The following is a 57,671-nucleotide window of genomic DNA, read 5'->3' as shown; positions in this document are numbered from 1 at the left end:
AGGATGTTTACTCGCGCGCCATTATCATTGTTATTTATTCCACTTCTGTGCCTACCTTTTTGTCATGCTTATGCTAAAACTCAATCCAATTGTTTACGGTTAAATAAAACACCAGAAAATATTGCTATCTGCACACAACTTGCCGATAAAGGCAATGCATCAGCGCAAGATAAATTGGGGGAAATTTATTATCAAGATGCGCTATGGCATAAAGGTTATCACACTAAGGCCAGATTATTGTTCGAAAAAGCAGCCGAACAAGGTTTGGCAAGTGCACAATACCATTTAGGTGCCATGTACCGTGATGAGTTTAATAACTTTCCGATTGCCTTAAGTTGGTTTGAAAAAGCCGCTGCACAAGGTAATTTAGATGCACAAAATAGTATTGGTTATATTTATGAAAATGGCTCAGGTGGTAAACCACCTCGCAATTACTATTTTGATGAAAATGGTAAAAATACCGACCCTGACCTACCTTATATTGAAGCACAATTTGCCCCTTACGAATTTCAGTTACCGTCTGACCCTTATTCACGCGCTGTTTATCCCATGAGTGAATATGGACAAGGGGTTGAGCCTGATTTGACCAAAGCCATTGAATGGTATCAAAAAGCAGCCGATAAAGGACATGCTCTTGCGCAAACTAATCTAGCTTATTTTTATCTTTTTGGCATCGGTGTTACAAAAGACGAAAAACAGGCGTTTGAGCTTTATCAAAAGGCGGCGAAACAAAACTGCGTACCGGCATTAAAATCATTGGCTTTTATGTATATGCAAGGATTAGGAACAAATCAAGATGTACCCAAAGCTTTTGCCAGTTTAGAGCAAGCTTATCGTATTTTACCTGATGATATTTTGTGGGATGTCATCAGGCGTATTGAAACAGATAAACAATATAAAAAATATTCTTTAAAAATGACAATCGAAGATAATACAACACCTCATAGGGAACAATTTGAAATAGAGAACTCAAGTGATGAAGACTATATAACTGAAGAATTTCAATTCTTTAATAATATTTATCGACTAAATTTTCACAAAGGTTCTGGTCCCATTAAAACTTGGCCGAGACCGACTTGGTCAATTGTTTTAGGTGAAACCATTGGCGAAATTACTCCGTTAAAAGAACGTTTTTTAATTAAACAATCGATACAAGGTTATTATAAAATGATGACTTTTCTTAGTCATTTCTATAAAGGTGAAATACAGGATATAGAAAAAGCCCAACTATGGCGAAAATATGCTATTAAGATGGGTGAATTATCCTTTGATGAATATTGGACAGATTATCCACCGCTGGAAGATAAATAAAAAGGCACATGGTGCCTTTATTTTTAAATTAACCATTTCAGTAAATTATTTTGACTAATTAATATGATATCTTCATAATCCTGTTTAATATTTTCTATGGCTTTTTTATCCACTTTTGACAGGTTAATGCCTGTTTCTTGTTGGATCCTATCAACTAGCTGTTCAATTTGTTCAAATGCTGCTCGTTGTTCGAAAGTCATTCTAAATTTTAAGTCACCTTTGCGTATTCCTAAAGAAGAATAGGTGATCCATACTTGAATTTCATCATCCGCAAAATAGTCGTAGAGCAATTCCAATACAAAAGCCACTAACCCCAAAATCCCAGCAAAACGAAACAAAATTGCCCGCATAGCAAATAAATTAAATGCTTTTTGCACACCTTTACTGCCAAAACGTCTAGCCATTTTATCCGCTATTAAAGGAAGTTTACTTTCTAATAAAGTTTGTACCCATGCATATTTATAACTCATACCCAACAGTGAAAAAGCAGTACCTGATCCCAAATAGAGTAAACCTGCTACTCCTGCAAAAAATAACGAAGCGTTATTACCTAATTCATATTCTTGACAAATGTTTCTAAACATTCTACCCGAAGAAATAAAACTTACTATTCCAGTAAATACTCCAAATGACAATTTAGAATAAACAAAAACTGACGAACGTTTACCCAATGCTTGACAGGCTGATGCAGTAAAATCAGCGCCTGCTGCTATTAATGAACCGGTTGCAGTGGCTTGCTCAGTTAAAATGTCAACATCGTTAGCAAAAATATTTGGCTTTTTGTCCATCACATATTGCCAGTTATAAACTTCAAAAGCACCGACTAAAAAAGCGAGGCGTGCATTGCTGGCATAAAGTTGCTTTTGAGTAAATTCTTTACGCGGTGTATGCGGAAAGATCTTCATGGTGATATTTAAAGTCTTTTTAAAGACATGCTCAATTTCAATCAATTGTTTATAAAATCGTTTATCAATATTTTCAATAACTTGATTTAAACTATCACGTATGTCCTTTATTAATTTTTTAACTTCGGCCGAATAGGCAGTGGATATTAATTTAAATCCACCACCAATATCTACTCCAGTAAAACAGGCACTTTTAAAGGTAGTTAATGCCTCAATCAGTTCATATTTTAAATGGGCGTATAGCGTGCTGGTTTTCCACACAACGCCTGCTAAGGATAAGATCGCTGCCTCAGCAATCACAGCGCCCATACTAAACAGACCATTACCAATGGCTTTACATTTCTTAATTAAATTATCATACATCCATAAATAAAAACTTTGGGTCATGCCAGCAGAATTGTAATCAGAAAAAAAACGTGTTACAAAAAAATTTTTACCATATCTGGTATCAAGCGTAATATAGTTTAAGTTGGCTTTTTGCTGAATTTTTTTGAGTTCATAGATATATTCGTAAATTAATGAACTCTTACGCACTTGCAAGGTAAAAGAGGCCAAACCTTTAATTGTTAACATTTCTATTGCTTTTTGCTTATATTCCTTTTCTTTTTCTTGATCAACCATATTACGAATATTTTTAATCACATCCATAATATTATCATGATCACCAAAATAAGCTTGAAAGGCAAGAAGGGCGAAATGGGTTTTACGGAGTTTAATATAGACGTCTGATTTAAAATCAATATCTTTCAAAATTTCGGGGTCGGACATTTTTTGGTTAAATTGCCGTCCAGTTTCACAATTTTCCAAACCATGTGTTGTGCGAGCATATATTGCTTGAAAATAAAATCCATTGATATTAAAACTATTAAAATGCTCTAACTCATCTTCAGTGATTTCGTCTTGCTTCAGTGCTTCTTCGATATCTTTATCAATTTGAGCCTTATATTTTTTCCATAATTCATCTTTACCATCAATTTCAATTTTATTTTCATAAGATAAATCATTGATTGTTATTAAATAATGACTCTGTTCAAGCCACCTTATTAACTGCTTAGCTCGCTCATTAGCAATTCGATCCACTTCACTATTAAGTTCATTCAAAATAACATCAAAATCTTTACTATCCAAGCGTTGAGTGTACTTTTCAAGAGCTTTATCTACTTGTTGATCAAACTCTTTTTTTAATTCTTCTTGATTAGTTTCATAATCCTTTACTAACTCTTGATAAACGTCATGCAAAATAAGTGTTGTTTGTTTAGTTTCTTCAGGGCTTGCATCAACAACAAAAGAAGAATATTTAATAAGTTTTCCGTAAATGGAATCTTGATAATAATCTCTTTTTTCATGATCATTTAAACGATAATGATTGGTTATATAATAATCATCGGCTTTATAGCGATTAAACTTAAGATAATTCATAAATTTTTGATAGTAACGGTGTCCGAATGGTTTACCATAAAAGTAATCTTTCACTAGGATAATGTAGGAATGAACCATTTCGTAAAATTGACGTTTTATTGGTGATTTAAGTTGTGCTAATTGTTCTTTGGAATTGATATTTCGGGGGGTAATTGAAGCATAATATGCTCCTAACGGTTGCATTTTATTAAAGCGTTGATTATAAATTGTTTTTTGATAATCGTGATCGTCAATATTTATCTTTTTATCTATTAATTGGTAATATTCATCCTTATAGGCAGCAAAATCATAATCTTTTTGGGCAACTTTAGACGCAACATAAGAGCGTATTTTAACCATACATTTTTTTACATCTAACTCCATTTCAGCTTCCTGCTGAAATTGACCAAAATGTCCATAAATATCGTTATAATATTCATTTAAATCCTGAGCAACACCTAGGGCATCTTCAATCGCTAGGATCATTGGAGCTCCGTCTTGAGCACTATAGGATTTCATATTTTTTAGTAAAGTATGCAAATTATTCTGATATTCTTCTAAAAATATTTTTCGAGTATCGGTGCCTGGTGCAACCATAATGGGTGTTCTTTTGAAAGGAAGCCAATATTGGTGTGTACTGTTAAGTTTTAAATTATCTTTCCTAAAAATGTATTTTAATGAATGTTTTGTTGTATACCCCATTATTTGACTGTTATTACTATAAGGATATGGATCATAATGAGGATGAGGATATGAACTGTTAGTATTTATTTTAGTGATCTCTTTATAGAATATCGCTTTATCTTTACGCTGTTGTTCTGTTTCATATATTTCAGGATATATACCATTGCCACGTTGGTTATCTGGTAGCAGTTTCTGCTCTATAAATTCAAAATCGTAATCTAAAATTTGCTTAAGTGATTGCTCGGTTGCAATTGTAGCACTAGAATGCTGTTGTTGACTAAGCCATTGTTTGATATTTATTTCTTGCATTCTAGGTAACGGCTCTTTGGTACATTCAAGCAACAATTCTTCAGTCCATGCAAGCTCACTATAAGCGATGTAAACCTTTTCATGATACTTGGCATCAGGAATGGTGATAAAAGAAACAATATTCGGATATTTTTCTAGGGTTGGGCATCGATAATCCATAGATTGGTTATAACTATTTTGAGCCTGATGAAGATTAGATAGCTTTTTTAACCTACCTTGATCATCAACTTTGTAAATAGTCCAACTTTGATCTAGATCGTCTATAGTAGCTGATTGTTTATCCACATAAAGAAATAAAGGTGAATAAACATAAATGAATCCTTCTTTTATACGACGTATATGATATTGATAGTCATCGTTTAAAGGGATATCAGTTACCCCTTCTAAATTTGCCCATGACGGCTTGGGGCGGTTAATGTAAGTTGGAACAGCTGTATAACGTACAGGGTAAATGGCTAGTCCATCAGATTGACACCCGCAGTTCGATTTCTCTTGTTCAGTAATCATTTCCATAATTCCTTTTTTATATTTTATTATCGTCAATTAATCCTTATTCTTGATTTAGTTACAACCAAGTTTATTTTGAAGACTAAAAATAAATGATTTTTATTTGTTTAGCAATTTTTTTAGTTAGTTAACTCGCTATAAAAAATTTAATATAAAAATAACTAAAAGCTATCTTACTTTCTGGTACAATAGTTAAAATTTATAATAATTAAGTAATGTCGTAACACTATAAATTACAAGGTTTTTTTAATGATCATATCAGATGCTAATAGCGCGGTGTCCTCCGTCGCTTATCGTGCAAACGAAGTCATTGCTATTTATCCAATTACTCCTAGCTCTTCAATGGCTGAACAAGCTAGCACATGGGCAGAATTTGATAAGCCAAACGTCTTTGGTGATATTCCAAGAGTAGTTGAAATGCAATCCGAAGCAGGAGCCATTTCTACTGTTCATGGTGCATTAATGACGGGCGCATTAGCGACATCATTTACATCATCACAAGGATTATTGTTGATGATCCCTTCGCTATATAAAATTGCAGGGGAACTTACACCATTTGTTTTGCATGTCGCTGCGCGTACTGTTGCTACGCATGCCTTGTCAATTTTTGGTGATCATTCTGATGTTATGTCTGTTAGACAGACCGGTTTTGCTATGCTTTGTTCTAGTTCGGTACAAGAAACACAAGATTTGGCATTAATTTCTCAAATTGCCAGTTTTAACAGCCGAATTCCATTCGTCCATTTTTTTGACGGTTTCAGAACATCACATGAAGTTAATAAGATTTATCCGCTATCAGATGAAGATATTCATAATCTTTTACCACATGAAGCAATTAAAGCTTATCGTTCACGAGCATTAACCCCTGATAAACCGGTGATCCGTGGTACATCTGCCAATCCTGATACCTATTTTCAATGTCGAGAAGCTATAAATAGTTATTATGATAATGCCTATCAGCACGTTGTTGATGCTATGACCGCTTTTGAAAAACAAACTGGAAGAAAATATCAACCTTTTGAGTATTACGGTGCCAGTGATGCTGAACGAATTATTGTAATTATGGGTTCTGGTGCCAGCACCAGTAAAGAAGTGGTTGATTATCTGCTTAAAGAAAATCAAAAAGTTGGTGTGGTAATTGTTCGATTATTTCGTCCATTTTCAGCTCAACACTTACTTTCCGTGATTCCAGATAGTGTTAAGAAAATTGCCGTATTAGATAGAACAAAGGAACCAGGAGCACAAGCAGAGCCTTTATATTTGGACATTATGACAGCTTTTGCTGAGAGCTTGTCTCGTGGTGAACGTAATTCTATGCCACAGATTATTGGCGGACGTTATGGATTATCCTCTAAAGAGTTTGATCCCCGCTCAGTACTTGGCATTTTCAACGAGCTTGGTTTAGAAAGACCAAGACCACGCTTTACGGTGGGTATTTATGATGATATTACTGGGCTATCATTACCACTACCAGATAAATCAATTCCGCAAAAATCAGCACTAGAAGCCCTGTTTTATGGGTTGGGAAGTGATGGCACCGTTTCGGCAACTAAAAATAATATTAAAATAATTGGAGACAGTTCGCCGTTTTATGTGCAAGGTTATTTTGTTTATGATTCCAAAAAAGCAGGTGGATTAACTACCTCTCACCTACGTGTAAGCTTAGATCCAATTGATTCGCCTTACTTGATTACCAGTGCACATTTTATTGGTTGTCATCAAGACCAATTTATAGATAAATATCAGATTGTCGATAAACTCAAAGATGACGGTATTTTTTTACTTAATACCCCATATAGCAAAGATGAAATTTGGCATCGGTTACCTAAAGAAGTGCAGGTACAATTAATTCAGAAAAGAGCCCATTTCTATATTATCAATGCAGCTAAAATTGCGCGTGAATGTAATTTAGGAGCCAGAATTAACACAGTCATGCAAGCTGCTTTTTTTCATCTATCGGATATATTCAAAAATGATTTTAGCATCACACAGTTAAAAGAAGTCATTGCCAAAAGTTACAGTAGTAAAGGTCAAGAGTTGGTTGAAAATAACTGGAAAGCGTTAGATTTAGCCATCACTTCGCTTGAACAAATTCCACTTAGTTGTGTGGATCAAAGTAGTCCATCAATGCCTCCTATTGTACCAAACAATGCGCCAGATTTTGTAAAAACCGTTACTGCAACTATGTTAGCAGGTTTAGGCGATAGTCTACCGGTTTCGGCATTCCCACCAGATGGCACTTGGCCAACTGGTACCACTAAATGGGAAAAACGTAATATTGCTGAAGAGATCCCGATTTGGAAATCAGAACTGTGTACGCAATGTAACCATTGCGCAGTTGCCTGTCCTCATGCAGCCATTCGAGCCAAAGTGGTCGAACCGGATGCAATGCTTAATGCCCCTGATACACTAGAATCGCTAGAAGTTAAAGCGCGCGATATGAAAGGTCAACGTTATGTATTGCAAGTAGCTCCGGAAGATTGCACTGGTTGTAACTTATGTGTTGAGGTGTGTCCATCTCGTGATCGTAACAACTTTGATATTAAAGCAATCAATATGCAGCCTCGTATTGATAACCTTGACACACAAAGAGTTAATTATGAGTTCTTTTCTCAATTACCAGATCGTGATATCAAATCACTTGAGCGTATAGATATACGAACTTCTCAATTAATTACACCATTGTTTGAATATTCGGGTGCTTGTGCAGGTTGTGGTGAAACACCTTATATTAAATTATTAACACAACTTTATGGCGACCATCTGGCTATTGCTAATGCAACTGGTTGCTCATCTATTTATGGGGGCAATTTACCATCAACACCTTATACTACCGATCGCTCGGGTCGTGGACCTGCTTGGGCTAATTCTTTATTTGAAGACAATGCTGAATTTGCTTTAGGTTATCGTATCACTTATAACCAACATAGAAAACGTGCCTTACGTTTACTTGATCATTTGGCGGGCGAGATTTCGCCAGAAATTGCCATCACTTTGCAATCTTCTGATGCAACCATCGCTGAAAAAAGAACGCAAGTTGACTTATTACGAGAGCAATTAAAACACATTGATTCTGTCGAAGCTAAAGAGTTATTAGAAGACGCCAACTATCTGATTGATAAATCAGTATGGGCAATTGGTGGAGATGGTTGGGCTTATGATATTGGTTTTGGCGGACTTGACCATGTAATGAGTTTAACCGATAACGTCAATATTTTAGTATTAGATACTCAATGTTATTCTAATACGGGTGGTCAACAGTCCAAAGCAACACCTATGGGCGCCGTATCTAAATTTGCGGATTTGGGTAAACATAAAGCCCGTAAAGATTTAGGTGTTAGCATTATGATGTATGGTCATGTTTATGTGGCTCAAGTGGCTTTAGGTTCTCAACTAAACCAGACATTAAAAGCATTACAAGAAGCGGAAGCCTATGATGGGCCATCACTTGTCATTGCTTATAGTCCGTGTGAGGAACATGGTTATGATCTGGCTAAATCCCACGAACAGATGAAAGATTTAGTGAAATCTGGGTTCTGGCCTCTTTATCGATATGATCCTCGCCGTGCGGCTGAAGGAAAACCGGGATTAGTTTTAGATTCAAAATCACCAAATAGTGAAGCTCTATCAAGTATTTTACTTAAAGAACAACGATTCCGACGTTTAGAAACCTTAGAACCGACTGTTGCTAATATACTACATGCACGTTCAACAAAAATGGTCGCATCAAAATATAGGTTCTTACAAATGCTATCAAGCTATTCGGATATTGAAACCCCACCTGATAGTTAAGTACAAATGATGCATTTTCTATAAAGAATGAAACAGACCAGTTATTACTAAAAACAATAACTGGTCTTTTTATACACCTTTTTTGTGCAATAAAGCATCAATATTGTGCATTTTTTAATAAACATCTACTGCCAGCTTTCTTCTTTTATTATTTTATTATTATAAATCAATAAGATTAATTAATTTTGTAACTTGGTATTATTTTTGCATGGATGATTATTGACCACATAAGGATCAACTAAAACATGAGGTGAATCATGGTGTCTAATATAAATATCAATAGAAGAAAATTAATAACATTTTCAAGTGCAGCGATAGCTGGGCTATCAATCAATCAATTTTTATCTAAAGCCTATGCCCAAGAAGTAAAAAATACAATTTCATATACCCTACCGATGCTTGATAAAGTAGTTACACCCGATGTAAACAATCCAGTCAGGCTCAATTTTAATGAAAATGCCCTTGGCATGTCACCTAATGCACAACAAGCAGCAATTAATGCGGTTCCTAAAGCCAATCGTTATGCTAAAGCAGAAATGCCATTATTGAATAAACGGTTAGCTAAACACCATAATGTAGATGAATCTCAAATTTTATTGACAGCAGGTTCTTCAGAGGGAATTCGTAGCGCTATTGCTGCCTATGTTAAACCAGATACCCAATTAGTTATCCCGGAACTTACCTACGGTGACGGCGAACATTTTGGTAAAATTTTCAATTTACGCATCAACAAAGTACTAAGTTTACCAGATTGGCAAATCGATCTCAAAGGTATACAAAAAGCGGTTGAGAACCATAAAGGGTCATCGATTGTTTATTTAGTTAATCCTAACAATCCAACTTCGACTGTTTTTGCAACTAAAGAGATAGAATCATGGATAAAAAGCAAACCTAAAAATACTATTTTTATTATTGATGAAGCCTACGCTGAGTTTGTTAACGATCCAGCATACAAATCAGTCGATTACCTTATTGGACAAGGTTGCGAAAATATAATATTGCTGAAAACTTTTTCAAAAATTCATGCTATGGCAGGTTTACGTGTAGGTTATGCAGTTAGTTCAGCCGAAAATATCAATAACATCGCCCAATATGTAGCAGGCGAAAAGCTTAACTATTGTGGCGTTTGTGCAGCGTTAACCTCTATGGATGATCAAGCATTTTTAACCTATTCTAAAAAAGCCGTTGATGTTTCACGTCAAATCATGGAAAACGTCTTATCAGATTTAGGTTTACACTACTTAAAATCTGAAACCAATTTTATGTTTCATAAAAGTCCGATTGATTTAAAAGCATATCGGGAATTAATGAAAAATAACTTTATTTTGATTGGACGGGATTTTCCTCCTGCTACGGAATGGTGTCGTATTTCACTCGGTACACCAGGCGAAATGCTTTATGTTGCTAACATTATGCGCGAATTAAAAGAGAAAGGAAAAATTTGATTTCATAAGTGTTCTTAAAAAATGTCATTATTGACAAAATTAAACTCTCTAAATTGAACACGATTTAGAGAGCTTTTTAGATATCACTATTTTGAGTCTAATAAATAGACAAGCAGGTTTCTAAATTAACTGCCAGTCACTCGTCGCGTCATCCAGTAACGTTTTTTCCAGTAGTCATCATTCAAATTTGAATAAATTACACCTTTTGATGTTGAAGCGTGTAAAAATTTACCATCTGCATAATAAATGCCGACATGTAAGCCGCTACCGCCTCGGCCTGTTTTGAAAAATACTAAATCACCTGGTTTAGGTTTAGTCACTTTATAACCTAATTGAGCTTGCTCAGCAGTACTTCTTGGTACAGTTTTAGAAAGTTTATTTTTGAAAAAATTAACAACCAAACCAGAACAATCACTACCAGCTAAAGTCATACCACCATAACGATAGGGCGTCTTGTACCATTTTTTATAATGGGAATCAATTTTGGCTAACATCTGAGCATCTTGTTTAGTCACTTTTGCTGATTTAGTACTATAACTCGTATTCACAGTAGCGGTTGTCGTACTGCTACAACCAAATGACATAAACATAGAAAACAGCAATGTTATGAAAAAACGCTTTTTTATACTAAAAAAGTTGTTCGGCAACATTTTCAATTGTCGATTGTCTTTTTTTGTCATTTCTTTTTGTTCCTTTATTTAACGTCGACCAATGCGAATAACGCCTTGCTACTTTCAAACTTTTAGGTAAAACGCCTTTTTTCCATTCTTGAGTCTCTAGCTTAGACAATTTAATGGGACAAGTGTTCGCATGGCTGCGATGATTTAAACTCTCTTTTAGACTAACAAGTCGTAAAGAAAGGTAACAAATAATAACATCATCAACACTTAATTTATTATAACCAGAAAGCTGATATCGCATTCTAGAACCATAATGCTTGGCTGTTTGCACCAAACTACCGACCGCACCGCCAATGAGCGTTGCAGAACCAAGCGTAATGCCTCCGGTAACTAAATCAATACTTGCACCAATTGTAGCACCTGACACAAAACCTTTCGTCAAATGCATGCCCATTGTGGTTAGGGCATCTATATTAAATAGATCTGCATTATAACGACCTTTTAACAAAGGCAAACATTCTTCACTTTCTAAAGCTGAATTAAACTCAAAGAGTTTTAACAGCTCATTTATTGCCAACTGTTCTCGCTTTCTTACTTGATTTTGCATATCAACGATGGCTTGTTTATCATCAGATTTGGCCATTTTGTAAAAAGCTGTTACATCAACTAAAGCTTTAGCAATAATCAAATTAGCCTTTTTATTGCGAGTTTCACGCATTTGCGTAATTTTAGTTAACCATTGATCTAAAATCAATTTTGCTGGCTCAATTAGCAAAGATAAACTTTTATACAATCGTTCTTCACCATCTATGGGCGGCACGATTGCGTCGAACCGTATGATAGCATGAATACCGATACGAGAAAGTAATATTTTCCATTCATTTTCATTTTGTTGCATACTCGCGGTAAAATTTAATACCGCCAATATCGGTTTGGCTCCACTGGCTAATATAGCTAATTCATCATGATACTTATCTAAAATTGGCTCTCGCACATCGATTACATAGATAGCTGCATCACTTTTCAATAATTGTCTGATTACTTTAGCTTCTTGATCAAAAGTATTTTCGGCTTCTGGGCTGTGTAAGAAAAATGTTAATTTATCAATACCATCAAGTTTATTATTAGCAGGTGTTAATTGATCGATGTAATCATACAGTGCCAAACTATCTTCTAAACCTGGTGTATCATAAAAAATAATGGTGTTTTGATTATCGACAGGTAAGGTAATTGATTCGACATGTCTTGTTGTACCTGGTTTATCTGATACATCACCAAAGTTACTATTACGGATTAAAGTGCGTAATAATGATGTTTTTCCTACATTTGCATGCCCAACCACAGCTAATTTCAATGTCGTTAACATGTTAAAATTCCTCGCCTAACCACGTTGGTAAAGCAGATTGTAACGATAACGCTTGCCAATTATTAAATTGTTTGCCTTGATTGATAAACCAAATCCGACTTTGTTGCGATTTACTTGTCAGTTGATTAATTAAATTTAACATACCCCGATCGGGAGCCCTATCCGTATCAATCGCGATTAATAACTTTTTAGCAGGTGTTAATTGTAAATAGTCAAGAATTTTACGGCGCTGTTCACGGGTATTTAAAAAACCTAAAAAGGTTACTGAATTGGGTGGATTCCACTTTTCTTGCACATCAATTGCCACCAAGAAAGTACCTATTCCCTCTTGAGTCAAATGCGAAATTAATTGTTCAAATTTAACGTTATCTTTATTATCTTCATCTTCAACATGAAACAATATAGGTTGTAGATCATTGGCTAATAATTGATAATCGGGATGTTGGGTATTGAATTTAATTCGTCGACAACTTACCAACCAATTAATCCCGCAAATTATCATACATAAAAATCGAATCACTAAACCATAAACGATGAAAACACCGAGCAACCAAATTGCCCAAGCAAAACGTATTTCTCCAGCATTTAGCGCGTGTTCACTTAATCTGATAATATTATCATCAGGAATCATAAACCCTATTTTTGAGGGTAACCAACCTAAATAATGAGTTAAGCTAATAATTGTATCTGAGCTAAGTAATGTTGTTTTCCATTGAAAACTATAATGTTTTGTTGAAAATAAGGCAATAAGCACTATTAAGGCACTACTTAAAATTACTGTCCAAAAAAGATTAAGTACAAATCCAATTAACCAACGAATACGCCCACCAAATAACTCAATAAAAGCTGGAATAAGCTGTTGTACCGTCTTTTTTTGGGAGAACTTTTTTGCTAACCATAACCAGCAATAAACTAAAAAGCTACCACCTAAATTAGTAAACAAAAAAGAAGAGACTAACCAGATAAATAAAGTGACTAAATGAAGACCTAGTAAACTAAAAAGTGCCCAATACAAATTAATTGGATTTTGACTTAATGTACTAAAAGCCAATGATGCACCACAAATAATAGAAAGAAAAATAAATATGAGAAAGGAAAGGTTTATTGCTCTTAATAAATTTTTTTGCGCTGCATACAAACCATTTTGTTTTGATAGCATGACCGCACGCATAACGATACGATTAACCAGTGACGTTTGAGCCACTCTTACTTGTCGATTAATATCTTGATCAGCAAATCGCCCAGATTCTTTTTCAATTAGATGAATAGTCTGAGCAATCCACAACGATTTTAACTCTTCTCGCATTATAGTTAATTTTCACAATTCTATTAATGAAATAAAAAACAATCGCAAGATAAGCCGCATTTATAAATAGCGTGATTTATTGTGTTATTTCACCTATTTTGGTTAATAAAGTTTGGATACGTTGCTGCCAAACTTGTTGATCTTGTTTGAGCTTTTCATTTTCTTCGCGTAACGCTTTCATTTCGTCTGAACTGTCATTGATCAACTGTTCTAATTCTTGATTGCCTTGTTTTAAAGTCGCAATTTCGTTTTGTAATGTTGTAATAGTATTAACAGTATGCTGAATTTTATTTTCTAACTGATTTAAAATTTCTAATGTCATATTTTTCCTCAAGCTCAAATTATTTGATGTATAATACTTATCATTATAACGAATTCATTCTAAAATCAACACCTTTTTAAAACTTAAGTTGGAGAAAATTATGCGAAAACCTCTCGTTATGGGTAACTGGAAACTCAATGGTAGTATAGATATGGCTAAAAATTTAGTTGAGGGTTTAAGAAAAGAACTATCAACAGAAGCAGCGTGTGATATTGCTATTGCCCCACCAGTAGTTTATTTAGACTTTGTTAAACATCAATTAGGTGGTTCTAATATTATTTTAGGTGCCCAAGATGTAGATGTTAACTTGTCTGGCGCTTATACAGGTGAAGTATCAGCGACAATGTTAAAAGAAGTGGGCGTCACTCATGTAATTATCGGCCATTCAGAACGTCGTACTTACCACAAAGAGTCAGATGAGTTTATTGCCAAAAAATTTGGTGTATTAAAAGAATCTGGTTTAGTACCGGTTCTTTGTATCGGTGAAACTGAAGCTGAAAATGAAGCGGGTCAAACTCAATCAGTATGCGCACGCCAAATTGATGCTGTAATAAATGCATTAGGTGTTGAAGCATTCAACGGCGCAGTAATTGCTTATGAGCCTGTTTGGGCTATTGGTACTGGCAAATCTGCGACTCCAGCCCAAGCTCAAGCGGTTCATAAATTCATCCGTGATCATATTGCAAAACAAGATGCTAAAGTTGCAGAACAAGTTATTATTCAATATGGCGGTTCAGTAAATGATAAAAATGCAGCAGAATTATTTACACAACCAGATATTGATGGTGCTTTAGTGGGTGGTGCATCACTTAAAGCAGATGCTTTTGCAGCAATTGTTCGAGCAGCAGAACAAGCAAAAAAATAAAATAGTGACGCCTGAAAAGGCGTCATTTTTTTGAAAGAAGAATTTAAATTGATGTAGTATCAAAAATAATTATTTTACTTGAATGTTATAACGTGAAGGCCAAATAGTCTCAACAGAAACTTGTAAATATTCAGCAATAATTCTTTCATATTTAGGACAATGTCGATATAAAGCATTTCTCAAAGTATCAGCTTGTAAGCCACTTGATCTTGATAGTGCTCTTAAGTTTCCACCTCTAATTTTAATTTCACCGACAACTCTTGATGGTGACCAATCTTGATCTTGTTCGCTCATTATGAGATCCTCTTCAGGTTAATTCTTTGCTATTGTAATGATTATCGGCATTACAATACTAAGTGGTAAAATGTTACCATAAAAAGAATAACACATAAAAAAACGAAACAAAACCATAAAAACAAAAAAAATCTGTAAAATGGAATAAAAAATGAAAGAAAACAACTTTAAAACGCTCAGTGAGCACGAAAAAACGAGCATTTTAACAAAAACTGGCGTAATAAATTTTAAAAATAGATTAACTTTATTATTAGAAGGACTATCCGGTAATGCTTTTGCCAAAAAAGTTGGCATGTCAGAAGCTGTAATTCGAGATTATTTATCTGGTAAAACCTATCCATCTTTAAATCGATTAGCAATTATTGCCCAAAAATGTGATGTACCTATTGAATGGTTAGCGACAGGAAAAGGAGAATGTCGTTTACTTAGCGATTCTATAGCGACAGAATCAATTCGTATTCCTTTTCATGACCTAAATAAAAATGTCAATCCATTATCACGAATTGATTCTATCCCTTTTGAAGTAAACTTGATTAAAAATCAAGGTTGTAAAACTGAGGATTTGACTGCAATTTGGGCTAAAGGTGACAGTATGGATCCGACTATATCCAACCATGATATTTTGATCATTAATAAAGCATATTGTAAACCGATTGATGGTTATCTTTATGCTGTGCAATATGATGACCAAATTTGTGTTAAACGAATACAAAACCAAGGAACTAATTTAGCTTTATTGTGTGATAATCCTAAGTACCCAACGCTTCTGATTGATAAAAACTCGCCACAGAATTTCGAAATCATTGGGCATGTCATCTATTTATTAAAGGATTTTTAATAAAAAAGGTATATATAATATCTTAATAACTCAGTCGCTAATTACTCGACTGAGTTATAAAAAAAATTATTAATTCGTTTTTTTCTCTCATATAAACTTTAAAATCAGTTTAAAAAAATGTAAAAATGTTTGAGGTTACCCTATGTTTTAGCAAAAAACAGTCACGATTAAATAAACTGTTGTGGGTATAACTTTATGCTTTTTAATTGAGGTATGGTAAAATTATCATAATCCTTAAGTCTACTATTTTGTTATTATGTCAAATGTAAATACACCCAAAAAAGTTGTTGTCGGCATGTCTGGCGGCGTTGACTCATCTGTTTCAGCTTATCTATTACAGCAACAAGGTTACCATGTTGTTGGCTTATTTATGAAAAATTGGGAAGAAGATGATACCGAAGAGTATTGTTCCGCATCAGTCGATTTAGCCGATGCTCAAGCCGTTTGTGATAAATTGAATATCAAATTACACACTATCAATTTTGCTGCTGAATATTGGGATAATGTTTTTGAACATTTTTTATCTGAATATAAAGCAGGTCGCACGCCAAATCCAGATATCTTATGTAATAAAGAGATCAAATTTAAAGCCTTTCTTGAATATGCAGCAGAAGATCTTGGTGCAGATTATATCGCAACAGGTCATTATGTACGCAAACGTGAAAGTAATGGCAAAGTTGAATTATTGCGAGGTGTGGATAACAATAAAGACCAAAGTTATTTTCTTTACACTCTAAGTGAAGCTCAAATTAAGCAAAGCTTATTTCCAGTAGGTGAACTGGAAAAACCGAAAGTACGTGAAATCGCCCAACAATTAGGTTTAGCAACGGCGGCTAAAAAAGATTCTACAGGTATCTGTTTTATTGGAGAACGAAAATTCAGTGACTTTTTAGCGCGCTATTTACCTGCAAAGGGGGGAGCAATTCGCACGGTAGATGGTGAAATAATTGGAAAGCACCATGGACTTATGTATCACACATTAGGACAGCGTAAAGGCTTAGGGATTGGTGGTTTAAAACAAGCTGATGATACACCTTGGTATGTGGTAGATAAAGATTTACAAAATAATGAATTGATTGTTGCACAAGGACATGACCATCCTGCATTATTTTCTGATGGATTAATTGCTAGCCAATTACATTGGGTTGATCGTCAAGTTGTCAGCAAACCTTTTACATGTACCGTTAAAACACGTTATCGTCAGCAAGATATCGCTTGCCAAGTTAATCCTTTATCAGAAGATAAAATTGAAGTGATATTTACTCATCCTGTTGCTGCAGTAACGCCAGGACAATCAGCCGTATTTTATCAAGGAGAAGTATGTCTTGGTGGCGGCATCATTGAAGAGCGAATCATAGGTAGACAGGAGTTGTAAAATGGACAGCAAGTATCATCATATTGCTATTGCACTTGCAGGTGTTGCGCAAAGTGCATTATTAATTCCGCAATTAGCTAATTCAGGAATCTGTAATAGTACATTATACGAACGCTCGATAAAAAGTGTATTTATCACCTCACCCAACACAACATTAGATGTTTATAATGGTATTTACAACATTAAAATTGGGTTACAAACACTGATTGAGCTACTTTCATCTGGACAAAAAGAACAGATGGAAATAATGCGTTATGTTTTTAGTTCTCTAAATATAACCAGTAAATTACTAAAAAATAATGATTCACTAAGTAAGATAGATCAACGATTAAAACACATTACCAGTCTTTATCCTGATTTAAGTGATGAAACAATTGGTGATAATATTGAAGATTTATCCTATTCATTAGCTGGAATTTATTCTGATATTGTCAGCCCTATATCCACCAAAATACAGATAACGGGTAAAGCCAAATTTCTACAGAATGCTTTTGTGCAGGCTAAAGTCAGAACTGCACTTTTGGGCTGTATTCGATCGGCCATCCTATGGTATCAAGTCGGTGGTAGTCGTTTACAGTTTTTGTTTCAGCGCAAACGTATTTGTGATGCAGCGCAACAGCTATTACAAACAATTAATACACCTTATTAACGTATATTTTATATTCGATATTTCAAAATAGTAACGGAGTTAAACCGATGGAATTATCTGCACTTACTGCCCTTTCGCCTATTGATGGCCGTTATGGAGAGAAAACAACACAATTACGTACCATTTTTAGCGAATATGGTTTATTAAAATACCGTGTTCAAGTTGAAGTCCGTTGGTTACAAAAATTAGCATCTCAAGAAAATATTCCTGAAGTTCCAGCATTAAGCCAATTAGCTACTGAGCACCTTAATCAAATCATTGAAAACTTTAATGAGCAAGATGCGAAGCGAATTAAAGAGATAGAAAGAACCACCAATCACGATGTGAAAGCGGTTGAATATTTTTTAAAAGAAAAAGTCAGTAGTAACGAAGAACTGCATGCTATCAATGAATTTATCCATTTTGCATGCACATCCGAAGATATTAACAATTTATCGCATGCGTTGATGCTAAAAACAGCCAGAGAAACGGTCTTACTACCCTATTGGCAACAACTAATTGATAAAATTACTTCACAAGCAAAAGAGTATCGAGATTTACCGTTACTTTCCAGAACACATGGACAACCGGCAACACCATCTACAATTGGTAAAGAGTTCGCCAATGTTGCTTATCGTCTGCAACGTCAATTTAAACAACTCCAATCGATTGAGATTTTAGGTAAAATTAATGGTGCAACAGGAAATTACAATGCACATATGGTTGCTTATCCACAAGTGGACTGGCATAAATTGAGTGAAGAATTTGTTTGCTCATTAGGATTAGAATGGAATCCTTATACCACACAAATTGAACCACATGACTATATTGCCGAGTTTTTTGATTGTGTTGCCCGTTACAATACCATTGTAATTGACTTCGATCGGGATGTATGGGGCTATATTTCATTAAATCATTTTAAACAAAAAACCGTTGCTGGTGAAATTGGTTCATCAACAATGCCACATAAAGTCAATCCAATAGATTTTGAAAATTCAGAAGGTAACTTAGGCATTGCTAACGCGATCATGAACCATTTAGGTAGTAAATTACCAATTTCTCGTTGGCAACGTGATCTTACCGATTCAACCGTTTTACGCAATCTAGGTGTTGGGATTGGTTATGCCGTTATTGCTTATCAATCAACGTTAAAAGGATTAAATAAACTTGAAGTAAATCAAAGCTATTTGCTTGAAGAACTTAATCGTAATTGGGAAGTGTTAGCTGAACCGATACAAACTGTGATGCGCCGTTATGGGATTGAAAAACCATACGAAAAATTAAAAGAGCTAACTCGCGGCAAACGTGTCGATGCTCAAGGTATGCAACTGTTTATTGAATCGTTGGATTTACCTGAGGAAGAAAAAGCACGTTTAAAACAGTTAACACCTGCTAATTATATTGGTTTTGCGACCAGTTTTGTCGATAAGTTATAATGTTTACTGATCATAAAGTATAACAACAACTGTGCTAAGGATTGATTATCAATAATTATCCTTAGTGCTATAAAAATAACAAATTAACCAAACAAAAAGCCTCATTTATAAAATTAGGAAAATGAATTGAAGATTCGTATTGCAACAAGGAAAAGCCCATTAGCGTTATGGCAAGCTAATTTCGTTAAACAAAATCTATTATTAGCACATAAAGATTTAACGGTTGAACTTATTCCAATGGTGACTCAAGGTGATATTATACTTGATAGTCCATTATCAAAAATTGGCGGAAAAGGTCTTTTTGTTAAACAGTTAGAACAAGCAATATTAAATAATGAAGCAGATATTGCGGTTCACTCAATCAAAGACATTCCCGCTCAGTTCCCTGAGGGTTTGATGCTAGCAGCAATTTGCCAAAGAGATGAGGTTCGAGATGCCTTTGTTGCTAATAAATATGCCAGTCTAAATGATTTACCTGAAGGTGCGATTGTTGGTACATCAAGTTTACGGCGCCAATGTCAGTTGCGCAGTCATTATCCCCATTTAATAATTAAAGATCTTCGAGGTAATGTAGGCACACGCCTCAATAAATTGGATGATGGGCAATATGATGCCATAATTCTGGCGTCAGTCGGTTTAAAACGTTTATCTTTAGAACATAGAATAACTCAATACATAGGTACAGATTTAATGTTGCCCGCTGTTGGACAAGGCGCAATTGGTATTGAAAGTCGCACTGACGATAAACAAATATTGGACATTATTTCAGTTCTTGACGATAAAAAAAGTCGAGTTTGTATCCAAGCCGAAAGAGCAATGAATAACGCTTTACAAGGTGGATGCCAAGTACCTATTGCGGGTTATTGCCGGCTGAATAATGATGAATTAACGTTACAAGGTCTGGTGGGTCGTGTAGACGGTTCGAAAATAATTAAACAACAGATAACAGGTTTTATAAACGAAGCCGAATCTTTAGGTGAAAAGCTTGCTAAACAGTTATTAAATCAAGGTGCAGATTTAATTTTAACGGAATTATTAGACGCATGATTTTTGTAACCAGACCCTCTCCGGAAGGTGAAAAATTAAGTGAGTTATTTAACCAAGCCAATCTACCTGCGCAACATTTGCCATTTTTTAAAATTTCACAAGGTCGTGACATTCTACAGTTACAGCATCAGTTAAACCAGCTATTACCCCAAGATATCGTGATAGTGGTTTCCCCCCAAGTAACTCATGCCATTAATCAGTGTTTTACCCATTTGACCTTGCCAAAAAACATTAGTTATTTTGCAATAGGCAAAAAATCTGCACAATTATTTAAGCAATTCACTGAAGTTGAAGTTAATTATCCTGATAGAGAAGACAGTGAAGGATTATTAGTGTTACTTCAACAACAATCAGTAAAACAACGAAATATTTTAATCTTATGTGGTAATTCAGGTCGACCATTACTGGCACAAACGCTAAGGTCTCGCCAAGCCAAAGTAAAATTGATTGAGTGTTATTCTCGCTCTCCCATAACCTATCAACCTGATATCTTATCTGAGCATATCTCACAACAACTCATTATTATTACCAGTATTGAACACCTAAACCAACTTGAATCCTATAGCAGTGATGAACACAAAAAGCAAAGTTATTTACTGGTAACCAGCCAAAGAATTTTTACAAAAGCTAAAGAGTTAACATGGCAAAATGTGTTATTGGTAAAAAGTGCGGATAATCAAACTATTTTTAATGCTGTAAAACAACACTTCCCTGCCTCGTTATAATAAACCTAATAGAGTTGAAAAATGCTTATCGCTTAAATGGCAAGGATAATTATTTTTAAAAAAATTTTGTCGAATAAAATTTTAATATATTGAAAGTAATAGCAAAGCAAGGCTAAAAAAAGTTATTATGGTCGTTTGTTAATTCAAATAGCAAATTTTATTTAAAACTATAATGACTCTATGTCATAATATTGTTAATTATATCAATGCTAAATGAGGTCAGTTATGCCATTACGATATTATGGTGCCAATGCCACACTTTCTACCATCAGCACCTCTTCATTTAGCCAATCTTCCACTATCACTACTTTAGATAAAGCGAAAAAGACTATGAAAGAAGATAATAGAACATCAACAACCGCCCAATCTAGTCCAACAGTTGAAAAAAAAGTTGCATCATCTAATAATGTCAATAAAGCACCTGTATCAAAACTATCCCTTTTAGCTATTGCGCTAACTCTTGGTCTTGGAGGTTTTGTTTTTTATCACGGTCATACACAAGTTGAAAACCAAAAAAAGACGATTGCTAGTTTACAAACTGAATTAGCTAATTTAAAGCAAACCACCAAAGATAGTATTATTCACGATTTACAAAACAATATTACGCAAGCGGTAAACAAACAGAATCAACAGTTTGCAACATTAGAGCAACGAGTTGATGATCAATTGACTGAACAACAAAAAGCACAACAACAATTAACTAATCAGATTAATGATGCATCAAAACTCAATGAGCAAAATATTTATAACCTTAATGAACGCTTATCGTCCATGTCGGCAGCAAATTACAACGTCTGGCTAATTTCTCAAGCTAATTATTTAGTACATTTAGCTGGAAGAAAAATCTGGAATGAGCAAGATTATGCGACCGCTCGGTTATTGTTAAAAAATGCTGATGCAAGTCTTGCACAAGCAAATGATCCGAGTTTAATACCGGCAAGACAAGCAATTACTGAAGATATTAATTCACTGTCTCAGGTGAGTTTTATTGATTATGATGGCATTATCATGAATTTGGTTGGACTTTCAGAATCACTCAATGAACTTCCCTTAGTTGGTAATTATAAACAAATAGATTTAGGCATGACGCAACATGATGATGCCATTGCCTCAACCCAAACAGAACCATCAAATACCCATACGACCAGTGCGCAAGGCGTGAATTCAGAAGCTGATTCTGATAAGGATCATAATGATAAGCAAAGTATTACTTCGTCAATTTCAGATTGGTCCAGTAATTTAATGACGAATACAAAAAACTTTATGGCTAAATTCATTACCATCGAAAACCTCGACGAAAAAGAAAATAACTTCAAAACCTGTTTGTCTAAAGCAGGCTTAGATGAAAAACAGATGCTTAGATGCCAAATTTTTAAAGAACCATTGACGTTAGAACAATCACTTTATCTTCGAGAAAATATTCGTTTTCGTCTTTTAATTGCTGCTCAAGCAGTACCTCGACATCAAGATTTAATCTATCAAAGAGCACTTAGTGATGCTTTACTTTGGGTGAGTGCTTATTTTGATAGTAACGCACCAAGCGTTAAAGCTTTCTTAAATGACCTTGACAATTTGCTCAACCAATCGATTAGTGACCAATCTGTACCTAACAAACTCGAAAGTACCAGTGAGTTAGAAAAACTGATGCAAACTCGTGTTCATTTAATGTTGGCAAAATAGGAGAATAATGATGCTTAAAATATTAATTATTTTCTTAGTGCTAGTGGGTGGATTTTTTCTAGGGCCATTATTACAAGGTCATCAAGGCTCAGCCGTTTTTGAGGTCGCCAATTATAAAATCAGTATGTCATTTATATCCTTTGTGATCTTAGAATTACTGGGTTTACTTTGTTTATACATTTGCTATTGGTTCTTTGAGAAAATCTTTAATTCCAAAACAATGTTGGGCAACTGGTTGCGCTCAAAATCACCTAGAAAATCAGCTAAACGACTTGAGCAAGCACAGCTTTCATTACTTGAAGGGGATTATAAACAAGCCAGTAAATTTTTTATGAAGAGTGCCAAAGCCTCAACCAATACAGCTTTATCGTTCTTACTTGCTGCCCAAACGCAAATTGACAATGATGAAATAATTCCAGCTAATCAATCGTTAGAACAAGCAGCTAAACATTGTCAACCGAACGAATTATTTGCTTTTCAGTTAGTGCAAATCCGTTTGCAAATTAAAAACCGTGAATATGATGCAGCACGAGCAACAATTGAAACTTTATTAAATGAGAAACCTCGTAATCCAGAAGTGTTAAGGCTTGCTGATCAAATCTATTATGATACACAAGATTATCAAGCAATCATTGACCTTATGCCAGCTATGTATAAAGCAGAAGCATTTAGTGAGTCGCAATTAGACCAATTTAAACAAGTTGCCTATGTAAGTCGTATCAAGCAATTATCAACCGATAATGATCCATTAGCCTTAATAAAATGGTGGAATTCACAACCTAAGGCGATTGTTAATAATGTTGCCTATAAAAGAGCGATGGCAAATTATCTTAATCAATTAGGGCAAACGGCTGAAGCAGATAAAATCCTCAGAACAATTAACAAATTAGAATTGAAAGAAAGAACATAAAAAAACAGGGCGTTTGCCCTGTCTTTTTTTGTTCCTATTTATCATTAAACCAAGAAATACCGAATGACCGCCATAGAGCACATACCAACAATTACAATCCACATTAAATTTTTAGTCAAAATGGCAATCAACGTAGTTGGTATAGCCGCTAAACAATACTCAATGTTAAAAACAGGAAATTCGTCTTGTTTGGCAATAAAAAGATTTTGCACAAAAAGAGCCGTTAAAATACATAAAGGTACATAAGATAAGAATCGGATAACGATTTCAGGCAATTGCACTTTTCGTACTAGTATAAATGGAATTACTCTCGGCAGCCAAGTAACAAGTCCACACCCTAAAATAATTAATAAACTATATGTGGTCATGCTTTACGCTCCATTGCAACGCCCATAAAACAACCTGCGAATGTGCTGATAAGTATAGCCATTTCAGAAGAAATAAATCGTAATAACAGTACCAATAAAACACTCACCGTTAACATCGCAATAACTCGATTTCTTAAACGTTTAGTTTTATCGCCAATTAACTGTAAATACAAAAGCCCGATAAACATAGCCACTAAAGCGTAATCTAACCCAAATTTTGTTGGATCGGGTAACCACTCACCAATTAGGGCACCAATGAAACAGGATAAAATCCAAGTAATATAAGCGGTTAAATTTAGTCCATGCATCCATGCAGCATTAATAGGCTCTTTATTAGCGATTGCATTCATTGCCACGGCAAAACTCTCATCGGTTAATAAGCTACCAATCCCAATATTGTTAAGTAAGGAGTATTTTCGAAAAGTCGGTGCGGTTGCCATACTCATTAAAAAATGGCGAGAATTGACTAAAAATACCGTAAAAATAATAGCTGAAATAGGTGTAGCAACTAACATTAATCCAGAAACAATAAATTGTGATGCTCCAGCATAAATAATTACGGCCAATAACGTGATTTCTAATACAGATAAATGTGCAGATTTGCCAACAACACCAGCAGCAATACCGATACCAATGTAACCTAATAAAGTTGGGATACAAGCGTAAACACCATCTTTAAATGTTAATGACATGTTCTTTCCTTAATATAATAACTGTACCACTAATGAATAATTATAATTTTTTGTAAAAAAGTTTCAGGTTAAGCATACGTTTCAGTATATTTTTTTAATTAATTTTAACTTAGCATAAACTTATACCAACTAAATAGCCTGCATAATAATATGAGAAAACTATCGTTAAAGTTTGTTATAATATCGCCAAACTCGTTTTTATGACAATAAAATAACTTAATATTAATTAAAGTGGCAATCAAATATATGTATACTGGAACGCTATTTATTATCTCAGCGCCAAGTGGTGCAGGTAAATCAAGTTTAATTCGAGCTTACTTAGAGCAAAAAGATCATCATCCTGCTAAAGTTTCTATTTCTCATACCACGCGTAATCCAAGACCAGGAGAATTACATGGCACACATTACTATTTTGTCGATCACAAACATTTTGAGTCATTAATTGATGAGCAAGCATTTGTAGAATACGCTCATGTGTTTGAAAACTATTATGGAACCTCTAAAGCTGAGATTGAACAAAGTTTGTCACAAGGTATTAATGTATTTTTGGATATTGATTGGCAAGGAGCACAACAAGTAAGGGAAAAAATGCCACAAGCAAAAAGCATATTCATTTTACCGCCATCACTCAAAGAGCTTGAAAATCGCCTAATTAAACGTGGCCAAGATGATGCAACTGTTATTAATAAAAGAATGCAAAAAGCCCAAGCTGAAATTTCACATTATAATGAATATGATTACATTATCATTAATGATGATTTTGAATGTTCTTTAAATGCATTAAATTCTATTATCAACGCAGCCAGTTTAGAGCAACCAAAACAAGCCTTAGCCAATCAACAATTACTCAAGGAATTGCTTGCTGAATAATTAATTATCGATCTGCACTAAATCACTAAATAAAGTTAGATATTTATTTGCATTAATTATTAGAGTGTTGCAGAGGAGTCACAATAGTAATTTTACAAAACTATAAACCTTAGTTGATGTAAAAAAGTTGATGTAAAAAATTAGTCGATCGCCGATATGAATCGGCGATTTTATGAGTCAATAAAATTAGTTACCTAATGCTTTATCCGCCTGATCATTTTGGATCAGCTCAATTTTATAACCATCTGGATCTTCAATAAAAGCGATGATAGTTTTACCACCTTTAACGGGCCCCGCTTCACGTGTAACTTTACCACCCGCTTGTTTTACATCATTACACATTTTAGCAACATCATCCACACCAATGGCAATATGGCCAAAAGCATCACCATGATTATATAGCTCTGTGCCCCAATTGTAGGTAAGTTCTATAACTGAACTGGAAGTTTCATCACCATAACCAACAAATGCGAGAGAATATTTATATTCTGTATTTTCACTGGTTCTTAATAGTTTCATTCCCATTACACGAGTATAAAAATCAATAGCACGTTGTAAATCTCCAACTCGAATCATAGTATGTAATATACGCATTGCTTTATTGTTCCTTTTAATAGTTAACTGCACCAACTGATTTTATCTGTTAGTGATTATACAGGCAAATATTTTATATTTAGATTAGAGTTTGATTTAGAAATTGCATTGAAATGGGAAATTTTTAGAGAAGTAATTAATGGTTAACTTGGAGAGATTATTATGCTAATAGCATAACTCAAATTTAAACTTCAACTTTCGCTCACTTATCAAGCAAGCGAAAGTTAAGACTAACAGTTGTTAAAACTATTGATTATTATAAGAACGTCCATAGCGTGGAGAGGCGCTTATTTGTTTACCATTACTTACTAAACGAACATGTTGGCCTGCATAAAATTCATTAGGAGAGCCTTTTTGCACGATAACAATATTACCGCCGTTTTCTCGCTCAATTTCTAATTCGACAGCATTTGTTTGGCTAGTTTTATCTTCAATTGCACTGCCAATTACTGCACCACCAATAGCGCCTGTCGCAATCGCTAAAGCTCTACCGGTACCATTACCAATGGTATTACCTAACACACCGCCAATCACAGCCCCACCTAGTGAGCCGACAACGTTTTCATTTTTACCATTTGTAGCGTTGGCTTGAATTTTGACTGGACGTACAGATACGACAGTACCATAACTAACTTGTTGAACTTGTTTTGCTTGATCAGTTGTGTAAACATCACCTGAATATATATCACTATTGGTGCAACCAGAGAGAAGTGAAACTAATATAGCTGCTGTGACAATTTTTTTCATAATTTATTCCTCATATTATTGAGCATGAGCAAGCTCACACTTTTTAAGCATAATATTCTTTTACAAAAACGACAATATGCTTTTCATTATTTTATCAAATGATAATATTATTTATTATCAAGTTGGGTTATACTCAGCTCAATAGTTTATCTACCATACAATTAGTATATGAAACGGTTATTTTTTCATTTAATATTATCAGTTATGATATCCGCCTGTCATAATATAAACTAATAACAGAAACTAAAAAAGCAATAGCCTAATCAATAAATGCTACTTGCTTGTCTAATGAAGTAAACAACAATTTACATTAACCCGACAACTTTGCAATGCAAACGAGTCCAGTAAATTAATTTAATAGGCATAACTAACATAATGAAAACTATCGAAATTGACGAAGAATTATACCATTTTATCGCATCACAAACAAAACATATTGGTGAAGATGCATCCAGTATTTTGCGACGTTTATTAAAAATAAATCAACCCGTTAAAGCTAAGACTAACATTGTTTCTCAACCTGAAACTCAATATACATTATTTAATGATTTATTAGATAGTGATTTGTTTATTAACGAAAAGTCAATCATTAGCCGTTTTATATTACTACTTGGCGCACTTTATAACTATAATCCCGCCCTTTTTTCGATAGCGGCCACTTCTTTACATGGTAGTAAACGACAATATTTAGCAAAAGATAAAAAATCTTTAGAAACATCAGGTAAAAATACCAAGCCTCGCGAAGTTATCGGAACACCTTATTGGGTTATTAGTAATACTAATACGGCTAGAAAAATGTATATACTAGAATCAATAATGAGTGATATGGGCATTTCAGAAAGTATGATAAACCAAGTTATTAATATTTTTTCAGCACAAATAAAATAAAACATTCACTATATATATTAAATAGCTAACAATTGCTAACATAAATATAAATTTGGATGTGGATATAAAATTTTGGAAAAAGGAGTATAAAATGGCAAATCACAGCCGAGCAGGATTATTAGCAAAGCCAGCCGATTTGATTAATGTTGAAACTTTGAAAAATAATTATTATCAGATTAGCCCTAACCCAGAAAATGCCAGTCAATTAGTGATTTTTGGCACCTCAGGTCATCGAGGTAGTGCAAATAAAGGTACATTTAATGAGGCGCATATTTTAGCTGTTGCTCAAGCAATCGCCGAATACCGTAAAGCCAACAATGTCACAGGTCCGTGTTTTATTGGTCAAGATTCACATGCTCTGTCCGAATTAGCTTTAAAATCTGTGCTTGAAGTTTTCGTTGCAAACGAGCAAACGGTAATTATCGCGCGTGATTGGGGATATACGCCGACACCAGTTATTTCACATGCCATTCTGACTTTTAATCAAGATAAACAATCACAACTTGCCGACGGTATTGTCATTACCCCTTCACATAACCCCCCTGAAGATGGTGGTATAAAATATAATCCTACTAATGGTGGACCGGCTGATACCGATATTACGAAACAGATAGAAAATCGCGCTAATGAATTACTCAAAAACAACCTTAATGGTGTAAAGCGTGTTACGTTAGAAAAAGCACTTAATTCATCTTATATTCATACCAAAGAATATGAAACAGATTATGTTAATGATCTGGAAAATATTTTAGATTTGGCATTAATTAAATCCTCAAATTTAAATATAGGTGTCGATCCATTAGGTGGTGCGAGTGTCACTTATTGGCCGCGTATTGCTGAAAAATATGGTATAAACCTCAATATTGTTAATAATAAAATTGACCCGACTTTTAGTTTTATGCATTTGGATCATGATGAAGTGATTAGAATGGATTGCTCCAGCCAATGGGCAATGGCGGGTTTATTAGAGTTAAAAGATAAGTTTGATTTAGCATTTGGTAACGATACGGATTCTGACCGTCATGGAATTGTAACGCCTAAAGGATTAATGAACCCTAACGCTTATCTTTCAACTTGCGTTAACTATCTTTTCCAAAATCGCCCACAATGGAACAAAGATATTGCTATTGGTAAAACATTGGTCACCAGTTCAATGATAGATCGCGTAGCAAATAGCCTTAATAAAACATACTTAGAGTACCCAGTGGGTTTTAAATGGTATGCTGATGCGCTTTATAACGGCAAATTAGGATTTGCGGGTGAAGAGAGCGCGGGCGCATCGTTTTTAAGAACAAACGGCAAAGTTTGGACAACAGATAAAGACGGTATTATTCTTTGTTTGCTTGCTGCTGAAATGACAGCTAAAATCGGCAAAAATCCTCAAGAACAATACCAAGAACTTGAAGACAAATTTGGGGTATCTTATTATGGACGGATTCAAGCTCCTGCAACGTTTAGTGAAAAACAAAAACTATCTAAACTTGATGCAAGTCAGTTAACCACTGACAAACTTGGAGGAGAAAAGATAACCCAGTGCTTAACCACAGCACCCGCTAACAATGCACCAATCGGTGGACTAAAAGTTATCACAGAAAATGGTTGGTTTGCCGCTCGTCCATCAGGTACGGAAGATGCATATAAAATTTATGCTGAAAGCTTTATCAGTAATGATCATTTAGCGACTTTACAGAAAGAAGCACAAGAAATCGTAGCCAAGGCAATAAAATAACCATATCAAAGACGGTTATTTAAACCCCCAAAAAAAGAAAAAATAGCAGTCGTTATGGCTGCTATTTTTTTTTTATAAAAAAAACATTTCTAATTATTTTTTTCAGTAAAATTATTAGAAATTCTTGTAATGAAAGTTACCATTAAAAAGATGATTCTGAGCACTTTGAATTATTATTTTTTGGGTTGGAATAATAAGGTGTTTATTGAAATGAAAGAACCTGACAAAGAATTTGGTTAATATTGGAAAGATTGCAACTTTTATTGAGAGTTATAAAATAACCTATTGATAATTATAAAATTTAATATTAACCTAATGAATTATTTATATTACCGATTTTTAAAATTACTATTCTTAAAAAATAAATCTTTATATTTAAAAAATCTCGTTAATTTGTATTAAAATATTGCAATCTTGAAATTTCAAAAATATTTAGTCCGCTTCTCCTGGTAATTTTTCGTTTTCACCAATTTTAATAATTTCCGAAGCCGTTTTACCATTAATTTTGTTCTTGATAATCGCTTGTTTCTTTTTATCGTCACCCGCAGCTTCAATAGCTGAATTAATCATAATTCTACCCATTGAAATATTAAACGATTGTAACCGATCACCTTCAAGTTCACTTACCATATCAGATATCGATTTTTTTAGATTTTCTGGGGATGATGCATCAATGGTTTTATCACCACAACCAGTTAACAATACTACTGAAATTAACACAAATAATAACTTTCTCATTTTCTATTTCCATTTATCTTTATAATATACTGATTATTACTTAATGTTATAGGTAATTTAATTACAGATCAAATTATTTACGAAAAAAAATAACTCCAAAACTTATTAATTTTATTAAATTTATTAAATTTTTAAAACAGAATATCAAAAATTATATATGTGAGTATCAATTAAATTTTTAACTTATAATTTGGTAGGATTTTTCATTAAAACGATAACGATGAGATAGCCTAAGTTACATTGACAACTAATCAATTAAAAATACACAAACCAATAGCAATAAAAGAATTTGTACTGAATGACAATGTTATGCATTATAAGGAATATTTTGTAAAAAATATTCAGGAGTCTATACCGTTTCATTTTTTTATCTTCAATTCAATATTTAAGTATGAATCATGGTTAAAACAAAGAAAGATAAAAAATACGCTGTTGTAATACCATTGATTAAAGGGACTTAAGAAGTCCCTTTAGTTTTGAAAAATTTTAATGATGATAGGCAATACCTAATTTAAAATGCCTAAAATCAAACTACGCTAGAAAAGAGATATAATTAAATTATACCCCTGCTCGATAGTTAGGCGGCTCTTTGGTAATTAAAACATCATGTACGTGGCTTTCTTTCATACCTGCGCCAGTGATACGATAGAATTTCGATTTAGTGCGTAACTCATCAATGGTTGCACAACCCGTTAATCCCATACAAGAACGTAATCCACCCATTTGTTGGTGGATGATTTCCTTTAAGAAACCTTTATAAGCAATACGCCCTTCGATACCTTCTGGTACGAGTTTATCAGCAGCATTATCCGTTTGGAAATAGCGATCGGACGATCCTTTGGCCATTGCACCAAGTGATCCCATACCACGATAAGATTTATAAGCTCGACCTTGGAACAATTCAATTTCGCCAGGAGCTTCTTCAGTGCCAGCAAACATAGAACCGACCATCACACAAGCAGCACCCGCAGCTATGGCTTTGGCAATATCTCCAGAAAAACGAATACCGCCATCGGCAATAACTGGAATATTGTGTTTTTGTGCCATCTCAACGGCATCCATAATTGCACTAATTTGTGGTACACCCACGCCAGTAACAATGCGAGTAGTACAAATTGAACCTGGACCTATCCCTACTTTAACAGCATTTACGCCAGCATCAATAAGTGCTTTAGCGCCCTCTGCTGTAGCGACATTACCTCCGATAATTTGTAGATCAGGATAGGCTTTTCGAGCTTGACGAATACGCTCTAACACCCCCTCAGAGTGTCCATGCGATGAATCAATTAATAACACATCAACGCCAGCTTCAACTAATGCAGCAATACGTTCTTCATTTCCTGCCCCCGCACCCACTGCGGCTCCCACACGCAAGCGCCCTTTTTCATCTTTACATGCATTAGGTTTTTGTTCAGCTTTATTATAATCTTTGACGGTGATCATACCTTTAAGATGAAATTTCGAATCAACAACTAACACTTTTTCGACGCGATGTTCATGCATTTTTTTTAACACAATTTCACGCTGTTCGCCTTCTTTTACCGTAACTAAACGTTCTTTCGGCGTCATTACCGCAGTAACGGGCAGTGATAAATCAGTTGCAAATCGAACATCTCGTGCAGTTATAATACCCACTAATTCTTGTGACTCAGTCACAACTGGAAAACCAGCAAATCCATATTCTTTCGCTAAATCGATTACTTGTTTGATAGTGGCTGTTGGTAAGACAGTTACCGGATCTTGTACAATCCCGCTTTCATGTTTTTTCACTCGTCTTACATGATTAGCTTGGTTTTCAATTGACATATTTTTATGAATAAAACCAATTCCACCTTCTTGCGCGAGTGCAATGGCTAAATCAGACTCAGTAACGGTATCCATTGCTGCTGAAAGCATTGGAATATTTAGTTTAATGGTTTGGGTAAGTTGCGTACTGATATCAGCAGTATTCGGTAAAACAGTGGAATGGGCTGGGACTAATAACACGTCATCAAACGTGAGGGCTTCTTTTACTATACGAGACATGACAATATTCACCATTGAGTTGAGTTGTTGATAAAATATTGCCGATGCATTCTACTCACTTTTGCGCAAAAAGACCAGCGGTATTTAAGAAAAATTCCTTAGCAGAATTATCCACTAAGGAAAAAATAAAAATGCGGTAAATTAGATAAATATATTGATCGCTAAACAACCTACCAATCCACACACCGAAATGACCGTTTCTAACAATGACCACGATTTCATAGTTTCGGTGATACTAAGGTTAAAATATTCTTTAAACAACCAAAATCCAGGATCATTAACATGAGAAAACACCACGCTACCTGCTCCAGTCGCAATCACCATCAATTCCGGACTCACGCCGGTAGAAGCGATTAATGGGAATACAATGCCACCTGCAGTTAATGCCGCAACCGTTGCCGAACCAAGAGCTAATCGCAATAATGCAGCAATTAACCAAGCCATAATAAGTGGTGATATATTAGATGCATGCATCATCTCTTCAATATAAACTTTAACGCCACTATCAACTAAAACTTGTTTAAAGGCGCCACCTCCACCAATAATCAATAACATCATGGCGATGATTTTAATTGAATCCGCTAAAGTCGTATTAATTTGAGCCATTGAACGACCACGGAAAATGCCAAAGGTAAACACGGCGACAATAACTGAAATCAATGTAGCGATAATTGGATCACCAAAGAATTCAACATAAGGCAGAATCAAATGCCCTTTAGGTAAAGTCATTTCACATACCGCTCGAATTGACATGAGTACAACTGGAATTAAAGCAGTAAATACACTGACAACAAAACTTGGCATCTGTTCATCAGTAAATTGTTTTGAATTATACAATCCGTCTTCAATCGGATGATTAATGGCTCGTATAAAAGGCATTTTGGCAAGTACAGGACCGGCTAAAATTACAGTTGGAATACCTATGATGGTACCGTAAAGTAAAGTGCGTCCCATATCAGCATTAAATATTTCGGCGATAGCCGTTGGTCCAGGGTGAGGAGGTAAAAAACCATGAGTAACAGATAAGGCAGCCGCCATAGGAATACCAATATATAATGGGGAGATACGAAGGGTTGCTGCAATGGTTAATACAAGCGGTAGCAATAAAACAAAACCTACCTCATAAAATAAGGCAAAACCAACAATAAAGCCCGTTAGGGTAACAGCCCATTGTATTTTTTTATCACCAAACGTATTAATTAACGTTGTTGCAATGCGCTGTGCACCACCACAATCCGCTAATAGTTTGCCCAGCATGGCACCAAAACCCATAATTAATGCTAAGCTACCCAGTGTTCCCCCTACTCCATTTTTTATGGATTGAACCACTGCCATTACGGGCATACCTTCCATGATACCAACACTTAAGGCAACAAGAATCAAGGCAATAAAACCATTGACACGCAGCGGCAACATTAAGATAAGTAATAAAGCTACGCCTATAGCTATAATGATTAACGGCATGAATATTTCCTCTAGAATAATCTGACATGTTATCGGTAACATTCGGGATTATAGAGGAAAATAAAAAAAATAATGGAAAAAATGTCTAAAATGAGAATTAGATCACATTTTACAAATTTGAGGTTTTTTGAGCTGTCAAAATGTAATTAACATCAATGTTTGGTCCCAATTTAAATTCATTTTTAAGTATGTGATATTCCATGCCGATGATATCTTCAACATCCAATTTCGCTTGCTCTACCCAATTCATTAATTCTGATGGACGAATGAATCGGTTAAAATCATGAGTCCCTTTTGGTACCATTCGAGCGATGTATTCTGCGCCATAAATTAGCAATAATTTAGCTTTGTGATTACGATTTATAGTAGATAAAAAGAGTTTGCCATTCGGTTTAAGTAGCGTTGCACAAGCTTGGATAATCGAAAATGGATCCGGCACGTGTTCTAATAATTCCATACAAGTAATTACATCATAATGAGCGGGATGTTCTTTAGCATGATCTTCAACGGTTTGCTTTTGGTAACTAATAACTAGGTTATTTTCTTTTGCATGAAGCTGGGCAACTGCTAGTGATTCATCTGCCAGATCAATCGCTGTAACATCAGCGCCAAATTTTGCAAGACTTTCGGATAGAATGCCTCCCCCACAGCCGACATCTAACACTCGTTTGTTTTCTAAACAACCTACCTGTTGTTTAATATAATCCACACGTAAAGGATTAATAATATGGAGAGGTCTGCATTTGCCATTTGGATCCCACCACTGAGCTGCTAACTGAGAAAATTTACTTATTTCATTGAAATCAATATTTTGTGTCATGGGATCTTATTTATCCAAAAATTTAATTAATCAGACTCTATTTTATGTCATGGCCGGCATGAATAAAAGAATAAAATTAAATGCAATATCAATAAAATATGAGTGAGTGATAAGTATATTTAAAATAAAATCTTAATATAATCAATATAATAAAATTTATCACAATAAATAATTCTAATGTAAAAATAGACAGTCACATTAAAATTTATAATGATTTCTTGTTTCCCCTTGTTTTTCATGGCATGATTTGCAATTTTATGCTTTTAATAAAGTAATGGTTACACATTAATTAAAGCGACAATTAAATAATTATTTTGAGGGCAAGGTAAATATTCATGAGTACAGGTACTATGAAAAAAAGTCACTCCCAGTGGAGCTCACGCATGGGATTCATGCTTGCTGCGGCTGGTTCTGCTGTTGGGTTAGGAAACATCTGGAAGTTTCCATATATGGCGGGTGAAATGGGCGGTTCAGCCTTTGTATTGACCTATTTACTGTTTATGTTTTTAATTGGTTTACCAATTTTGGTTTTAGAATGGTTAATTGGTCGTCGTGGCCAAAAAAATCCAATTCATACTATGGAAGATGTCGCAGTTTCAGAAGGTCGATCTAAATTATGGAAATGGGTGGGTATTATTGGTGTACTCGGCTCATTTTTAATTCTTTCATTTTATAGTGTGATTGGTGGCTGGGCAACCGATTATATCTTTTTAGCAATTAAAGGGACTTTTAATGGTGTTGATGGTGCAGGCACTGGTCAAATCTTTAGCAATTTTCTTGGCAACGTTAACAGCCTATTAATATGGCATACCGTTTTTATGGCGGCTAATACCCTTATTGTTGCTTTGGGCGTTGGCGCGGGTTTAGAGCGTTCATGTAAAGTCATGATGCCAGGCTTAGGCATATTGCTATTGGTATTAGTTGGTTATGCCGCTTATGTGAGTGGTCCATCTTTCGGTCAAGCATTTAAATTCTTATTTACCCCAAATCTGTCAGCGCTAAATGGCACCGCAATTTTAGCAGCATTAGGTCATGCCTTTTTTAGCTTATCATTAGGTATGGGCATAATGATGGCGTACGGTTCTTACCTTGGTAAAGATGTAAATTTACTATCAACCGCGCGTACTGTGGTGATTTTAGATGTAATAGTAGCAATGCTATCGGGTATGGCGATATTCCCACTCGTCTTTGCCAACGGTTTAGAAGCGGGTTCCGGTCCTGGGCTTATTTTTGTTACACTTCCAATTGCCTTTGGTAATATGGCTGGTGGTGCTATTTTAGGTTGTTTATTCTTTATTTTCTTAACTTTTGCTGCGTTAACTTCTTCAATATCATTGCTTGAACCAACAGTTGAACTATTAGAAGAAAAAACCCATATGGGACGTAAAACAGCAACAGTGGTAAGCAGTGTTTTCATCTGGGCGTTAGGTATTGCTTGTATTTTGTCATTTAATGAATGGTCAAACGTAAAATTATTTGATAAAAATATTTTTGATTTGCTGGATTATTTAACGAGTAAAATCATGTTACCTGTTACCGGTTTAGGTACGGTAGTGTTTGGAGCATGGATGATGAATCAAAAACGTATCCGTGAAGAGTTAAACTTAAATGAATTTTGGTTCAATATTTGGACGGTATTATCTCGATTTATTGTTCCTGTTGCGGTGATTTTGATTCTTATTTATGGATTTATTTAAATAATAACAAAATTATATAATACCTATATTATAAGCCTTGATATCCATCAAGGCTTTTTTACCCCCCTTATTTAACAAAAAACAGACAAACAATTAATAAATTTTACTAACTTGTATTGAAATCCTATTTTTTATTCCCATATAGCAATACAACAATAAATCAAACCATTATATTAATATTATTCAGTAAATATTAACGACTAAAGCTGCATAATAAATCGATAAAAATCATATAGTTTTGTCGATAATAACGTTATGCAGCAGATAGCGTGAATTGAATTAACTAAATATAGTAGAGGAACTAGTCAATGAGTAAGCAAGGCACTGAAACTCGTGGATTTCAATCTGAAGTTAAACAAATTCTACATTTAATGATCCATTCTTTATATTCCAATAAAGAAATCTTTTTAAGAGAGTTAATTTCCAATGCATCTGATGCAGCCGATAAACTTCGTTTCAAAGCATTAGAAAACCCAGATTTATATGCAGGTGACGGCGAACTTGGTGTGCGCATTTGGGTAAATAAAGAAGCAGGTACCCTATCAATTTCTGATAATGGTATTGGTATGACACGTGATGAAGTCATTGAAAACTTAGGAACCATTGCAAAATCAGGCACTAAAGCATTTTTAGAATCCATTGGAAGCGATCAAGCTAAAGATAGCCAATTAATCGGTCAATTCGGGGTTGGTTTTTACTCTGCCTTTATTGTTGCCGACAAAGTTACAGTGAGAACCCGTGCAGCAACCGCCAAAGCTGACCAAGCCGTTATGTGGGAATCAGCGGGAGAAGGTGAATATACCATTTCAGATGATAATAAAGAAACTCGCGGTACCGAAATCACTTTACATTTGAAAGAAGATGAAAAAGAGTTTTTAGATGATTGGCGTCTACGTTCCATTATCAGCAAATATTCTGATCACATTTCATTACCTGTTGAAGTGCAAACTACCGATGAAGAAAGTAAAGAAGTCAAATGGGAAAAAGTTAATAAAGCTCAAGCACTTTGGACACGTAGTAAATCTGATATCACTGATGAAGAGTATAAAGAATTTTATAAACACCTATCACATGATTATGCTGATCCATTAAGTTGGAGCCATAACCGAGTTGAAGGTAAACAAGAGTATACCAGTTTACTGTATATTCCAGCTAAAGCACCGTGGGATATGTGGAATCGTGATAATAAACACGGATTAAAATTATATGTTCAACGTGTATTTATTATGGATGATGCGGAACAATTCATGCCAAACTATTTACGTTTTGTGAAAGGTTTAATTGATTCAAATGATCTTCCATTAAATGTATCGCGTGAAATTCTACAAGATAATAAAATTACCCAAAGTTTACGTAACGCGTGTACTAAACGCGTACTACAAATGCTTGAAAAATTAGCCAAAGATGATAAAGAACAATATCAACAGTTCTGGGGTGAATTTGGTTTAGTATTAAAAGAAGGGACAGGTGAAGACTTTGCTAACCGTGAAGCGATAGCTAAATTATTACGTTTTGCTTCAACCCACACGGATAGTGATGCACAAACTGTATCGTTAGAAGATTACATCAGCCGTATGCAAGACGGTCAAGAAAAGATTTACTACATTACAGCAGACAGCTATGGTGCTGCAAATTACAGCCCTCACTTAGAGCTATTCCGTAAAAAAGGTATTGAAGTATTGTTATTATCCGATCGTATTGATGAATGGATGATGAGCAACTTAACTGAATTTGATGGCAAACAATTCCAATCAGTAAGTAAATCAGATGAATCTATTGAAAAACTGGCTGATCAAGATAGTGAAGAACAAAAACAAGTTGAAAAAGAACTTGAGCCATTTATTGAAAGAGTCAAAACAGTATTAGGTGATAAAGTTAAGGAAGTTAAAATAACTCATCGTTTAACTAACACACCTGCTGTTGTCACAACCGCAGCGGATGAAATGAGCACACAGATGGCCAAATTGTTTGCTGCTGCTGGACAAAAAGCACCTGATATCAAATATACGTTTGAAATTAATCCAGATCATAAACTGGTGAAACGTATAGCAGATACTCAAGAAGAAAGTGAGTTCACTGATTGGGTTGAGTTATTACTTGATCAAGCATTACTTGCTGAAAAAGGTTCATTAAGTGATCCAAGTAAATTTATTCAAACTATGAATAAGTTATTAGCACAAGAATAAATAAAACATAAAATTGCGCCCCGATAAGATTGACTTAATCGGGGCTTTTTTATAGGTACTTTGGTTCATTGATAGAAAAAGAATTTATTGGCAACTAAATTCTGGCAAAAGTTTGATATTAATCACACTTTTTTAATTTTCTGCTTTTCATTTTCATTTAGCAATTCATAATAAAAAAATTTAAAAATTAACCTTAATTCAATGAAAGTTCATAAAATATTAAATAATAATGTAATTGTTACACTGGATGATAAAGGAAAAGAGTTAATCCTTACCGGGCGAGGTATTGGTTTTAAAAAACGTGAAGGGGATTTAATCGACATCAATCTGATTGAAAAACAATTTTCGTTAGATAATAAAGATATATTACCTAAATTTAATGAATTACTTTCTGAAATTCCATTGGAGGTGTTAACCACTTCTCAAATTATAATCAATCATGCTAAAGAATTTATGGAAAGTAAACTGCAAGACAGTATTTATATTTCACTCACTGATCACATCCATTTTGCTATTGAACGCCACAAACAAGGATTTGATATTCCTAATGGCTTTTTATGGGAAATCAAAAAATTCTATCCGAAAGAGTTCCAAATTGGTCTTTATGCATTATCCGTCATAAAAAAACGCCTTGGAATAGAACTACCGGAAGATGAAGCGGGCTTTATTACCTTTCATATTATTAATGCACAACTAAATGGCACCATGCCCAATATTGTCAATATGACCAAAATCATGCGCGAAATACTTAATATTGTTAAATATCATTTCCGCATTGAATATGACGAAGATTGCCTCTCTTATCAACGATTTGTAACACATTTAAAATTTTTTGCGCAACGAATATTAAGTAAAGGAACACAAACGCAACAAGATTCTTCCCTGTATGAAATTGTTCGCCAAAAATATGATCAAGCTTACTTATGCACTAAACAAATTGATTTACATCTGATTCAACAATATCAACACCCTCTTACGGATGATGAAAGTTTATACTTAACTATTCATATAGAACGGTTGAGAACTGAATTAAAAAAATCATAAATGTGAGATATATCACAATTTATTAATCACAGTCTGAGAAGACATACCATACCATAAAAAATTATGCTAACCTAAATATCTCATTTACTGGATTGTCATTGCATAGTAAATTATTACTATGCAAGCAAAACCTAGATCTCTTGGTAATAAGAGATCTAGGTTTTTTTTTGCGCTATTTAAGCGTTAAACAAATAAGGATAAGGAATGAAAAACAAAGAACTTGCCGAATCAATCATTAATAAAGTTGGTGGAAAAGACAATATCACAAGTCTAGTTCATTGTGCTACTCGTTTACGTTTTGTATTAAATGATGACAGTAAAGCTGATGCAGAATCACTCAAAAAACAAAAAGGTGTGATTACTGTAGTAAAAAGCGGTGGACAATTTCAAGTAGTCATTGGCAATCATGTTGCCGATGTATTCAGTGACATAATGCAATTAACCAATCTTAATGAAAATCATATAACCAATACTGCCCCTGATCAAAAAATGGGATTCTTTTCAAAACTAATTGATTTAGTTTCCGGTATTTTTATTCCAGCGTTAGTTGTAATTGTCGCTGGAGGTATTTTTAAGGGAGTAATCGCTTTATTGCAAGTATTAGAGATTGTCAATGCAGATTCTCAAACTTATAACTACTTGTTCGCAATTGCCGATGCGCCATTTTACTATTTACCGGTCATTTTAGGTTTTTCAGCTGTTAAAAAGTTTGGGGGAAATCCCTACGTTGGTATGGCATTAGGTGGAGCATTAGTTCATCCCAATATTGTTGGCATGCTAGGTGATGCATTTGAACTACAAACTTCATTATTTATGATACCTGTTAAATTAATTCCTTACAAATCATCAGTGTTCCCTATCATCATTGCTAGCTGGTTCTATTCGTTATTGGAACGTAATTTTAACAAGATCATGCATGATTCATTTAAAAAATTCATTGCCCCATTGCTTGGTATCATCATTACCGTACCATTAACGTTTGCCGTCATTGGTCCTGTTGTAGCATTTTTAAGTAATATTGTGGCTGATGGTATCATCTACGTTTATCAACTTAACTCGGTAATTGCATCGATGATTTTAGCCGGACTTTGGCAAGTGATGGTTATTTTTGGCATTCATTGGGGGATGGTACCATTCGCGATGAACAATTTTAACGTTTACAACGAAGATTTTATGATGCCTATCTTGTTCCCTGCAGTATTTGCACAAGTCGGTGCAGTATTAGCGGTCATGTTACGCAGTAAAGACCCACAAATGAAAGCGTTAGCCAGTTCGTCGGTATTATCAGGCATTTTTGGTGTAACAGAACCGGCTATCTATGGAATTAACTTACCATTAAAACGCCCATTTGTGATCGGCTGTATCTCAGCAATGATTGGCGGTGGTATTGTTGGTTATTACCATTCGGTTATCTATTCGTTCAGTTTTATTAGTATTTTCTCATTCTTACAATTAATTCCTCCAACAGGAATTAATGAAAAATTCTATGCGGTGGTATTTGGTTCTCTCATTTCATTCGGTGTTTCTACAACGGTAACTTACCTGTTTGGTATACCAAAAGATAAAAAAGCAACCGATGAAAATCAACCGCAAAACAATGAAGATAAAAAACAAACCGATGAAGTTAAACAAGTCGAAACTATCACTATTTCAAGCCCAATGACAGGTAAAGTGATTCCATTAACTCAAGTTAATGATCCTACTTTTGCTGGTGAACTAATGGGTAAAGGTTCGGCAATCATCCCAACAATTGGTCAAGCATTAGCGCCAGAAGACGGTGAAGTGGTATCTCTATTTAGAACCAAACATGCTATTGGATTTGTAACTCATTCAGGTGCAGAAATACTCATCCATATCGGTATCGACACCGTTAAATTAGATGGACAACATTTTGAAGCACATGTTGAAGCAGGTAGTAAAGTTAAAAAAGGCGATCTGTTAGTCAGCTTTGATATTGATGCCATTAAACAAGCTGGATTTGAAGTCACTACCCCAATAATCATAACTAACAGTGATGACTATAAAGATGTGCAAACTATTTTTATGCAAGATGATATTCAAGCTGGCGATGCATTACTAGCATTAAACAAATCCGAAAATAAGGAGTAATACATGTCTAAACTATTTCCTAGTGATTTTTTATGGGGCGGCGCAATTGCTGCCAACCAAGTTGAAGGCGCATACCGAGAAGGCGGTAAAGGCTTATCCACATCGGATTGTACGCCAAATGGCTTATTTGGCGACATTGTAGACCGTAATAAAAACGATATTACTAGTATTAAAGATCGCGCGATCGATTTTTATCATCGCTACCCAGAAGACATCTCTTTATTTGCTGAAATGGGTTTTACCTGCCTACGTACATCCATTGCATGGACGCGTATTTTCCCGAACGGTGATGAATTGGAACCAAATGAAGCAGGTCTTGCTTTTTATGACAAATTATTTGATGAAATGCTCAAACATAACATCACGCCATTGGTCACATTATCTCACTATGAAATGCCCTATTATTTAGTCACTCAGTATGGCGGTTGGGGTGATCGAAAGGTAATTGAATTCTTCACCCGTTATGCTAAAACAGTCTTTGAACGCTATAAAGATAAAGTAAAACATTGGTTAACGTTCAATGAAATTAATATGTCTCTACATGAGCCATTTACAGGTGTTGGTCTTGATAGAAACAGTACCAAAGCACAAATTTATCAAGCGATTCATCATCAACTTGTTGCGAGTAGCCAAGCTGTAAAATTGTGTCATCAAATTATTCCTGATGCCAAAATCGGCAATATGTTACTAGGTGCACTAGCTTATCCACTCACGCCAAAACCTGAAGATGTTTGGGCAACCTTACAAGAAAATCATGGCTGGTTATTCTTTGGTGATGTGCAAGCTCGTGGTTATTATCCTACTTATATGACTCGTTATTTTAAAGAGAACAATATTGAGTTAGAAATTACGGATCAAGATCGTGAAGATCTAAAAGAAACCATCGATTTTATCTCATTTAGTTACTATATGAGCTGCTGTGGTACCGCTGATGATTCTTTACGCCAAAAAGGTAATATCTTAGATATGGTGCCAAATCCATATCTAAAAGCATCGGAATGGGGTTGGCAAATCGATCCGATCGGCATCCGTTATCTACTTAATATGCTCTATGAGCGTTTCCAAAAACCGTTATTTATTGTTGAAAATGGTCTAGGCGCTAAAGACAAATTAGAAGCTGATGGCACCATCAATGATGATTACCGTATTAATTATATGAACGATCACCTAGTACAAGTGCGCGAGGCAATCAATGACGGTGTTGAAGTGATGGGCTATACCAGTTGGGGGCCAATTGACTTAATCAGTGCTTCAAAAGCGGAAGTAACTAAACGTTATGGATTTATCTATGTCGATTTAAATCAAGATGGAACGGGCACTTTAACGCGTTATAAAAAGAAAAGTTTTTATTGGTATAAATCAGTAATTTCATCCAGAGGGGCGAACTTGAAATAATAATGATGCAGGTAAGTGATTAATTATCCTTACCTGCTAATTGATCAAACAGACCAATAATTTAATGCCATACGAGCTAATTATGAAAAATAAAACAATAAAAATAGCATTAACCGCAGGACTACTAGTTATAACAGCGTTTACAACTGGGTGCAGCAACCAATCAAATAAAGCGACTGTGAATAACGAAAACACTCATAATGAAGAGATTACCATCTATTTTGCACGTCACGGTAAAACTTTATTTAATACTTATGATTTAGTACAAGGTTGGGCGGATTCGCCATTAACCGATAAAGGGATTGAAGTTGCGCGTTATTTAGGGCAAGGATTTAAAGATAAGCAAATCCAATTTGATGCCTACTACACCAGCGATGCGGGGCGTCAACGTGAAACCATGCAAGTACTATTACAACAAAAAGGTGTCAAAGATTACCAAATTCAAGAACTCAAAGGATTACGTGAAGTCTTTTATGGAGGGTTTGAAGGCGGTACCAACGCAAAAATGGTTTCTGCTTCAATGAAGTCACTTGGCTATAAATCAGTTAATAACTTTTATAAAAGCTATGTAGAAGGTCAAATTCCAGTGGCAGCACTTACCGATGCAATTGCGAAAAGTGATCCTAAACATGAAGCGGAAAACTTTGAACAAGTTAAAGAGCGTACTCAAAATGCACTCAATACCATTATAAAAACAGCACAAGAAAAACATCAAAAAAATATTTTGGCGATTTCATCTGGCATGTCAATGCAAGCCATGATTTCCGATCTCACCGATGATCCAATTAAAAACAAACCATTATCCAATGCAACAGTCGTTAAAATCGTTTACCAAAATGGTAAATACAGTGTCGTTGAAATTGGCAATATGGAGTATGTGGATTTAGGTAAATTATCCTTGAATAAATAAGTAATAAGGATGGAGGAAATAATCAATCACTAAAAAAATAATTAAAGTGGAAAGATAGGACGATACTGCTTTTGCAGACAAAGCCTAAATGTTTAGTAAAAGTAAAAAACCCATAAATACCAAACATTTATTAAATTAGGATAAACAGTTAGGAAAACGACAATGAAAATAAAATATCTAACATTGGCGCTATTGAGCATAAACAGTTATGCCGTATTAGCTAGTGAATCATCCCATCATTATGAACCCAAATCCCTATCTGATGAAACATTTTTTAAAGATAGTAAATTTGAATTTTCAACACGTAACCACTGGAAATATTTAAAAGAAAATGCATCCCAACCTAAAGAAGTCCATAGTGCATGGGGACAAGCATTTACATTCAATTATAAATCTGGTTATTTGTTCGATACACTTGGTTTTGACTTCACTTATGACAACGTAATAAAACTTGGTGCAAGTGACTACTTTGCTACTCGTAATTTACTCTATAACGTTGGTAAAAAACCGAATAAACACAATGCCCATGGTTTTAATAAATTTACTCAACGCTATGCAAAAATCAAATTAGGCAATGAACAAGTGAATTTTAATGGCAAAGCTGGTTGGCATACTTTAAAAGATATGGGTGTCATGAGTTCATCACAGCATTTAACTCGTTATAGTTATTTAGGTTACAGTGGTGTAGTTAAATACTCTAATTTAGCGTTATCATTAGCCTATATTGACAGCGCCTTTCCTCGTGAATCATCCCAAAAAGTGCATTTTTATAGTTTAGACAGAAAGCACGTAATTGATAACATCAAAACAGCTGGTATTGCCTATAAAGACAAAACCCTCACTCTTGATTACTCATATGGTGAAGCCAAAGATTATATTAAACGTCATGCGATTGAATTTTCTTATAAACCAATGGATAAGCTTATCTTAGGTTCACAAATTTACGGCAGTACTGCCCTTAAAAATCATGACAAAATGAAAGCAAATGTTCGCGATTTTGATGATTCGGCTTGGCATTATGGCGCGGATATTGAGTGGAAAGAACCAAAATGGAGTGCCAAGTTTGGTATTGCTTATACCGATGCTAATCGTAAAGGCGCTATCGGTTATTATGGACGTCACCTAGGTAAAAACAATCGTGGACGTTATAACGGTATGGCGGCTACGGGTGCTGACTATATGCGTGATGGAGAAGTAGTATTATCAAGCATATTAAGTTATGATTTCTTTAAAGATAACACCACAGGTCTATTCCTAAACTATGGTGAATTTAACTATAAACATGAAACCCTAAAAAATGGAGAAATCAACGTGTTTAACCTCTGGAAACCATCCAGTGGAACATTTAAAAATCTATCGGTTCTGGCAAAATTTGGTTATGGTTGGTCTTATAAAACTTTGAGCAGTAAAGACATTACACCAAAATTAAGAGATGGTCGTGCTCAGCGTTCACCATCATTATCTGCAGAAACCGTTATTGATTATCGATTTAATTTGTTATAACAAAAGGACGAAACTATGAAAATCAAAAAATTTATTAAGCTTGTCAGCTTATCTGTAATTTTTTCCGCTTCAATTGCTCAAACATTTGCTGCGGATGTGAATTTATATGTAACTCGCCATGGTAAAACCATGTTCAATAACGTTCACCGCGCACAAGGTTGGTCAGATACTCCATTAACCAAACCAGGAATCGAAGTTGCCGAGCAACTTGGACGTGGTCTAAAAGATGTGAACTTTATTGCTGCTTACTCAAGCGATTTAGGTCGTGCACGCCAAACCGCTCGCATTGTTTTAGATTCAAAAGGTCAATCACTACCCGTTAATGAAATGGAAGCACTTCGTGAAACATGCTTTGGTGTATATGAAGGTGACCTTGATCCTAATATGTGGGGACCAGCAGGTAAACATTTAGGTTATCCAAGCCATAAAGAATTAATGGAAGATTTTGGAAAAGGTAAAATCAGATTAAACAAAATTATGGATGCAATTGCTGCTGTTGAAAAATCAGGTGAAGCAGAAGACTACAAAACAGTAAAAACCCGTATGCAAACTGCGTTAAAAGTAATTGCTGAATCAGCCAAAGCTAATGGTGGTGGTGATGTACTAGTGGTATCACACGGTATGGCGATCACAGCCATGGTTGAAGAATGGCTTGATACCCCGGTCAAAGGTGGATTAGGTAACGCAAGTGTTACTAAAATTCGTTATACTGATGACGGTAAATTTATTGTCGAAAGCTTGGGCGATATGAGTTATGTCGAAAAAGGTAAAGCGCTTGGCAAATAATTGTAACAAGAACTAAATACCAAAAAAAAGACTCACCTTGGTGAGTCTTTTTATTTTTAATCATTATTGAGTAAAGTCACTGTTTAAAGTCTCTTTTATGAGTAATGTTGCACAAATACTGATGATTGAAGCAACGGCAACATAATACCCCACCCAAGATAAATCACCATTTGCTACCAAATAATTGGCTATAATAGGTGCAATAGACGCCCCTAAAATACCGCCAATACTGTAAGCGGCCGAAGACCCCGTATAACGGACATTGGTTGGAAAGATTTCGGGCAAAAAAGCTCCCATAGGAGCAAACACCACCCCCATTAAAAACAGCTCAAGAGATAAATAGATCAAGACCAATAATTCTGAACCACTTGCCATAAACTGCGTCATAACTGTGCCTGATAATGCGACGAATAACAAGCCAATAACAAGCACAGGTTTACGCCCATATTTATCACTTAAGCGTGCAGAAATTGGAGTCGCTATCGCCATAAAGACAATGGCAACACATAAAAAACCTAAAAAATGACCTTTAGCAATACCCAGATATTTAGTACCATATTGCAATAAAAATGCAGTAGTTATATAAAATAAAGTATAACAACCTACCATTGAAAATGAACCTAACGCCAAAGCTTTCCAATGATGAACAAAGATGTTAAACGCAGGAACTTTAACTTGCTGTTTGCTGCGCAATGCGTTGGCAAAAATGGGACTTTCAACCAATTTTAAACGCACATATAAACCAATAATCACCAATACTGCACTTAATAAAAACGGAATTCGCCATCCCCATTGTAAAAATTGTTCATTGGAGAGTGATAAAGTGACCAACAAAAACACACCATTAGATAATAAAAAACCAATCGATGGTCCTAACTGAGGAAACATGCCAAACAATGCTCGCTTATTTTGTGGAGCATTTTCAGTTGCCAGCAATGCTGCCCCACCCCACTCACCACCCAGCCCTAATCCTTGTGCAAGTCTTAAAATACACAGTAAAAACGGCGCCCAAAAACCAATAGCATTATAGCTAGGTAATAATCCAATTCCGGCCGTTGCCACACCCATTAATATAAGAGAAAACACCAAGGTAGACTTACGCCCTATTTTGTCACCAAAGTGCCCAAATAAAATGGCGCCAATTGGACGGGCAACAAAGGCTATACCAAAAGTAGCAAAAGATTGTAACGCCTGAGCAGATGGCGAACTGTCAGGGAAAAATACCGGTCCAATAACTAAGGCAGCGGCTGTTGCATAAATATAAAAGTCATAAAACTCAATCGCTGTGCCGATAAAACTGGCTAAAGCAACACGAGACATCGAGTTAGCAGGTTTAGTGTTTGAATCCATAATCCATCCTTTCAACATTATTGTTATTTTAAAAGTCGTTAAAGACATTATAGTCAGAGTTAATACTTTTTACATATTCAATAAAAAAAGTAATAACCATAGGCATAATATAAGAAGTCGCTATAATAGAATTTGTGCACCTTTACCTAATAATTTACCTAATAAGGATAGCTATGTTTTATCTAGACACCTATTATTCACCAATGGGATTAATCACGCTTGCTAGTCAGCAAAATAAATTGGTTGGGGTTTGGATCGAAGGTCAAAAATATTTTGGGCAAATCGTAGATGCCCAAAAACAATATCAACCCAATCTACCCATCTTTAACAAGACTAAGTTGTGGCTTGACGACTACTTTAATGGTAAAAAACCGACTATTGAAACACTACCCTTAGCGCCACAGGGTACTCCTTTTCGACATTTAGTTTGGGATATTTTATGCCAAATTCCTTATGGTCAAGTGATTACCTATGGCGACATCGCAAAACAGATCATGCAAAAAACCAATACCGCAAGCATGTCAAGCCAAGCTGTTGGTGGAGCAGTTGGTCATAATCCAATATCAATCATCATTCCGTGTCATCGGGTCATTGGGGCTAAAGGTAATTTGACTGGGTATGCAGGCGGAATTGATAAAAAAATTGCCTTACTTAAATTAGAAAATATAGATACTTCTCAATTTGTTATTCCAACAAGAGGAACCGCACTTTAACTAATTAAAAAGATTAGTCTGAACTATTTTACTAACATAAGATAATCAATCAGTTTAGCTAAAATTGCTAAAAACATGGCTTATTGCGGATTAGATATTTAAGGATATAAATAAAGTGTTAGATATAAAAAATTATTTAGGATTCGAGTTAAGTGAGTATTAACAATAGTTAACATCCATTAATAGAGATATAACAGATAATAATCAGAACAATAAACGTGATGAGTATGACTTAGGCTATCACCATTAACATTTAACCTTTGAATTTATCTGTACAAAATCACTTAAGACATTATACTGGGGCATAGTTAAAAAATAGAATAATCAATCAATAACCGAATAAAATGAGAAATTTACTGCTCAGCTTATTATTAATACTATCTTTCCCTGCATTAAGTTCTATTTATGTTTATAAAGGTTACATTGCTGACAACCCAATTAGGTTATATTTAGAAACCTCATTAAATGAAGTTAATAAACATCAGGTTAATAAAGGGGTTTGGGTTTATCAAAATGATCCTGAACTACAACTTAATATTTTATCTGCTGAATGTGAATATATTCGCTCATGTACTGAAGACGATCATCCTAACTGTTTAGTTTTATATGATAATCAAGATATCTATCTCGATAATATTGCGCATAAAATAAAAGTTAAAGATTCAAGTCACTATTTTAAATTTATTAACATGCACATTGGACAAGCTGAAGACCAAAAATTTTTGCCTGAAACATTAAATGGTTATTGGTTCGATGGAAAAAATCATCAACAATACTCCGTAGTATTACACAAACAATTGGTAATCAACGACCAACCCAATACAGAATTTAATCAGATTGAGTTATTGCAATTAGAATCTCTAGACAAGCTCTATTTTACGGCCGTTTTGTCAAAGCAGAAAAACGATAAAATTAAGTTAGTTGGTATTAATGTTTACAATAAAAAAAATCATAAACTACTGCAACAAATACAAAATTTGAATTACAGTTACAACAAATTTAACAGTATTATCATGCAAGATATTAACTTTGATGGTGAACCTGATTTAGCCATTAAAAAGTATCATTCTTATGCCAGATTGGGCGATAACTATGACTATTATCTCAATGACAAAGGTAAGTTCAAAGCGACAAACTTGTGGGGAAGTGACCTCTACTTCAACAACAAAGACAAATCAGCAACTGGCACAAAAAAATGTTATGATTATGACGAAAATGAGCAAAAAATTATGATCCAAATTGATAGTGTTTATCACTATAGGAATAAACACTATATTCATAAAAAAAATCAATGCCAGACACATCATTTTAATACTAACGTAAGCCGTCAATGTACCGAAAATGAATACAATGCCTGCTTATTAAAACGAAATAATATCGATTTTGAAAATCCACACTATATAGGCGAAGACAATATATATCACAAGAATATGGCTTGGGATAAAGGTAAATTAGTCGATGGAGTTATAGATGATGATTGATTACGATGCAATTCCTAAACAACGACAATCTTATATTCACCAGTTGTTAAACGAAAATGGAAGAGTCGTAAGCGCTGATTTGATTAAATTACTGGGTGTTTCAGAGCATACCATTCGTCGAGATTAACAAAAACGGGCGCAAGATGGAATCTGCAAAAGAGTATACGGTGGTGCAGTCAGTCATTTAAAACAATCAGCAAGCTTTGAAACAAGAATGACACAAAGTGTTGCCGAAAAGTCATCCATCGCCAAGCATTGTGCTGAGTTAATCAAAGCGAACACGTGTATTTTTATTGATGCAGGTTCCACTTATTTAGCCATGGCAGAATATATCCCTAGTGACCTAGAATTAACCATTGTCACCAATTTACCGCAAATAGCATCATTACTCAGTAGTCGCACTAATCGCGAATTGATATTACTTGGCGGTAAAATAAACCCGCAAACTGGCAGTACTATGGGTTCTGAGACTGTAAATCAAATACTTAATATGGTTTTTGATCAAACCTATATAGAATACTACAACACCAAACGGATTAAAGCCAAATTAAAAGGCCTGACTCCGGTTGAATATCGAAATCAGGCCTTACAAGCCGCTTAATAAAAGTGTCCAACTATTGGGGGTCACTTCATATTAAGGTCGTTTTTTCAAGTGATATGAATATTACTGTTTAGCTACAATTTCATCACCTTGTAAATCAAGATGAATGGTTTTACCTGGAACTAACTTACCAGATAATATTTGTTGCGCTAATGGATTTTCAATCTCTTGTTGTATTGCTCGTTTTAACGGTCTTGCACCATAAATTGGATCGAAACCAACTTTAGCAAGTTGTTCTAACGCAGCATCAGAAATATCCAATTGGTAACCACGTTCATCTAAGCGTTTTTCAACGTGCGCTAATTGAATTTTCGCAATCGCTTTGATATTTTCTTGACCAAGTGGATGGAATACCACCGTTTCATCAATACGATTAATGAATTCTGGTCTAAAGTGTTTAGTTACAACCGTCATTACTAACGCTTTCATTTCATCATAGCTTAACTCAATTTGACCTTGAATCAAATCTGAACCTAAATTAGATGTCATGATAATAACGGTATTACGAAAATCAACCGTACGCCCTTGTCCATCGGTTAAGCGTCCATCATCTAATACTTGTAATAAAATATTAAAGACATCCGGATGTGCTTTTTCAACTTCATCCAACAAAATGACTGAATAAGGACGACGTCTTACGGCTTCAGTCAAATAACCGCCCTCTTCATATCCTACATATCCCGGAGGCGCACCAATTAAACGTGCTACTGAGTGCTTTTCCATAAATTCGGACATATCGATTCTGACCATTGCATCTTCGCTATCAAACATAAAGTTAGCCAAAGCTTTACAAAGTTCAGTTTTACCAACACCCGTTGGCCCCAAAAACAAGAAAGAGCCAATTGGTTTATTTGGATCAGACAATCCTGCTCGACTACGACGAATCGCATTGGCTACCGCAACAACGGCTTCGTCTTGACCAATCACACGTTTATGTAACGCATCTTCCATATGTAATAATTTATCTTTTTCACTTTCCAGCATTCTTGAAACAGGAATACCGGTTGCTTTAGATAATACTTCGGCAATCTCGTTATCGGTGACTTTATTACGCAATAACTTCATCGTCTTGCCTTCAAGCTGTGTTGCTGATGCGAGTCTTTTCTCAAGTTCTGGTATTTTGCCATATTGAAGCTCTGACATTTTATTAAGATCACCAGCACGGCGAGCTTGTTCTATTTCAGTTCGTGCTTTTTCCAACTCAGCTTTGATTGTCTGAGTACCAGAAACAGCAGCCTTCTCTGACTTCCACTCTTCTTCAAGTGACGCATACTCTTTTTCTTTCTCAGCAAGTTCATCGTTTAGCATCTCTAGTCGTTTTTTACTCGCATCATCAGACTCTTTTTTAAGCGCTTGTTGCTCAAGTTTAAGCTGAATAATACGGCGTTCAAGTCGATCTAATGATTCAGGTTTTGAATCCATTTGCATACGAATACTCGATGCAGCTTCATCAATTAAGTCAATGGCTTTATCAGGAAGCATACGATCGGAAATATAACGATGCGATAACGTTGCTGCCGCCACAATTGCCGGATCGGTAATTTGTACATGGTGATGTAATTCATAACGTTCTTTTAAACCACGCAAGATAGCAATGGTGTCTTCAACAGTTGGCTCAGCCACATACACTTTTTGGAATCGACGCTCTAAAGCGGGATCTTTTTCAATATATTGACGGTATTCATCTAACGTTGTTGCGCCAACACAATGTAATTCACCGCGGGCCAATGCAGGTTTTAACATATTACCTGCATCCATTGCGCCATCACTTTTACCTGCACCGACCATGGTATGGATTTCATCAATAAATAAAATAATGCGCCCTTCTTCTTTGGCTAAATCTTTTAAAACAGCTTTTAAGCGTTCTTCAAATTCACCTCGATATTTAGCGCCAGCAATTAAAGCTCCCATATCTAAAGACAATACGCGTTTATTACGTAATCCTTCTGGTACTTCACGGTTTACAATGCGTTGTGCAAGTCCTTCAACAATTGCGGTTTTACCCACACCAGGCTCACCGATTAACACTGGATTATTTTTAGTACGACGTTGTAATACTTGAATTGTACGGCGAATTTCTTCATCACGCCCAATTACTGGATCGAGCTTACCTTGTTCAGCACGCTCGGTTAAATCAATGGTATATTTTTTCAACGCACCACGTTGATCTTCGGCATTGGCATCGTTCACGTTATCACTTCCTCTTACTTGACTTACGGCCTGATTTAATCTGTCTTTTGTGATCCCTGATTTTTTAAGAATATCACTAAGACTACCCTTTTCGTCTAAAGCCGCTAAGATAAAGAGTTCAGACGAGATATAACTATCGCCATTTTTTTGTGCTAATTTGTCACAAAGATTTAAAACGCGGACAAATTCTTGTGATGGAATAACTTCACCACCCACGCCTTGTACTTGTGGCAATCGATCAATAGCTTGATTTAATTCTTGCTGTAACATTGCTACATTAGCACCAGCCGCTGCCAGTAAAGGCTTGACACTGCTACCTTCTTGGTTAAGCATAGCGGATAAAACATGGACTGGTTCTATATATTGATTATCTTTACCTAATGCTAATGATTGTGCATCAGCTAAAGCTTGTTGGAATTTATTAGTGAGTTTATCTAACCTCATATTAACTATCTCCTGAGCAATAGATTTGGCTTAAATGCTTTAAGCAGATAAACCATTTGCATGGTTACTAAATGAGTGTGGAAAGATAAATTTCAAGAGTTTTTTATGAAAATTTTTTACAAAAAATCGACAATAAAATTAATTTATATTCTGTTGTTGAAATAAGCAAAATATAAACGTTCAATTTTACACCGTTAGTGTAATAAATATTGCTCGGAATAACAATTGTAAGATGACAATTAAGCATTAATCCATTATATTAGCCGCTCTATTTTGTTAGGTGGTCTAACCGTGGTTCGTAATCCATCCCACGAAAAAAAACTAGGAATCATACATGTTCAAAATTGCTAAAGAATTTCAATTCGATGCTTGTCATATGTTAGACGGGCATAACAAAAAATGTCACAACCTGCACGGTCATACTTATCGCTTATTAGTCGAAATTAAAGGGGATCTAATAGATAACGGTTCTAGCGCTGATATGGTGATGGATTATGCTGATTTAAAAGCAATAGTGAAACAGCATATTGTTGATCCTCTCGATCATGCTTATCTATATAATCAAAATAATCCAAATGAGTGCCGTATTGCTTCATTATTAAAAGAGATGAATCGCAAAATCTTCGCCTTTCCTTGTCGTACAACTGCCGAAGGTATGAGTAAATTTATTTTTGATTGTCTGTCACAATATTTACCCATCTCAATGATCAAACTCTGGGAAACCCCAACGTCATACTGTGAGTATCATCGGAGCGAAAAATGACAGAATTTCGCATTGTTGAAATCTTCGAATCATTACAGGGCGAAGGTTACAATACAGGCATGCCTGCTATTTTTATTCGTTTTGCTGGTTGTAATTTAAATTGCGTTTGGTGCGATACTAACTTTCGCCAATACACCCATTTTACATTAGAGCAGTTATTGACGAAAGTTAAACAATATACGAGCAAAAACATCATTATTACTGGTGGTGAACCAACTATGGTTAAAGCGCTACCAGAGTTACTTTTACCACTAAAACAGGCTGGTTACTATATTGCTATTGAAAGTAATGGATTAGGTAAAGTCGATCCTCTAATTGACTATATCGCCCTTAGCCCTAAATTCTGCTATCAAGCACGGTATCAAAAAATCATACAACCAACTGCAAGTGAAGTGCGAATTGTTGCCGAAAACCATGCGGACTTTCTTCCTTTTTGCCAATATATTGAACAAAATATTCAAGCAAAACGTTATTATCTTTCCCCTTGCGAAAAAAATGGTGAATTTAATATGTTTGAAACAATTGAATTACTTGGCAAGATTAACCAAAACCGCAACGACAACAAGTGGCTACTCAGTATTCAAACGCACAAGTTTGCAAATATAGAGTAACCTTTTTTAATTAACTGCCAAATATAAAAAAATCAATTCAATCTATAAATTATGCTTTAAATTTTAATTGTTTAGCTTTATTATTGTCCAATATTCTTTGGGTGATGTTTATGTTTAATCGTATTTTAGTCGGATTATTTTTTTTATTCACATTGGTTCATTACGCATATGCCAATACGGCAGTTGAGTTTTACTATATAAATTGGGAAATGGTTTGTGATAATACCTTGACTTGTCGTGTGGCAGGTTTTGGTAGAGAGTTAGATGATGGTGATAGTCATATATCAATTCTACTCGAGCGCAAAGCTGGTGCAAATCAACCTATTACTGGTGGTTATTTTAAATACGAATCTTATAAATATGAAGACGATGACAAAAAAGAGCAAATACTAAAGAATCACCCAATCAGCCTAGTTATTAATAATAAAGACTTGGGTACACTAATAAAGAAACCCAATTCTATTTATCAATTAAAACCTCATCAATTAAGCGCACTCCTTAGAGTATTAAAAAAAACTGATAATGAAATTTTTTTCAAGCAAGGCGACAGATATTGGGAGTTATTTGATATAGGCTATAATGCGGTAATGTTAAAAATGGATGAAGTACAAGGCCGTATCGGTACAATTGGTGCAATAATAAAATCAGGTAAGAAAAGCGAAAATCATGTTTATAAGCCAATACCTGCTCCGGTCATAAAAAAAGGTACTGTAATTAAGTCCGATGAAAGTAAAAAACTAACATTAGACGAAGTAATAGCAATTTTTCCTGAATTTAAAACACGCTATAGTGACGAAAAAGAAGCTGACTGTTTTTCTTATGATTTAGATGATGAAGAAGATAACTTTAAACCGCATTTTTATCTATACAAATTAGATAAGAATAACGATTTATTAAAAGCTTCGTGTTTAAGAGGTGCTTATAATTTTAGTGATGCTTATTGGGTTATTCCTAAGGAAAAAATAAACAATAAAAAAATTGAGTTTGTAGTAACCAATGTATTTCCTGAATATAATAATGGTGTTATAAAAAGCGACCGTAAAATGCGAGGATTAGGTGACTGTTGGATATATGAAGAACTCACATGGAACGGGCGTAAATTCGTACCTTCTGCAAAAAACACCACTGGCTCATGTAACGGGTTTCTTGGTGGAACATGGAGACTACCGATTTTAGTTACACGAGTTGTAACTAAATAGACATAAATTAATTAATATTAGGTTTAATTTGCAAAAAATATTCATAACCCTATCCCATTTTAATTTTATGTCTACACCTAATATTTGATTTGGATTTCACCTTATAAACAAGATAATTATATATATGGCGAGTTATTTATCATACGGCATTCACTTCTAAATGGTATTGAGACTGCATCATAAAATATGAACACCTTACAAGTCTTTTATCAACCTATCGATTCTTAAAATTAAATTCAGATATTAATAAAAAGTAAAACGGTATAGACTCCTGAATATTTTTTACAAAATTAATTATAAATTATTAATATAATTAATTTATTAAAGTAAAGTTAATCAATGATTCAATCACATTAAAATCTTATTTATTATTTATCAGTATTTTTCAGTAATTGTGCAGTCGGTTATGTTTGTCAAAAAGTTTCAGGTTATGGGTATGCTTCAGTAAAATGAATTTTTAGGATTAACGATTAAAAAAAACACTGAACGAAATAGTTATAAAGAATGCATAAATTCAAATTATTTTTATCATTGTAATTCATATTTAGAATTATTGTGTCTTTATGATGAAACGGTATACACTCCTGAATATTTTTTACAAAATAAATTATAAATTATTAATATAATTAATTTTTTAAATTAACGTTAATCCAAAGATTCAATTACATTAAAATTTTATTTATTGTTTATCAGTATTTTTCGGTAATTGTGCAGTCGGTTATGTTTGTCAAAAAGTTTCAGGTTATGGGTATGTTTGAGTAAAAATGATTTTTTAGTTACAAATCTTAATAAAAATTCGGTGCAAAATACTCAATAAAAAATCTGCAAAAGCCAAATTCTACTAATCCTTTTTTGATCATGTTTAAGTAACAAATTTTTAATGATATTTTATTAATATAATTAATAATATCAGTAAGTTATCCATCTAATTTGAATTTAAAAATTTTTAAAAAAAGGTTGCAAAATACCCTAAACAGTGTATTTTATATTCTTTTTTAGATTATTTTTAGATCTGACTAATTTTTAACACCTTACTGACTATTGGCAATTTTTATAATAATTATTAACAGGTCAGATAAAAATAATAATAAATAAATAGTTCAGTAAAACAAAGTTGTATTTGCTATATACATGAAATATATTGAGGATAGCATGGATAAAGGATTAACCAATTTGGTGAATCAATTGGGTAATGGTTTAAGTCGGGGTTTAAAGCAAGGTTTAGTTAACGGAGTCGGTCATAATCGTTATACGTTAAATATTGATGGTTTATCTGCTGAGGTTTCAATCCTACAGGTTGAGGGTAATGAGCAACTTAATCAGCCTTGGCACTATACAATTACTTTCACCAGCTCGGATAAACAACTTTCTGTTGAGTCATTTCTTAATCAAAATGCCCGTTTGAGTTTTAACCCCGCTAATTCTAGCAGTTTAAGCGATTTTGCAACTCAAGGACTTAATGCACTTAATTCCTTAACCTCTTCTAATCCATTAGATGCATTAAAACAGTCTGAGCCATTAAAACAGTTAGATAAACTTAAACAATCCAATCCACTTGATTCACTTAACTCTTTAACCCAGTTTAATCCGCTTAATCCGTTAAATTCACTATTATCTCAAGACGGTTCACGCACTCTTTATGGTGTGATAACCCAGTTCAGTCAATTATCAGTCAGTAACGATGAAGCCCGTTATCAAATTGTCTTATCCTCGCAATTAGCCAAACTGGCATTAAGTCATAACTGTGCTATTTTTCAGAATCAAAGCGTTATCAGCGTCGTTGAAGAGGTCTTGCGCGGTCATGGTTATACAGGGATTGATTATCGTCTAGCACTTAAAGAGCAATACCCTGAACGTGAATTTATCACCCAGTGGCAGGAGAGTGACCTTGAATTTATTCAAAGATTGCTTGCTGATGTGGGGGTCTATTTCCGATTTGAAACGCATGGTGAACACAACTGTGATGTGATGGTCATCAGTGATTATGAGCA

Annotated in this window: 47 protein-coding genes and 1 riboswitch; of the genes, 31 read left to right on the top strand and 16 right to left on the bottom strand. The window is 34.7% G+C overall.

The annotated features are described in order from the left end of the window. The first annotated feature begins 3 nt into the window (after positions 1-3). Complete coding sequence (locus H3T96_RS09880; RefSeq protein WP_186279190.1) at positions 4-1,311, top strand: tetratricopeptide repeat protein; 1,308 nt, start codon at positions 4-6, stop codon at positions 1,309-1,311. Between the two features lie 23 nt (positions 1,312-1,334). Here H3T96_RS09880 and H3T96_RS09875 read toward each other — a convergent pair whose 3' ends face one another. Then, entirely contained in the window at positions 1,335-5,114 is a 3,780-nt protein-coding gene (locus H3T96_RS09875; RefSeq protein WP_144091002.1) for a T6SS effector BTH_I2691 family protein, read from the bottom strand. A 249-nt stretch (positions 5,115-5,363) separates the two neighbouring features. Between H3T96_RS09875 and nifJ the strand changes: the two genes are divergently transcribed. Then, positions 5,364-8,906, top strand: coding sequence for a pyruvate:ferredoxin (flavodoxin) oxidoreductase (gene nifJ, locus H3T96_RS09870; protein WP_144091000.1), 3,543 nt, complete (start codon positions 5,364-5,366; stop codon positions 8,904-8,906). A gap of 257 nt (positions 8,907-9,163) precedes the next feature. Then, positions 9,164-10,351, top strand: a complete 1,188-nt coding sequence (locus tag H3T96_RS09865) for a histidinol-phosphate transaminase (protein WP_144090998.1) — start codon at positions 9,164-9,166, stop codon at positions 10,349-10,351. Between the two features lie 125 nt (positions 10,352-10,476). Here the strand turns inward: H3T96_RS09865 and H3T96_RS09860 are convergent, their stop codons facing one another. The 4 genes from H3T96_RS09860 to zapB all read right to left on the bottom strand — a co-directional run bounded on the left by H3T96_RS09860 (position 10,477) and on the right by zapB (position 13,965). Continuing rightward, complete coding sequence (locus tag H3T96_RS09860) at positions 10,477-11,031, bottom strand: C40 family peptidase (RefSeq protein ID WP_086326081.1); 555 nt, start codon at positions 11,029-11,031, stop codon at positions 10,477-10,479. Next, a complete protein-coding gene (locus tag H3T96_RS09855) occupies positions 10,979-12,337 on the bottom strand; it encodes a DUF3482 domain-containing protein (protein WP_086326080.1) in 1,359 nt (452 codons plus the stop codon). Before H3T96_RS09855 ends, H3T96_RS09860 begins: the two co-directional genes overlap by 53 nt. A gap of 1 nt (position 12,338) precedes the next feature. Further along, a complete protein-coding gene (locus tag H3T96_RS09850) occupies positions 12,339-13,643 on the bottom strand; it encodes a DUF2868 domain-containing protein (RefSeq protein ID WP_144090996.1) in 1,305 nt (434 codons plus the stop codon). A 76-nt stretch (positions 13,644-13,719) separates the two neighbouring features. Beyond that, positions 13,720-13,965: a cell division protein ZapB gene (zapB, locus tag H3T96_RS09845; protein WP_065738884.1), complete on the bottom strand. Its 246-nt coding sequence runs from the start codon at positions 13,963-13,965 to the stop codon at positions 13,720-13,722. A 100-nt stretch (positions 13,966-14,065) separates the two neighbouring features. Here zapB and tpiA point away from each other — a divergent pair, with 100 nt between their 5' ends. Next, complete coding sequence (gene tpiA / locus H3T96_RS09840) at positions 14,066-14,830, top strand: triose-phosphate isomerase (protein WP_065738883.1); 765 nt, start codon at positions 14,066-14,068, stop codon at positions 14,828-14,830. 69 nt (positions 14,831-14,899) lie between these two features. Here tpiA and H3T96_RS09835 read toward each other — a convergent pair whose 3' ends face one another. After that, entirely contained in the window at positions 14,900-15,124 is a 225-nt protein-coding gene (locus H3T96_RS09835) for a helix-turn-helix domain-containing protein (protein ID WP_086326076.1), read from the bottom strand. Between the two features lie 151 nt (positions 15,125-15,275). Here H3T96_RS09835 and H3T96_RS09830 point away from each other — a divergent pair, with 151 nt between their 5' ends. The 8 genes from H3T96_RS09830 (at position 15,276) to H3T96_RS09795 (ending at position 23,763) form a co-directional block, all read left to right on the top strand. Beyond that, a complete protein-coding gene (locus H3T96_RS09830) occupies positions 15,276-15,962 on the top strand; it encodes a LexA family transcriptional regulator (RefSeq protein ID WP_039130589.1) in 687 nt (228 codons plus the stop codon). Between the two features lie 256 nt (positions 15,963-16,218). Then, positions 16,219-17,337 (top strand): tRNA 2-thiouridine(34) synthase MnmA, encoded by a 1,119-nt coding sequence (gene mnmA / locus H3T96_RS09825; protein WP_086326074.1) that lies wholly within the window; start codon positions 16,219-16,221, stop codon positions 17,335-17,337. Between the two features lies 1 nt (position 17,338). After that, a complete protein-coding gene (hflD, locus tag H3T96_RS09820) occupies positions 17,339-17,986 on the top strand; it encodes a high frequency lysogenization protein HflD (protein WP_039129884.1) in 648 nt (215 codons plus the stop codon). 47 nt (positions 17,987-18,033) lie between these two features. Continuing rightward, on the top strand, positions 18,034-19,401 hold the full coding sequence (purB, locus tag H3T96_RS09815; protein WP_144090994.1) for an adenylosuccinate lyase: 1,368 nt from the start codon (positions 18,034-18,036) through the stop codon (positions 19,399-19,401). Positions 19,402-19,527: 126 nt separating this feature from the next. Then, complete coding sequence (gene hemC, locus H3T96_RS09810) at positions 19,528-20,448, top strand: hydroxymethylbilane synthase (RefSeq protein WP_144090992.1); 921 nt, start codon at positions 19,528-19,530, stop codon at positions 20,446-20,448. Then, complete coding sequence (locus H3T96_RS09805) at positions 20,445-21,173, top strand: uroporphyrinogen-III synthase (protein WP_144090990.1); 729 nt, start codon at positions 20,445-20,447, stop codon at positions 21,171-21,173. Before hemC ends, H3T96_RS09805 begins: the two co-directional genes overlap by 4 nt. 225 nt (positions 21,174-21,398) lie before the next feature. After that, positions 21,399-22,853, top strand: a complete 1,455-nt coding sequence (locus tag H3T96_RS09800) for a uroporphyrinogen-III C-methyltransferase (protein ID WP_186279189.1) — start codon at positions 21,399-21,401, stop codon at positions 22,851-22,853. A 10-nt stretch (positions 22,854-22,863) separates the two neighbouring features. Further along, the gene (locus H3T96_RS09795; RefSeq protein WP_186279188.1) at positions 22,864-23,763 is read left to right on the top strand and encodes a heme biosynthesis HemY N-terminal domain-containing protein; all 900 of its coding nucleotides are present in this window, start codon (positions 22,864-22,866) and stop codon (positions 23,761-23,763) included. Positions 23,764-23,807: 44 nt separating this feature from the next. Here the strand turns inward: H3T96_RS09795 and H3T96_RS09790 are convergent, their stop codons facing one another. Together H3T96_RS09790 and H3T96_RS09785 are read right to left on the bottom strand one after the other, a co-directional pair. Then, positions 23,808-24,131: an AzlD domain-containing protein gene (locus tag H3T96_RS09790; RefSeq protein WP_144090984.1), complete on the bottom strand. Its 324-nt coding sequence runs from the start codon at positions 24,129-24,131 to the stop codon at positions 23,808-23,810. Next, complete coding sequence (locus H3T96_RS09785; RefSeq protein ID WP_086326065.1) at positions 24,128-24,823, bottom strand: AzlC family ABC transporter permease; 696 nt, start codon at positions 24,821-24,823, stop codon at positions 24,128-24,130. The genes H3T96_RS09790 and H3T96_RS09785 overlap by 4 nt, the downstream gene beginning before the upstream one ends. A gap of 246 nt (positions 24,824-25,069) precedes the next feature. On the opposite strand from H3T96_RS09785, the gene gmk reads away from it, so the two are divergent. Beyond that, positions 25,070-25,693 (top strand): guanylate kinase, encoded by a 624-nt coding sequence (gmk, locus tag H3T96_RS09780; RefSeq protein WP_144090982.1) that lies wholly within the window; start codon positions 25,070-25,072, stop codon positions 25,691-25,693. Positions 25,694-25,879: 186 nt separating this feature from the next. On the opposite strand, the gene gloA is transcribed toward gmk, so the two are convergent. Beyond that, entirely contained in the window at positions 25,880-26,287 is a 408-nt protein-coding gene (gene gloA, locus H3T96_RS09775; RefSeq protein WP_172398431.1) for a lactoylglutathione lyase, read from the bottom strand. Between the two features lie 246 nt (positions 26,288-26,533). Beyond that, positions 26,534-27,037 (bottom strand): glycine zipper 2TM domain-containing protein, encoded by a 504-nt coding sequence (locus H3T96_RS09770; protein WP_144090980.1) that lies wholly within the window; start codon positions 27,035-27,037, stop codon positions 26,534-26,536. Positions 27,038-27,409: 372 nt separating this feature from the next. Between H3T96_RS09770 and H3T96_RS09765 the strand changes: the two genes are divergently transcribed. Both H3T96_RS09765 and pgm read left to right on the top strand, forming a co-directional pair. Continuing rightward, positions 27,410-27,922, top strand: a complete 513-nt coding sequence (locus tag H3T96_RS09765; RefSeq protein ID WP_086326061.1) for a hypothetical protein — start codon at positions 27,410-27,412, stop codon at positions 27,920-27,922. Positions 27,923-28,013: 91 nt separating this feature from the next. Continuing rightward, the gene (gene pgm / locus H3T96_RS09760) at positions 28,014-29,651 is read left to right on the top strand and encodes a phosphoglucomutase (alpha-D-glucose-1,6-bisphosphate-dependent) (RefSeq protein WP_144090978.1); all 1,638 of its coding nucleotides are present in this window, start codon (positions 28,014-28,016) and stop codon (positions 29,649-29,651) included. A gap of 432 nt (positions 29,652-30,083) precedes the next feature. On the opposite strand, the gene H3T96_RS09755 is transcribed toward pgm, so the two are convergent. The 4 genes from H3T96_RS09755 to ubiG all read right to left on the bottom strand — a co-directional run bounded on the left by H3T96_RS09755 (position 30,084) and on the right by ubiG (position 34,698). After that, complete coding sequence (locus H3T96_RS09755; RefSeq protein ID WP_144090976.1) at positions 30,084-30,389, bottom strand: DUF6694 family lipoprotein; 306 nt, start codon at positions 30,387-30,389, stop codon at positions 30,084-30,086. A gap of 558 nt (positions 30,390-30,947) precedes the next feature. After that, positions 30,948-32,414, bottom strand: coding sequence for an IMP dehydrogenase (gene guaB / locus H3T96_RS09750; RefSeq protein ID WP_086327057.1), 1,467 nt, complete (start codon positions 32,412-32,414; stop codon positions 30,948-30,950). Between the two features lie 141 nt (positions 32,415-32,555). After that, a complete protein-coding gene (gntT, locus tag H3T96_RS09745) occupies positions 32,556-33,920 on the bottom strand; it encodes a gluconate transporter (protein WP_334323326.1) in 1,365 nt (454 codons plus the stop codon). A gap of 67 nt (positions 33,921-33,987) precedes the next feature. Next, complete coding sequence (gene ubiG / locus H3T96_RS09740; protein WP_144090973.1) at positions 33,988-34,698, bottom strand: bifunctional 2-polyprenyl-6-hydroxyphenol methylase/3-demethylubiquinol 3-O-methyltransferase UbiG; 711 nt, start codon at positions 34,696-34,698, stop codon at positions 33,988-33,990. Between the two features lie 335 nt (positions 34,699-35,033). Between ubiG and H3T96_RS09735 the strand changes: the two genes are divergently transcribed. The 8 genes from H3T96_RS09735 to H3T96_RS09700 all read left to right on the top strand — a co-directional run bounded on the left by H3T96_RS09735 (position 35,034) and on the right by H3T96_RS09700 (position 46,328). After that, on the top strand, positions 35,034-36,395 hold the full coding sequence (locus H3T96_RS09735; protein WP_198248641.1) for a sodium-dependent transporter: 1,362 nt from the start codon (positions 35,034-35,036) through the stop codon (positions 36,393-36,395). Positions 36,396-36,703: 308 nt separating this feature from the next. Beyond that, a complete protein-coding gene (htpG, locus tag H3T96_RS09730; protein WP_144090971.1) occupies positions 36,704-38,581 on the top strand; it encodes a molecular chaperone HtpG in 1,878 nt (625 codons plus the stop codon). Between the two features lie 201 nt (positions 38,582-38,782). Further along, positions 38,783-39,625, top strand: a complete 843-nt coding sequence (gene licT, locus H3T96_RS09725; protein ID WP_144090969.1) for a BglG family transcription antiterminator LicT — start codon at positions 38,783-38,785, stop codon at positions 39,623-39,625. Between the two features lie 204 nt (positions 39,626-39,829). After that, positions 39,830-41,734, top strand: a complete 1,905-nt coding sequence (locus H3T96_RS09720) for a beta-glucoside-specific PTS transporter subunit IIABC (protein WP_144090968.1) — start codon at positions 39,830-39,832, stop codon at positions 41,732-41,734. Positions 41,735-41,737: 3 nt separating this feature from the next. Next, positions 41,738-43,129, top strand: coding sequence for a glycoside hydrolase family 1 protein (locus tag H3T96_RS09715; RefSeq protein WP_144090966.1), 1,392 nt, complete (start codon positions 41,738-41,740; stop codon positions 43,127-43,129). An 82-nt stretch (positions 43,130-43,211) separates the two neighbouring features. Next, positions 43,212-44,039 (top strand): histidine phosphatase family protein, encoded by an 828-nt coding sequence (locus H3T96_RS09710; protein ID WP_144090964.1) that lies wholly within the window; start codon positions 43,212-43,214, stop codon positions 44,037-44,039. A gap of 162 nt (positions 44,040-44,201) precedes the next feature. Beyond that, complete coding sequence (locus tag H3T96_RS09705) at positions 44,202-45,542, top strand: OprD family outer membrane porin (RefSeq protein WP_144090962.1); 1,341 nt, start codon at positions 44,202-44,204, stop codon at positions 45,540-45,542. A gap of 15 nt (positions 45,543-45,557) precedes the next feature. After that, positions 45,558-46,328: a histidine phosphatase family protein gene (locus H3T96_RS09700; protein ID WP_172398430.1), complete on the top strand. Its 771-nt coding sequence runs from the start codon at positions 45,558-45,560 to the stop codon at positions 46,326-46,328. A 63-nt stretch (positions 46,329-46,391) separates the two neighbouring features. Here the strand turns inward: H3T96_RS09700 and H3T96_RS09695 are convergent, their stop codons facing one another. Then, positions 46,392-47,678, bottom strand: a complete 1,287-nt coding sequence (locus H3T96_RS09695; RefSeq protein ID WP_216355837.1) for an MFS transporter — start codon at positions 47,676-47,678, stop codon at positions 46,392-46,394. Between the two features lie 173 nt (positions 47,679-47,851). Here H3T96_RS09695 and H3T96_RS09690 point away from each other — a divergent pair, with 173 nt between their 5' ends. The 4 genes from H3T96_RS09690 to H3T96_RS14850 all read left to right on the top strand — a co-directional run bounded on the left by H3T96_RS09690 (position 47,852) and on the right by H3T96_RS14850 (position 50,473). After that, positions 47,852-48,391, top strand: coding sequence for a methylated-DNA--[protein]-cysteine S-methyltransferase (locus tag H3T96_RS09690; protein ID WP_144090960.1), 540 nt, complete (start codon positions 47,852-47,854; stop codon positions 48,389-48,391). A gap of 344 nt (positions 48,392-48,735) precedes the next feature. Next, positions 48,736-49,872 carry a hypothetical protein gene (locus tag H3T96_RS09685; protein WP_144090958.1) on the top strand — a complete coding sequence of 379 codons (1,137 nt, stop codon included), beginning with the start codon at positions 48,736-48,738 and terminating at the stop codon, positions 49,870-49,872. Next, the gene (locus tag H3T96_RS09680) at positions 49,862-49,999 is read left to right on the top strand and encodes a DeoR family transcriptional regulator (protein ID WP_144090956.1); all 138 of its coding nucleotides are present in this window, start codon (positions 49,862-49,864) and stop codon (positions 49,997-49,999) included. The genes H3T96_RS09685 and H3T96_RS09680 overlap by 11 nt, the downstream gene beginning before the upstream one ends. An 87-nt stretch (positions 50,000-50,086) precedes the next feature. After that, on the top strand, positions 50,087-50,473 hold the full coding sequence (locus H3T96_RS14850) for an IS3 family transposase (protein ID WP_255519017.1): 387 nt from the start codon (positions 50,087-50,089) through the stop codon (positions 50,471-50,473). Positions 50,474-50,536: 63 nt separating this feature from the next. Here the strand turns inward: H3T96_RS14850 and clpB are convergent, their stop codons facing one another. Further along, the gene (clpB, locus tag H3T96_RS09670) at positions 50,537-53,107 is read right to left on the bottom strand and encodes an ATP-dependent chaperone ClpB (protein WP_086326918.1); all 2,571 of its coding nucleotides are present in this window, start codon (positions 53,105-53,107) and stop codon (positions 50,537-50,539) included. A gap of 285 nt (positions 53,108-53,392) precedes the next feature. Then, positions 53,393-53,438: riboswitch (PreQ1 riboswitch) on the top strand. A gap of 3 nt (positions 53,439-53,441) precedes the next feature. Between clpB and queD the strand changes: the two genes are divergently transcribed. The 4 genes from queD to H3T96_RS09650 form a co-directional block, all read left to right on the top strand. Further along, positions 53,442-53,870, top strand: a complete 429-nt coding sequence (gene queD / locus H3T96_RS09665; RefSeq protein ID WP_144090955.1) for a 6-carboxytetrahydropterin synthase QueD — start codon at positions 53,442-53,444, stop codon at positions 53,868-53,870. Beyond that, positions 53,867-54,481, top strand: a complete 615-nt coding sequence (locus H3T96_RS09660; protein ID WP_144090953.1) for a 7-carboxy-7-deazaguanine synthase QueE — start codon at positions 53,867-53,869, stop codon at positions 54,479-54,481. Before queD ends, H3T96_RS09660 begins: the two co-directional genes overlap by 4 nt. Positions 54,482-54,591: 110 nt before the next feature. After that, complete coding sequence (locus H3T96_RS09655) at positions 54,592-55,680, top strand: DUF1176 domain-containing protein (protein WP_186279187.1); 1,089 nt, start codon at positions 54,592-54,594, stop codon at positions 55,678-55,680. A 1,152-nt stretch (positions 55,681-56,832) separates the two neighbouring features. Then, a partial coding sequence (locus H3T96_RS09650) for a phage late control D family protein (protein ID WP_186279186.1) occupies positions 56,833-57,671 on the top strand: 839 nt, incomplete at its 3' end.

The sequence above is a fragment of the Gilliamella sp. W8136 genome (assembly GCF_016101285.1).
GTDB lineage: Bacteria > Pseudomonadota > Gammaproteobacteria > Enterobacterales > Orbaceae > Gilliamella > Gilliamella apicola_N.
Note: the sequence above shows the minus strand (reverse complement) of the source record. Positions and strands in the feature narration are given on the sequence as shown.

Coding starts and splice junctions, on each gene's coding strand:
- purB (WP_144090994.1), top strand. CDS start 18,034: ATGGAATTATCTGCACTTACTGCCCTTTCGCCTATTGATGGCCGTTAT.
- tpiA (WP_065738883.1), top strand. CDS start 14,066: ATGCGAAAACCTCTCGTTATGGGTAACTGGAAACTCAATGGTAGTATA.
- H3T96_RS09860 (WP_086326081.1), bottom strand. CDS start 11,031: ATGACAAAAAAAGACAATCGACAATTGAAAATGTTGCCGAACAACTTT.
- H3T96_RS09850 (WP_144090996.1), bottom strand. CDS start 13,643: ATGCGAGAAGAGTTAAAATCGTTGTGGATTGCTCAGACTATTCATCTA.
- pgm (WP_144090978.1), top strand. CDS start 28,014: ATGGCAAATCACAGCCGAGCAGGATTATTAGCAAAGCCAGCCGATTTG.
- H3T96_RS09700 (WP_172398430.1), top strand. CDS start 45,558: ATGAAAATCAAAAAATTTATTAAGCTTGTCAGCTTATCTGTAATTTTT.
- H3T96_RS09830 (WP_039130589.1), top strand. CDS start 15,276: ATGAAAGAAAACAACTTTAAAACGCTCAGTGAGCACGAAAAAACGAGC.
- H3T96_RS09685 (WP_144090958.1), top strand. CDS start 48,736: ATGAGAAATTTACTGCTCAGCTTATTATTAATACTATCTTTCCCTGCA.
- zapB (WP_065738884.1), bottom strand. CDS start 13,965: ATGACATTAGAAATTTTAAATCAGTTAGAAAATAAAATTCAGCATACT.
- H3T96_RS09785 (WP_086326065.1), bottom strand. CDS start 24,823: ATGTCATTAACATTTAAAGATGGTGTTTACGCTTGTATCCCAACTTTA.
- nifJ (WP_144091000.1), top strand. CDS start 5,364: ATGATCATATCAGATGCTAATAGCGCGGTGTCCTCCGTCGCTTATCGT.
- H3T96_RS09705 (WP_144090962.1), top strand. CDS start 44,202: ATGAAAATAAAATATCTAACATTGGCGCTATTGAGCATAAACAGTTAT.
- guaB (WP_086327057.1), bottom strand. CDS start 32,414: ATGTCTCGTATAGTAAAAGAAGCCCTCACGTTTGATGACGTGTTATTA.
- licT (WP_144090969.1), top strand. CDS start 38,783: ATGAAAGTTCATAAAATATTAAATAATAATGTAATTGTTACACTGGAT.
- H3T96_RS09855 (WP_086326080.1), bottom strand. CDS start 12,337: ATGTTAACGACATTGAAATTAGCTGTGGTTGGGCATGCAAATGTAGGA.
- H3T96_RS09655 (WP_186279187.1), top strand. CDS start 54,592: ATGTTTAATCGTATTTTAGTCGGATTATTTTTTTTATTCACATTGGTT.
- H3T96_RS09735 (WP_198248641.1), top strand. CDS start 35,034: ATGAGTACAGGTACTATGAAAAAAAGTCACTCCCAGTGGAGCTCACGC.
- H3T96_RS09875 (WP_144091002.1), bottom strand. CDS start 5,114: ATGATTACTGAACAAGAGAAATCGAACTGCGGGTGTCAATCTGATGGA.
- H3T96_RS09720 (WP_144090968.1), top strand. CDS start 39,830: ATGAAAAACAAAGAACTTGCCGAATCAATCATTAATAAAGTTGGTGGA.
- H3T96_RS09835 (WP_086326076.1), bottom strand. CDS start 15,124: ATGAGCGAACAAGATCAAGATTGGTCACCATCAAGAGTTGTCGGTGAA.
- H3T96_RS14850 (WP_255519017.1), top strand. CDS start 50,087: ATGACACAAAGTGTTGCCGAAAAGTCATCCATCGCCAAGCATTGTGCT.
- H3T96_RS09690 (WP_144090960.1), top strand. CDS start 47,852: ATGTTTTATCTAGACACCTATTATTCACCAATGGGATTAATCACGCTT.
- htpG (WP_144090971.1), top strand. CDS start 36,704: ATGAGTAAGCAAGGCACTGAAACTCGTGGATTTCAATCTGAAGTTAAA.
- mnmA (WP_086326074.1), top strand. CDS start 16,219: ATGTCAAATGTAAATACACCCAAAAAAGTTGTTGTCGGCATGTCTGGC.
- clpB (WP_086326918.1), bottom strand. CDS start 53,107: ATGAGGTTAGATAAACTCACTAATAAATTCCAACAAGCTTTAGCTGAT.
- H3T96_RS09680 (WP_144090956.1), top strand. CDS start 49,862: ATGATGATTGATTACGATGCAATTCCTAAACAACGACAATCTTATATT.
- ubiG (WP_144090973.1), bottom strand. CDS start 34,698: ATGACACAAAATATTGATTTCAATGAAATAAGTAAATTTTCTCAGTTA.
- H3T96_RS09765 (WP_086326061.1), top strand. CDS start 27,410: ATGAAAACTATCGAAATTGACGAAGAATTATACCATTTTATCGCATCA.
- H3T96_RS09805 (WP_144090990.1), top strand. CDS start 20,445: ATGATTTTTGTAACCAGACCCTCTCCGGAAGGTGAAAAATTAAGTGAG.
- H3T96_RS09790 (WP_144090984.1), bottom strand. CDS start 24,131: ATGACCACATATAGTTTATTAATTATTTTAGGGTGTGGACTTGTTACT.
- queD (WP_144090955.1), top strand. CDS start 53,442: ATGTTCAAAATTGCTAAAGAATTTCAATTCGATGCTTGTCATATGTTA.
- H3T96_RS09755 (WP_144090976.1), bottom strand. CDS start 30,389: ATGAGAAAGTTATTATTTGTGTTAATTTCAGTAGTATTGTTAACTGGT.
- H3T96_RS09795 (WP_186279188.1), top strand. CDS start 22,864: ATGCTTAAAATATTAATTATTTTCTTAGTGCTAGTGGGTGGATTTTTT.
- H3T96_RS09695 (WP_216355837.1), bottom strand. CDS start 47,678: ATGGATTCAAACACTAAACCTGCTAACTCGATGTCTCGTGTTGCTTTA.
- H3T96_RS09880 (WP_186279190.1), top strand. CDS start 4: ATGTTTACTCGCGCGCCATTATCATTGTTATTTATTCCACTTCTGTGC.
- gntT (WP_334323326.1), bottom strand. CDS start 33,920: ATGTTACCGATAACATGTCAGATTATTCTAGAGGAAATATTCATGCCG.
- gmk (WP_144090982.1), top strand. CDS start 25,070: ATGTATACTGGAACGCTATTTATTATCTCAGCGCCAAGTGGTGCAGGT.
- H3T96_RS09660 (WP_144090953.1), top strand. CDS start 53,867: ATGACAGAATTTCGCATTGTTGAAATCTTCGAATCATTACAGGGCGAA.
- H3T96_RS09710 (WP_144090964.1), top strand. CDS start 43,212: ATGAAAAATAAAACAATAAAAATAGCATTAACCGCAGGACTACTAGTT.
- H3T96_RS09800 (WP_186279189.1), top strand. CDS start 21,399: ATGCCATTACGATATTATGGTGCCAATGCCACACTTTCTACCATCAGC.
- hflD (WP_039129884.1), top strand. CDS start 17,339: ATGGACAGCAAGTATCATCATATTGCTATTGCACTTGCAGGTGTTGCG.
- H3T96_RS09715 (WP_144090966.1), top strand. CDS start 41,738: ATGTCTAAACTATTTCCTAGTGATTTTTTATGGGGCGGCGCAATTGCT.
- H3T96_RS09865 (WP_144090998.1), top strand. CDS start 9,164: ATGGTGTCTAATATAAATATCAATAGAAGAAAATTAATAACATTTTCA.
- gloA (WP_172398431.1), bottom strand. CDS start 26,287: ATGCGTATATTACATACTATGATTCGAGTTGGAGATTTACAACGTGCT.